Origin of the sequence: Desulfobacula sp., assembly GCF_030145145.1 — a bacterium.
Lineage (GTDB): Bacteria > Desulfobacterota > Desulfobacteria > Desulfobacterales > Desulfobacteraceae > Desulfobacula.
On record NZ_JAQYWD010000005.1, the window covers coordinates 115,344 to 173,014 of the forward strand.

At 44.6% G+C, this 57,671-nt stretch carries 57 protein-coding genes and 1 tRNA gene (2 of these 58 cut by a window edge); 39 read left to right on the forward strand and 19 right to left on the reverse strand.

The genetic code is table 11. The features are described 5' to 3' along the window. The 3 genes from Q1Q15_RS03965 to Q1Q15_RS03975 form a co-directional block, all read right to left on the reverse strand. Positions 1–72: the 5' end (the start) of an IclR family transcriptional regulator gene (locus tag Q1Q15_RS03965; protein ID WP_300456911.1), read on the reverse strand. It extends 687 nt beyond the left edge of the window; the window shows 72 of its 759 coding nt (coding positions 1–72); its start codon is at positions 70–72; its stop codon lies off the left edge, out of view. Between the two features lie 116 nt (positions 73–188). Beyond that, positions 189–530 (reverse strand): 4Fe-4S dicluster domain-containing protein, encoded by a 342-nt coding sequence (locus Q1Q15_RS03970; RefSeq protein WP_300456913.1) that lies wholly within the window; start codon positions 528–530, stop codon positions 189–191. Continuing rightward, positions 523–2,973, reverse strand: a complete 2,451-nt coding sequence (locus Q1Q15_RS03975) for a molybdopterin-dependent oxidoreductase (protein WP_300456915.1) — start codon at positions 2,971–2,973, stop codon at positions 523–525. Before Q1Q15_RS03975 ends, Q1Q15_RS03970 begins: the two co-directional genes overlap by 8 nt. Positions 2,974–3,404: 431 nt before the next feature. On the opposite strand from Q1Q15_RS03975, the gene Q1Q15_RS03980 reads away from it, so the two are divergent. Genes Q1Q15_RS03980 through Q1Q15_RS03990 form a run of 3 tightly spaced genes read left to right on the forward strand, consistent with a single transcriptional unit; the run spans position 3,405 to position 6,784 of the window. Further along, positions 3,405–3,692 (forward strand): DUF997 domain-containing protein, encoded by a 288-nt coding sequence (locus Q1Q15_RS03980; RefSeq protein WP_300456917.1) that lies wholly within the window; start codon positions 3,405–3,407, stop codon positions 3,690–3,692. 1 nt (position 3,693) lies between these two features. Continuing rightward, positions 3,694–5,187, forward strand: coding sequence for a sodium:solute symporter family protein (locus Q1Q15_RS03985; protein WP_300456919.1), 1,494 nt, complete (start codon positions 3,694–3,696; stop codon positions 5,185–5,187). Positions 5,188–5,209: 22 nt separating this feature from the next. Further along, positions 5,210–6,784 (forward strand): benzoate-CoA ligase family protein, encoded by a 1,575-nt coding sequence (locus Q1Q15_RS03990; RefSeq protein ID WP_300456921.1) that lies wholly within the window; start codon positions 5,210–5,212, stop codon positions 6,782–6,784. Between the two features lie 47 nt (positions 6,785–6,831). Here the strand turns inward: Q1Q15_RS03990 and fdhD are convergent, their stop codons facing one another. Together fdhD and Q1Q15_RS04000 are read right to left on the reverse strand one after the other, a co-directional pair. Beyond that, a complete protein-coding gene (gene fdhD / locus Q1Q15_RS03995; protein WP_300456923.1) occupies positions 6,832–7,635 on the reverse strand; it encodes a formate dehydrogenase accessory sulfurtransferase FdhD in 804 nt (267 codons plus the stop codon). A 55-nt stretch (positions 7,636–7,690) separates the two neighbouring features. After that, positions 7,691–8,983 carry a 4Fe-4S dicluster domain-containing protein gene (locus Q1Q15_RS04000; RefSeq protein WP_300456925.1) on the reverse strand — a complete coding sequence of 431 codons (1,293 nt, stop codon included), beginning with the start codon at positions 8,981–8,983 and terminating at the stop codon, positions 7,691–7,693. Between the two features lie 349 nt (positions 8,984–9,332). On the opposite strand from Q1Q15_RS04000, the gene Q1Q15_RS04005 reads away from it, so the two are divergent. The 8 genes from Q1Q15_RS04005 (at position 9,333) to Q1Q15_RS04040 (ending at position 16,898) form a co-directional block, all read left to right on the forward strand. Then, the gene (locus tag Q1Q15_RS04005) at positions 9,333–9,515 is read left to right on the forward strand and encodes a hypothetical protein (protein WP_300456927.1); all 183 of its coding nucleotides are present in this window, start codon (positions 9,333–9,335) and stop codon (positions 9,513–9,515) included. 214 nt (positions 9,516–9,729) lie between these two features. Next, positions 9,730–10,617 (forward strand): phosphate/phosphite/phosphonate ABC transporter substrate-binding protein, encoded by an 888-nt coding sequence (locus Q1Q15_RS04010; RefSeq protein WP_300456929.1) that lies wholly within the window; start codon positions 9,730–9,732, stop codon positions 10,615–10,617. A gap of 45 nt (positions 10,618–10,662) precedes the next feature. Then, a complete protein-coding gene (locus tag Q1Q15_RS04015; protein ID WP_300456931.1) occupies positions 10,663–13,038 on the forward strand; it encodes a response regulator in 2,376 nt (791 codons plus the stop codon). A 161-nt stretch (positions 13,039–13,199) separates the two neighbouring features. After that, positions 13,200–13,403, forward strand: a complete 204-nt coding sequence (locus tag Q1Q15_RS04020) for a hypothetical protein (protein ID WP_300456932.1) — start codon at positions 13,200–13,202, stop codon at positions 13,401–13,403. Between the two features lie 80 nt (positions 13,404–13,483). Then, entirely contained in the window at positions 13,484–14,581 is a 1,098-nt protein-coding gene (locus tag Q1Q15_RS04025) for an alkene reductase (RefSeq protein WP_300456934.1), read from the forward strand. A gap of 248 nt (positions 14,582–14,829) precedes the next feature. Beyond that, on the forward strand, positions 14,830–15,690 hold the full coding sequence (locus Q1Q15_RS04030; protein WP_300456936.1) for a hypothetical protein: 861 nt from the start codon (positions 14,830–14,832) through the stop codon (positions 15,688–15,690). 58 nt (positions 15,691–15,748) lie between these two features. Next, a complete protein-coding gene (gene ybaK, locus Q1Q15_RS04035) occupies positions 15,749–16,216 on the forward strand; it encodes a Cys-tRNA(Pro) deacylase (protein WP_300456937.1) in 468 nt (155 codons plus the stop codon). A 136-nt stretch (positions 16,217–16,352) separates the two neighbouring features. Next, complete coding sequence (locus tag Q1Q15_RS04040) at positions 16,353–16,898, forward strand: hypothetical protein (protein ID WP_300456939.1); 546 nt, start codon at positions 16,353–16,355, stop codon at positions 16,896–16,898. Positions 16,899–16,901: 3 nt separating this feature from the next. On the opposite strand, the gene Q1Q15_RS04045 is transcribed toward Q1Q15_RS04040, so the two are convergent. From Q1Q15_RS04045 to Q1Q15_RS04055, 3 genes are read right to left on the reverse strand one after another with little or no spacing between them, the layout of a single operon-like run. Beyond that, positions 16,902–17,681, reverse strand: coding sequence for a RimK family alpha-L-glutamate ligase (locus tag Q1Q15_RS04045; RefSeq protein WP_300456941.1), 780 nt, complete (start codon positions 17,679–17,681; stop codon positions 16,902–16,904). Then, complete coding sequence (galE, locus tag Q1Q15_RS04050) at positions 17,678–18,721, reverse strand: UDP-glucose 4-epimerase GalE (protein WP_300456943.1); 1,044 nt, start codon at positions 18,719–18,721, stop codon at positions 17,678–17,680. Before galE ends, Q1Q15_RS04045 begins: the two co-directional genes overlap by 4 nt. Next, complete coding sequence (locus Q1Q15_RS04055; protein ID WP_300456944.1) at positions 18,718–19,662, reverse strand: hypothetical protein; 945 nt, start codon at positions 19,660–19,662, stop codon at positions 18,718–18,720. The genes galE and Q1Q15_RS04055 overlap by 4 nt, the downstream gene beginning before the upstream one ends. A gap of 274 nt (positions 19,663–19,936) precedes the next feature. Here Q1Q15_RS04055 and Q1Q15_RS25435 point away from each other — a divergent pair, with 274 nt between their 5' ends. Next, positions 19,937–20,254 (forward strand): IscA/HesB family protein, encoded by a 318-nt coding sequence (locus tag Q1Q15_RS25435; RefSeq protein WP_363320854.1) that lies wholly within the window; start codon positions 19,937–19,939, stop codon positions 20,252–20,254. A gap of 54 nt (positions 20,255–20,308) precedes the next feature. Here Q1Q15_RS25435 and Q1Q15_RS04065 read toward each other — a convergent pair whose 3' ends face one another. Further along, positions 20,309–21,139 (reverse strand): ribonuclease H-like domain-containing protein, encoded by an 831-nt coding sequence (locus tag Q1Q15_RS04065; RefSeq protein ID WP_300456948.1) that lies wholly within the window; start codon positions 21,137–21,139, stop codon positions 20,309–20,311. A 150-nt stretch (positions 21,140–21,289) separates the two neighbouring features. Between Q1Q15_RS04065 and Q1Q15_RS04070 the strand changes: the two genes are divergently transcribed. Next, complete coding sequence (locus Q1Q15_RS04070) at positions 21,290–22,144, forward strand: flagellar basal body-associated FliL family protein (RefSeq protein WP_300456950.1); 855 nt, start codon at positions 21,290–21,292, stop codon at positions 22,142–22,144. Here the strand turns inward: Q1Q15_RS04070 and Q1Q15_RS04075 are convergent. Next, positions 22,141–22,776, reverse strand: coding sequence for a thiamine diphosphokinase (locus tag Q1Q15_RS04075; protein ID WP_300456951.1), 636 nt, complete (start codon positions 22,774–22,776; stop codon positions 22,141–22,143). The genes Q1Q15_RS04070 and Q1Q15_RS04075 overlap by 4 nt on opposite strands. 94 nt (positions 22,777–22,870) lie before the next feature. Between Q1Q15_RS04075 and lptF the strand changes: the two genes are divergently transcribed. The 11 genes from lptF to Q1Q15_RS04130 all read left to right on the forward strand — a co-directional run bounded on the left by lptF (position 22,871) and on the right by Q1Q15_RS04130 (position 35,112). After that, a complete protein-coding gene (gene lptF, locus Q1Q15_RS04080) occupies positions 22,871–24,052 on the forward strand; it encodes an LPS export ABC transporter permease LptF (RefSeq protein WP_300456952.1) in 1,182 nt (393 codons plus the stop codon). 3 nt (positions 24,053–24,055) lie between these two features. Further along, the gene (gene lptG, locus Q1Q15_RS04085; protein WP_300456954.1) at positions 24,056–25,132 is read left to right on the forward strand and encodes an LPS export ABC transporter permease LptG; all 1,077 of its coding nucleotides are present in this window, start codon (positions 24,056–24,058) and stop codon (positions 25,130–25,132) included. 157 nt (positions 25,133–25,289) lie between these two features. Beyond that, positions 25,290–26,453: a 3-deoxy-D-manno-octulosonic acid transferase gene (locus Q1Q15_RS04090; RefSeq protein WP_363320855.1), complete on the forward strand. Its 1,164-nt coding sequence runs from the start codon at positions 25,290–25,292 to the stop codon at positions 26,451–26,453. Continuing rightward, a complete protein-coding gene (gene lpxK, locus Q1Q15_RS04095) occupies positions 26,446–27,576 on the forward strand; it encodes a tetraacyldisaccharide 4'-kinase (RefSeq protein ID WP_300456958.1) in 1,131 nt (376 codons plus the stop codon). Before Q1Q15_RS04090 ends, lpxK begins: the two co-directional genes overlap by 8 nt. Then, entirely contained in the window at positions 27,573–28,469 is an 897-nt protein-coding gene (locus tag Q1Q15_RS04100) for a lysophospholipid acyltransferase family protein (RefSeq protein WP_300456960.1), read from the forward strand. The genes lpxK and Q1Q15_RS04100 overlap by 4 nt, the downstream gene beginning before the upstream one ends. A 30-nt stretch (positions 28,470–28,499) precedes the next feature. Then, on the forward strand, positions 28,500–29,546 hold the full coding sequence (gene waaF, locus Q1Q15_RS04105) for a lipopolysaccharide heptosyltransferase II (RefSeq protein ID WP_300456962.1): 1,047 nt from the start codon (positions 28,500–28,502) through the stop codon (positions 29,544–29,546). Between the two features lie 20 nt (positions 29,547–29,566). Further along, the gene (locus tag Q1Q15_RS04110; RefSeq protein ID WP_300456964.1) at positions 29,567–30,577 is read left to right on the forward strand and encodes a glycosyltransferase family 9 protein; all 1,011 of its coding nucleotides are present in this window, start codon (positions 29,567–29,569) and stop codon (positions 30,575–30,577) included. After that, positions 30,574–31,365 (forward strand): glycosyltransferase family 2 protein, encoded by a 792-nt coding sequence (locus Q1Q15_RS04115; protein ID WP_300456966.1) that lies wholly within the window; start codon positions 30,574–30,576, stop codon positions 31,363–31,365. The genes Q1Q15_RS04110 and Q1Q15_RS04115 overlap by 4 nt, the downstream gene beginning before the upstream one ends. 54 nt (positions 31,366–31,419) lie before the next feature. Continuing rightward, entirely contained in the window at positions 31,420–32,211 is a 792-nt protein-coding gene (locus Q1Q15_RS04120; protein WP_300456968.1) for a glycosyltransferase family 2 protein, read from the forward strand. A gap of 4 nt (positions 32,212–32,215) precedes the next feature. Further along, positions 32,216–34,015 (forward strand): hypothetical protein, encoded by a 1,800-nt coding sequence (locus Q1Q15_RS04125; protein ID WP_300456970.1) that lies wholly within the window; start codon positions 32,216–32,218, stop codon positions 34,013–34,015. Positions 34,016–34,026: 11 nt separating this feature from the next. Further along, positions 34,027–35,112, forward strand: coding sequence for a bifunctional glycosyltransferase family 2/GtrA family protein (locus Q1Q15_RS04130; RefSeq protein ID WP_300456972.1), 1,086 nt, complete (start codon positions 34,027–34,029; stop codon positions 35,110–35,112). Here the strand turns inward: Q1Q15_RS04130 and Q1Q15_RS04135 are convergent. Genes Q1Q15_RS04135 through Q1Q15_RS04150 form a run of 4 tightly spaced genes read right to left on the reverse strand, consistent with a single transcriptional unit; the run spans position 35,109 to position 39,271 of the window. After that, the gene (locus Q1Q15_RS04135) at positions 35,109–36,266 is read right to left on the reverse strand and encodes a glycosyltransferase family 4 protein (protein ID WP_300456974.1); all 1,158 of its coding nucleotides are present in this window, start codon (positions 36,264–36,266) and stop codon (positions 35,109–35,111) included. The genes Q1Q15_RS04130 and Q1Q15_RS04135 overlap by 4 nt on opposite strands. Positions 36,267–36,273: 7 nt before the next feature. Next, positions 36,274–37,002, reverse strand: coding sequence for a 3-deoxy-manno-octulosonate cytidylyltransferase (gene kdsB / locus Q1Q15_RS04140; protein WP_300456976.1), 729 nt, complete (start codon positions 37,000–37,002; stop codon positions 36,274–36,276). A gap of 10 nt (positions 37,003–37,012) precedes the next feature. Then, on the reverse strand, positions 37,013–38,080 hold the full coding sequence (locus tag Q1Q15_RS04145) for an iron-containing alcohol dehydrogenase family protein (RefSeq protein ID WP_300456978.1): 1,068 nt from the start codon (positions 38,078–38,080) through the stop codon (positions 37,013–37,015). Positions 38,081–38,083: 3 nt separating this feature from the next. After that, positions 38,084–39,271: a DegT/DnrJ/EryC1/StrS family aminotransferase gene (locus Q1Q15_RS04150; protein WP_300456979.1), complete on the reverse strand. Its 1,188-nt coding sequence runs from the start codon at positions 39,269–39,271 to the stop codon at positions 38,084–38,086. A gap of 278 nt (positions 39,272–39,549) precedes the next feature. Between Q1Q15_RS04150 and Q1Q15_RS04155 the strand changes: the two genes are divergently transcribed. The 5 genes from Q1Q15_RS04155 to hemW all read left to right on the forward strand — a co-directional run bounded on the left by Q1Q15_RS04155 (position 39,550) and on the right by hemW (position 44,823). Beyond that, positions 39,550–40,518 (forward strand): TAXI family TRAP transporter solute-binding subunit, encoded by a 969-nt coding sequence (locus tag Q1Q15_RS04155; RefSeq protein WP_300456981.1) that lies wholly within the window; start codon positions 39,550–39,552, stop codon positions 40,516–40,518. A 42-nt stretch (positions 40,519–40,560) separates the two neighbouring features. Further along, positions 40,561–41,760 carry an AAA family ATPase gene (locus Q1Q15_RS04160; RefSeq protein ID WP_300456983.1) on the forward strand — a complete coding sequence of 400 codons (1,200 nt, stop codon included), beginning with the start codon at positions 40,561–40,563 and terminating at the stop codon, positions 41,758–41,760. A gap of 54 nt (positions 41,761–41,814) precedes the next feature. Further along, entirely contained in the window at positions 41,815–42,357 is a 543-nt protein-coding gene (locus Q1Q15_RS04165) for a methyltransferase domain-containing protein (RefSeq protein ID WP_300456984.1), read from the forward strand. A gap of 170 nt (positions 42,358–42,527) precedes the next feature. Continuing rightward, on the forward strand, positions 42,528–43,688 hold the full coding sequence (locus Q1Q15_RS04170; RefSeq protein WP_300456986.1) for a radical SAM protein: 1,161 nt from the start codon (positions 42,528–42,530) through the stop codon (positions 43,686–43,688). Beyond that, positions 43,681–44,823 (forward strand): radical SAM family heme chaperone HemW, encoded by a 1,143-nt coding sequence (hemW, locus tag Q1Q15_RS04175; protein ID WP_300456988.1) that lies wholly within the window; start codon positions 43,681–43,683, stop codon positions 44,821–44,823. The genes Q1Q15_RS04170 and hemW overlap by 8 nt, the downstream gene beginning before the upstream one ends. Here the strand turns inward: hemW and selB are convergent. Both selB and Q1Q15_RS04185 read right to left on the reverse strand, forming a co-directional pair. Then, positions 44,820–46,736, reverse strand: a complete 1,917-nt coding sequence (gene selB / locus Q1Q15_RS04180; RefSeq protein WP_300456990.1) for a selenocysteine-specific translation elongation factor — start codon at positions 46,734–46,736, stop codon at positions 44,820–44,822. The two genes, hemW and selB, sit on opposite strands and share 4 nt — an antisense overlap. Positions 46,737–46,756: 20 nt before the next feature. Next, entirely contained in the window at positions 46,757–46,930 is a 174-nt protein-coding gene (locus Q1Q15_RS04185; RefSeq protein ID WP_300456991.1) for a hypothetical protein, read from the reverse strand. A gap of 140 nt (positions 46,931–47,070) precedes the next feature. Between Q1Q15_RS04185 and Q1Q15_RS04190 the strand changes: the two genes are divergently transcribed. Next, a tRNA-His gene (locus Q1Q15_RS04190) sits at positions 47,071–47,146 on the forward strand. A gap of 81 nt (positions 47,147–47,227) precedes the next feature. Beyond that, positions 47,228–47,854 carry a peptidylprolyl isomerase gene (locus Q1Q15_RS04195; protein ID WP_300456993.1) on the forward strand — a complete coding sequence of 209 codons (627 nt, stop codon included), beginning with the start codon at positions 47,228–47,230 and terminating at the stop codon, positions 47,852–47,854. Between the two features lie 11 nt (positions 47,855–47,865). On the opposite strand, the gene mtgA is transcribed toward Q1Q15_RS04195, so the two are convergent. Further along, positions 47,866–48,519 carry a monofunctional biosynthetic peptidoglycan transglycosylase gene (gene mtgA / locus Q1Q15_RS04200; protein WP_300456994.1) on the reverse strand — a complete coding sequence of 218 codons (654 nt, stop codon included), beginning with the start codon at positions 48,517–48,519 and terminating at the stop codon, positions 47,866–47,868. A gap of 180 nt (positions 48,520–48,699) precedes the next feature. On the opposite strand from mtgA, the gene Q1Q15_RS04205 reads away from it, so the two are divergent. From Q1Q15_RS04205 to Q1Q15_RS04240, 8 genes are all read left to right on the forward strand, one after another. Next, positions 48,700–48,801, forward strand: coding sequence for an AF1514 family protein (locus Q1Q15_RS04205; protein WP_300457013.1), 102 nt, complete (start codon positions 48,700–48,702; stop codon positions 48,799–48,801). Between the two features lie 135 nt (positions 48,802–48,936). Further along, positions 48,937–49,842 carry an AEC family transporter gene (locus Q1Q15_RS04210; protein ID WP_300456996.1) on the forward strand — a complete coding sequence of 302 codons (906 nt, stop codon included), beginning with the start codon at positions 48,937–48,939 and terminating at the stop codon, positions 49,840–49,842. A 149-nt stretch (positions 49,843–49,991) separates the two neighbouring features. Further along, entirely contained in the window at positions 49,992–51,173 is a 1,182-nt protein-coding gene (locus tag Q1Q15_RS04215; RefSeq protein WP_300456998.1) for an ABC transporter substrate-binding protein, read from the forward strand. A gap of 89 nt (positions 51,174–51,262) precedes the next feature. Further along, on the forward strand, positions 51,263–52,009 hold the full coding sequence (locus tag Q1Q15_RS04220; RefSeq protein WP_300456999.1) for an ABC transporter ATP-binding protein: 747 nt from the start codon (positions 51,263–51,265) through the stop codon (positions 52,007–52,009). Then, positions 52,002–52,709 carry an ABC transporter ATP-binding protein gene (locus Q1Q15_RS04225; protein WP_300457001.1) on the forward strand — a complete coding sequence of 236 codons (708 nt, stop codon included), beginning with the start codon at positions 52,002–52,004 and terminating at the stop codon, positions 52,707–52,709. Before Q1Q15_RS04220 ends, Q1Q15_RS04225 begins: the two co-directional genes overlap by 8 nt. A gap of 22 nt (positions 52,710–52,731) precedes the next feature. Beyond that, on the forward strand, positions 52,732–53,625 hold the full coding sequence (locus Q1Q15_RS04230) for a branched-chain amino acid ABC transporter permease (RefSeq protein WP_300457003.1): 894 nt from the start codon (positions 52,732–52,734) through the stop codon (positions 53,623–53,625). A 13-nt stretch (positions 53,626–53,638) separates the two neighbouring features. Then, complete coding sequence (locus Q1Q15_RS04235) at positions 53,639–54,667, forward strand: branched-chain amino acid ABC transporter permease (protein WP_300457005.1); 1,029 nt, start codon at positions 53,639–53,641, stop codon at positions 54,665–54,667. Between the two features lie 26 nt (positions 54,668–54,693). Beyond that, entirely contained in the window at positions 54,694–55,365 is a 672-nt protein-coding gene (locus tag Q1Q15_RS04240; protein WP_300457007.1) for an isochorismatase family cysteine hydrolase, read from the forward strand. 667 nt (positions 55,366–56,032) lie between these two features. Here the strand turns inward: Q1Q15_RS04240 and Q1Q15_RS04245 are convergent. Together Q1Q15_RS04245 and Q1Q15_RS04250 are read right to left on the reverse strand one after the other, a co-directional pair. Next, the gene (locus Q1Q15_RS04245; protein WP_300457009.1) at positions 56,033–56,770 is read right to left on the reverse strand and encodes a PEP-CTERM sorting domain-containing protein; all 738 of its coding nucleotides are present in this window, start codon (positions 56,768–56,770) and stop codon (positions 56,033–56,035) included. 771 nt (positions 56,771–57,541) lie between these two features. Further along, on the reverse strand, positions 57,542–57,671 hold the 3' end of the coding sequence (locus tag Q1Q15_RS04250; protein WP_300457011.1) for a thrombospondin type 3 repeat-containing protein. Its footprint extends 2,549 nt past the window's final position; 130 of the gene's 2,679 nt are visible here — the last part of the coding sequence; its start codon lies off the right edge, out of view — the gene reads right to left on this strand; it ends in the stop codon at positions 57,542–57,544.

Here is a 57,671-nt window from a genome sequence, read left to right on the forward strand (position 1 = left end):
GGTGCTGACCAACAGATCAATGAGATCAAAACATTTGTATACGGCCGGTACCGGTTTGAATTCTACAGGCATGGATGTCTCATCTATAAAGTGTCCTTTTAATTAAAATGGACTCAAATTGTTAAACAGCCATTTATGGTTGTCAAGTGAAATGATAACCGCCTTGGCCTTTTTTAAAACCCCTTAAACTATCGGGGGGACCAGAGCACCATGCGGGGTTTTTTCCCCAGTTCTCCGGCCAGGTCGGGCAGGGAACCATAGGTAATCACACCGGCCATGCAGTGTTGAACACAGGCCGGTTCCAGCCCTTTTTTTGTTCGCGGGAAGCATAAAATACACAACTCCGTGGGAAAGGGTAAGAAATTGAGATACGCCTTGCCCTTGGGAAGGTTTTGCACAATTTCCAGAACCTGAATGCCGCCCATGCCGGCAGGCCAGTGATGTTCCTGGGAACAGGCCACCTGGCAGGCAAAACACCCGGTGCAATATTCATAATCGATCAACAATCCGTTTTCAGGTTTTTTAGCCATTGCGTTCCTCCTTTCCCACTGCCTTGTAAATTTTGCACAGCAGGTGTTTGATGGGCGCGCCCTGGCCGTCTTTTCCCTGATGGCCCATGGGGAGGAGCTGATTGACATTGCATTCCCAAACTCCATATAAACTCGGCTCTGCTGCTTTTTTTTCAGGATACCACCACCCGTGGGCCGCCATCACCATCCAGGGCGGAACAATCCGGGTCACCTTTGCCTTCATTTTGCAACGACCCAGCCAGTTTTCCATCCAGACCCATTCACCGTTACCGATATCATGGGCTGCAGCTGTCTCGGGATGGATTTCAACAATGGGATCCGGGTCCAGTTGTCGCAGCCACGGGATATTGCGGTGCTCGGAATGGAAATAGGCAGGAGACCGTCTTCCAGTGGAAAGAATCAGCGGGTAATTCCTGGTTAAATCCGGGCGACTCACCGGTGTAAAGGGCGGCTCTTCATGGTGGGGCAGGGGATCCAGTCCCCAGTCTTCTCGATGGGTGGAGTATAATTCAAACTTGGCCGTAGGGGTTTTGAATCCGGGTTTGCCGTCGGGCCGCAATTGTCCTTTTTCATGGCGATGGTAGGGGGCACTGGGATGGGATACCGGTGGGATGGCCCATCCTTTTTGCTGGAGTTGTTCAAAGGTCATACCCGATGGTTTGAGAATGTCATCAAACAACTTATTGATCGTATCATATTTGAATTCAGGATCAAACCGCCGGGCCAGTTCAAAATTGATCTCTACATCCGGCTTACACTGGTCAACGGTTATGGCCTTGTTGATTGTTTGAAGCGGCACCCACCAGCTGCGTACTCCATTTTTCTCCAGAAAAGTGGCGGCGGGCAGAAGGATGTCCGCATATTGGGTGGTGGGGGTGTGAAAAAGATCCACCGCAGCAATAAAGTCCAGTTTTTCCAGGGCCCTTTTCCATTTTTTGGGATCCAGTCCGATACCGTTTAACAGACCCGCCGTCTGAATCCACATTCCTTTAATGGGGTAGGGTTTTCCTGTAAAGATCTGATCCAGGGTCATATCGGTCTGGGCCCGCCAATGAAAGGTGCGGTAAGGACCGTATTCCTTTACCCCCACCCGTTTGGCATCCATGTCCTTGTCTTTGAGACCTATGGGGCCCACCGCCCCGGGAAGGGCATAGGATACCGCGTCAAAGGCGAATTTGGCAATCACATTTCCTCCGGGGATATCCAGATTTCCGGTTAAAGCCCAGAGGGATGCAATGGCATGGCAGGTGGGGGTCACAGCCGGGGTCATATCAATAGGAACCCCCCACTGAATGGCGGCAGGCTTGCTTTTGGCGTAAAGCCGGGCCGCTTTTCGTATCTTATCGGCAGGCACCCAGGTGATTTCTGCCACTTTGTCCAGAGGATACTTGTTGACCGCTTCGCAATACGCATCCCAGGACGTTCGGCAACTCACCCGGGACCCATCGGCCAGTGTCACTTCCCAACGCCCTGAAAGTGCTGCCTTAACGTTCAGTGCTTTAAACTCCGCCTGGCTTGAAAGCCAAATGGCAGGGGTTCCGCTGTTTTCATCCCACACGACAAAATTGCCCGGATCGCCGGCAGCCTCCAGATGAATTTCCCGCAACAACTTTCCTGTATCGATCCGTATGAGATGGGCCCCATTGGTCCATTTTTCAAGAAAATCGTGATCATACAGATCTTCATTGATAATGACATTCAGCATTCCCATGGCCAGGGCTGCATCTGTGCCGGGCCTTAGCTGAAGCCAGTGTTTGGAACGGGAGGCAAAAAAACTCAGGCGGGGGTCCACACAGATAATCTGGGTGCCGCGCTTCATCATGTCTATAATCCAATGGCCAAAGAGGTTATCCGGACAGGTAGCTGAAATGTTATATCCCCAGATGATAATGGTCTCGGGGAGTTTGAATTTCGGATCTTCATAGCGGTCCGGCAGCCATTGTCCGGCATCAAAGACGCAATAACATCCCTGAAATGTGTTACAGGCACTTAATCGGGGTCCATAACAGGCACTCCCGCTGAGAGAAAACATCACGTTGGGGCTGCCAAAGGCATAGGCCAGCATACAGATCCAGGGACCTATGTCCCGGCCCGTTCCCATGGAAAATATAATGCTTTCAGGGCCATGGTCCTCCCGAATCCCTTTCATTTTTTTTTCAATATAGTCAAAGGCCTTTTCCCAGGAAATTTCCTCCCATTTACCTTCGCCGCGTTTGCCCACCCGCTTTAAGGGTCTTGTGATACGATCTTCGTGGTTCACGTATTGGGTCATGGCCAGGGCCCGGGCGCATAACCGTCCCTGATTCCAGGGATGATTCGGGTCTCCTTCAAGTTTAATCAGCTGGCCATCCTTAATATGGGCGAGTACACCGCAGCCGCCATGGCACCCCGGTCCGGCAGACCAGGTAGTCGTTGGGACGATGTGAACATTTTCAGAATTCATGATGTTTGTCTCCTTCCCCTTTAAAGGGAAATTGTCCATGACACTTGCGGAACATGGCACACTAAAAGTTGTCAAAGGCAGTCTATGTTTGTTTTTTATATTGATTGACCTCTATAGAAAACATAATATTTCTATAGAGGTCATTATGTCAAGCCTTAATGTTTAAAATTAAGTGTGTCTCAAAAAAAATTGGGAGAATCTGTCTCTCAATCCCGGAAAGGATCTTTCTAGTCCGGAAAGATCCTTTCTGGTAAAATGGTTGAACTCAAAAATTGTCCTTATATGGAAACCCTTGTTCCCGTAGTGATACAGACGCAAAGACGTCTTCAAAAAACGCTGGCACAGGATTTGCTCTATAGGTAAACAAATAAAGTTTTATTGGTAAATGTGGGGGTAATTTTTAACAGCTTTAACTCAAAAGGGGAAAGTGAATGACGTCTAACAAAAAGAAAAATCTTATTTTTCTAATTCTGTTTCTTGTTCTCACGGTATTCTGTTGGTGTCCTATCGGATATGGAAGCTATGGTAAAGTCGGTTTGATCATGGGAATGCCCTCGTGGGCCTTTTACATGCTGGTGATTGGTGCCGTGCTCTTTGTGATTGAATGGGTATATCTGTTTTACACAGATCTGGCATTGTATGACGAAGATCTTGAAGAGATCATGATGGCACTTGAAAAAACAACCACCACCCAGGTAACCATTAAGGAGGAAAACTAACATGGTCGCTGTCACTATTATTACAGGCCTTTGCCTGATATCGGTCTATATCAGCTATGTTGCCTTTCGTAAGGGGTTTACTAAAACAGCAGATGATTATTTCGTAGCCGGCTCAAGTCTGGGCTATTTCGTGCTGATTTTCAGCCTTCTGGCATCGTTTTTAAGCGCCTTTTCCATGTTCGGAATGTCAAGTTTCGGATACCGGCTGGGATTTGGATCTTTATATGTCCTGACAGCCAACCTGGTCCCTTTGGGGTTTTTATGGTATTTCATGCATAAAAAAACATTTCTTCTGGGAAGGGCCAGGAAATGGATGACCATGGGGGCACCCTTTGGTGAAAGATATGGCACGCCCATGAGAATTGTTTTGGTCCTTGTGGTGCTTGTGGCATCCATTCCCTATGTGGTCGCCCAGATCCAGGGCATCGGCGTCATGCTGGAGGCCATGAGCGAAGGCATCATTTCTTTTCATATGGGGCTGTTCTTTGTGCCCTTTTTTATTGCCTTATACCTGATGATGGGGGGAATGAAAGGGGCTGCCTGGGTCAACGCCATCCAGGGGGTCTTTTTTTCCATCATGGTGTTTGTTCTTTTCTTTTTTGTCATGATGAAAAATGGCGGGTTTGTTCCCACCATGGAAATGGTCATGGCAAAACATCCCAACCTGTTTCAAATCGGCTGGGCCGGGGGCAAGGTCTGGAGCTATCCCATGATTTTCGGCATGGCAGCGGCCATGTGTCTGGGATGTGTCTGTTTCCCCCAACCCTTTATGCATGCCTATTCAAGCCGGTCTGCCCGGGGATTAAAAGCCATGTTCCTTTCGTTTGGCGGCATCTGTCTGGTGGTCATCACCCTGCCTACACTGGTGGGTATTGCAGGCAACGTCATTGTTCCGGGACTGAAAGGGGTTGCCGCTGATAAAATTTACGGGCTTGTTGCTGCAGCCACCATGCCGGACTGGCTGGCGGCGTTTGCTGTGGCCGGTGGATTTACCGCTGCCATGTCAACGGTGAACGGCCTTGTTTTTGGAAATGCAGCCAATCTATCCGTGGATATTATTAAAACCCTGCGGCCGGAAACCCGGTCCTCGGAACTCATTACCATTGCCAGGGTATTTGTGGCCCTTATCATGGCGCTATGTGTCTTTATCGCCTGGAATCCCAATACGCCGGTGGCAGAGCTTTCCATCATCGCTTTCGGCACAGTGGCCGTGACCTTTTTTGCCCTTTGGGGGGCGTATTACTGGAAAAGGGCCACTGCCACCGGTGCCATATTATCAACCCTTGTGGGGGTTGCGTTAAATGTTACGTTTTTTCTTGTCGGCGGCAAAGCCTGGGTTCTTTTTCCCCAGAGAGCATTGCTGAACATGAACGGATTTCTTGCTGCGTTTATTATCTCAGGAATCGTTTTCTTTGTGGGATCTTACCTGACAACGCCCGGCAAAACCGAAGAAAAAAGTCTTAGTCTCTTTTTTCACCCCGTTTTAACTAAATAATTTAATCAGGAGGAAATAAAATATGAAACTTGATGTTCTTGACGCTGAGTATTTCAATGCTGCGGATTATTTTGTGGACAGAAATGTCCGTGAAGGCAGAAAAGATAAGGTGGCCATTCTGTGTGAAGACCGGCAGATGACCTATGGCACACTTGCCAAAGAAGTCAATCGATTTGGAAACGCCCTTTTATCCAACGGGTTTAGAATGGAAAATCGGGTGGCCGTGATGATGCTGGATATGGAACTTTATCCCGTGGTATTTTTCGGGTCCATTAAAGCAGGAGCGGTTCCCATCTGCCTGAATACCCTGATGCGGCCAAAAGATTATCTTTATTTTTTAAATGACAGCCGGGCCAGGGTCCTGGTGATTGATGAATCGCTGTATTTCAATATTGAAGAGATTAAAGATGAACTCAAATACCTTGAGCGGATTATCATGGTAAACAGTACCCAGGATCGACCGGAGGTTACGACATATGATGACTTTGTCCGTGACCAGCCCGATTCCCTTGAACCGGCCCAGACCGGTCCTGATGATGCCTGTTTCTGGTTGTACAGTTCAGGGTCCACCGGGAAACCCAAAGGCACGGTTCATTTGCAGCATGATATGCTGTTCACCGTTGAAACTTACGGAAAGCAGGTGTTACAGGTCAGGGAGGATGATATTTGTTTTTCCGCGGCAAAATTATTTTTTGCCTATGGCCTGGGCAATGGGACCTATTTCCCGTTCAGTGTGGGTGCCACCACCGTATTGATGCCGGAACGTCCCACCCCCGAATCTGTGTATAGAACCATTGCCCTGCATGAACCCACGGTGTTTTTCGGGGTGCCAACTCTGTATGGTGCCATGCTGGCATCTGAAGAGGGGAAGGTGAACGGGGTCCGGCTCTGTGTGTCCGCTGGAGAAGCCCTGCCGGCAGATATTTTTTACCGCTGGAAAGACCGGTTCAATGTGGATATCCTGGATGGTATCGGATCCACGGAAATTGCCCATATTTATATTTCCAACCGGGTGGAAAATATCCGGCCGGGAAGTACAGGACAGATTGTGCCCGGTTATGAAGCAAAAATTGTGGACAATGAGTTTAATCCAGTACCCCCCGGAGAGATCGGAACCGTTTTGATTAAAGGCGACAGTACAGCCGCCTATTATTGGAACCGGCATGACAAAACCAAAGAAGCCATGTTGGGAGAATGGTTTAATACCGATGATAAATTTTTTGTGGATGAAGAGGGATTTTTCTTTTACGTGGGACGGTCCAATGACATGTTAAAGGTCGGTGGTATCTGGGTCTCTCCCATTGAAGTAGAAGCCTGCCTGATCGGTCACCCCGCAGTGCTTGAGTGCGCGGTTGTGCCCAGCCGGGATGAAGAAAATCTTGTGAAACCCTGTGCCTATATTGTTTTGAATAAGGAGTTTGAGGCATCTGAGGCCCTGGAGAAAGAAATAAAAACCTATGTGAAAAAGGAACTGGCCCACTATAAATTTCCCCGGTGGGTTTATTTTGTAAAGGACCTGCCTAAAACGGCAACCGGAAAAGTTAAACGGTTTGAATTGAAAAATCTGGAAGATCAAAAATCCATGGTATCTGCCTGAATTCAGTGGCTGACCTGACCTCGTAAAATCGGTGAGCCCGGTTCTGTTCATGAACCGGGCTCGCCTGCCACAATTCTATTGCCATGGGTGTAGATATTGAACCGGTTGTTCCGGGCAAATCCGATAATGGTCAACCCGGCGCTATCCGCCAGCTTAACTGCGGAAAGGGTCGGGGCGGCATTGGAGATGACAATGGGAATACCGGTTTTGATAATTTTTCCGATGATTTCCAAAGACATCCGGCAACTGACTGTTGCGATCTTGTCGGTCGTGTCAATCCCTTTCAGCAGGATATCGCCTGCCAGTTTATCAAGGGCGTTGTGCCGGCCAATGTCTTCATAATAATGCAGGATCGTTGACGGATTGCAGAGTCCGGCACTGTGAACGGCGCCGGTCTTGTGAAACAGTTCAGACTGATCCCAGTGCTGTTGAATCAAAGACAGGACCTGGTCATAAGTGATACAAAGCGTATCCTTCAGGGTCGCGGATAAAACATCAGCCGGATCCTGCAGCAGCGTGCCACCGGATGATCCCTTGATTTGCCGGCCTTGTTTGAAGCTGTTTAACCGTTGGGTTGCCCGGTCCGTCAGGGTGACACGGCATTGCTTTTTTCCTTTGACAGACTCAATTTCCTTTAGGTCTGTTTTATCCTGAACAATGCCCTGGGTAAACAGGAACCCTGCTGCAAGTGCCCGGGTATGGGTCATGGAAAATACCATCTGAAATATTTTTTCCTCGTTGATAAATATGTCAAGAATATCTTCATCAATAATGCTGTCTTTCATCCGGATGGGTTTGTTATCTTTTATCCGGATGATATCCACCTGCCGGATGATATGCGTATTGTCCATGTGTGTCTCCATTTCAAAAGTTGTTTAAATGATATTGACAGTCCCAGCGCATCGGTTATATCATATCGGAATATTCCATGCGTGAAATCAGGGCTTCAAGATAACGGGACTTGACCTGTTGACTGGCCAGCAGTCGTTTTACCGGGGACAGTTTCAGGATTACGCCCAGGACTGCTGCAAGGGCCCGATGGCTGAACAGCACCTTGTTATCAAAAATCAGGTGTTGAAGTGTCCCCCGTTCAATGGCCATGACCACGGCCCTGTGGGTACCATTCAACGGGGTGATGACCCGCCGGGGCAGGGACGTCAACGTGATACTGCCTTCCTTGCAGGACCGGGCACAGAGTCCGCAGCCAAGACAGGTGTCTGTGTTAACCCGGGCCTTTTTCTTTTTAGGGGTTTTGGGATCATTGGCCGATACCAGGGTCATGGCCTCCACCGGGCAGGCAGTGACACAATTGCCGCAGCCGGTACACGTATCACGGTTGGTTTCCGGGATAAAATTGGAAGGGTGCACCGGGTTGAACAGGGCAAACCTGCGGGCGGCGATCATGGCCTCACAGCAGCAGCCACAGCAGTTACAAATAAAATTCACCCGCTCCCTGACATTCTCTCCGAACTGGACCAGGCCGGATTCATACGCCTGGTCCAGAAGGTCAAGGCCCTGTGCTGCCTCCACCGGTTTTGCATGCCCATGTTTGATCAGGGAGGCCGCTGCCGTATTAAAGGTCATGCAGATCTCCAAAGGTCTGTCACAGGCCTGGTGGAGGTGAAGCATTTTATGACGGCAGTAACAGGTACTGATGCCCATGTGGGTTGCGGTTTGAATAACCTGTGAGGCGCGTTCGTAATCCAGAACATGGAGGGCATTCTCATTGGACAGCACCGGCTCGTGGACAAAGACCCGGCCCAGCTGGGTATCGCCCAGGGTAAACAGATGCTTTATAAAATCCTCTTCTACATTCAGATACTGGTAGAACAGCTCACTTAGCACTTTCTGGTCAATATCATGCCGTACCCGCATCATGGCGAATTCAAAAAAACCTGCCATGGGCGGGGGCAGGACATATTGGGATTCTCCGTTTTGATCAATGTCCACCAGGATGGCCCGGGATGCAAGCCGGTCAAGAATTTTTTTGGCTTTGGGCAGGGTCATTTTCCATATTTTAGCGACCTTGTCAGCTGTAACCGGTTTGATGGGAAGCAGGGAGACCAGATGGGCTTCTGTTTCTGAAAACAGCAGGGCCAGGATCTTGTCCAGCAGCCTGGACGGGGGTGCCCCCTGGGGGAAACGGTTGATGCGATCCACCAGACGGGAATAACCGGATTTATTCGTGTGATGTGCCATGGTTCAATATCCTTTGGAACAGGTTCAAAAAATTTTCTCATGAATTTTCCTGCATACGCGTTTTTATATAGGCATTGAAATGCCGGGAATGCAATAAAATTCAACCATCCGTCCCAGGATATGCGGTTCCAAAGATCTGTCGCAGGTTTAATACTGTATGGGTATTAAATGATATAAAGATATGTAAAATATGTAATATTTTTGTAATTCAATTCATACTGCCACCTGTCCACTGATATCTTGTATCCCCTGATATCAAGTGGTTTGCATAGTTGTTAAAATTGAAGGCATGTCTTTTGCATTGACATTATACAACATCCGAACCCGAATATGGAAAGGGCGGGAGGACATGGCATATTATAAAAGAAGACCCACCGGAATGGAACTGCTGATACAGCGGCACACGGAAAAATTTGAAACCGAAGAAAATATTAATTACTATTCATACAAGGATTTTGTAAAAGCAAAGCGAAAATATCTTAAGTATGTGCTTGAAGGGCCATCCTGTGAAGACGAGGCCCCATTATTGTAACACCACCCTTAAAAAAACCGGTTCAGCACCGGGACGAAACGTTTTTCACAATTACGATCAAAGGGGATAGCGAACAGATACGGATGATATGGATATCCATAGAAAGAATGTATGGCGAAAAAAAAATTGGCATTATCGTAAAATTTATGTATGACTGAGAGGTCAGTCTGTTTGCCAAAAAAGAGGGCCATTGAAATATCTATAAAGGGGTGTTGTGTCTGCTGGAAAATTTATTGTCCAAACCGGTTCTGTTGTGTTTTTATTTCTCAGTTTTCAATTTATTTTTTTTTATCAGAACTTAGAGGCCCAGGTGTTAAAAGAGACATTAAAGTTGGCCATTATTCCCCATCGGTCCAATTTTGGCAATGAGCAGGCATATGAGGTGGTGATAAAATTGCTGGAGCAAGAAACCGGGGTCAATTTTCAATGGGTCGGAAGCAAGACCTATGGCGATGTGATTGAAAAACTGAGAACCAAACAGGCAGATATCGGTTATGTGGGACCCTTTGCTTATGTCGAAGCCCAGGATGATTTTGGGGTCCGGTTAATTTGTCGCACCCTCAGTAAACATGCTGATGAATTTTATCATGGTATCATCATTACACGAAAAGACGCTGGTTCTGCTAACCTCCAGGACCTGAAAGGAAAAAGTTTTGCCTTTACAGACCCAAAATCCACTTCAGGTTTCTTGTTTCCCATGGCCCGGTTGATGAATGTGGGTATTTGCCTGGCGGATTTTTCAGAGGTTACCTATTTAAAAAGACATGTAAACACTCTCCTTGCCGTTTATAACGGTCATTCACATGCCGGTGCCACTTCCACTACAGCACTGAATAAAATAAATATTAACTTTGATCAGATAAAAATTTTGTGGAAATCCAATCCCATCTATCGGGGCCCCTGGGTTGCCCGGAAGGATATGCCCGAAGCCCTGTTTTTTAAGATTAGAGCGGCAATGCTGAAGATCACCCGGCACAAAGATGCAAAAATGATTTTTGAGGGCCTTAGTACCAAGGGGTTTGTGATCGGCAGGGATGCTGATTACAACAATGTTCGTGACGTCATGGCAATAATGCGCCTGGGCACAAAGCAAAGTGAGTAAGTCGCATTTTTTTTCACCGTTATTCCTTATAGAAGGTCAACCGTTTTGTTGTTAAACAGTATCCGTCAGAAAATCATCTGTTCCGCCTTTTCATTAGGGCTTGTCATCATTGCGGTGTTTGCTTTCACGTCTTATTTTCGCACCATCAACGCCATGCAGATGGAAATCCAAAAACATGGAACAGCCATTGTAAAAACATTTACCCAGATGGCCACGACCTATATTTTTGAGAGCGATTATATCACCTTGCTGGATAATGCGAATGAACTGATTGAAAACAGCGATATCCTTGAGGTCACGATACTGGATACCCATGGAAAAATTTGGGTCAGCACAGATACGCAGCTGTCCGGAAAGTTAAATATAGAACCTTTTTATCAGGATATTCTAACCAGAAAAAAGATAACGCATAGAAAAATCATGCATAACGGTCAAACGGTTATGGAGTTCGTCAGTCCCATCGTTGCATTGGGAAAGGTGCTGTATTTCCTGAAGATAGAAATATCATTGAAGGATATACAAAATCAAGTGGCAGGTCGGATAAACGACATCATCATCATTTCTCTGGGGATGATTGTCCTGGCCATTTTTTTGGGAATTTTCCTTTCACAATTAGTGACCGATCCTTTAAAAAAGTTGGTTAAAGGCACCAATGAAATTTCTCAAGGTAATTTAAACTACAAAATTAAGGTGTATTCTTCGGATGAAATCGGAACCCTGACGAAATCTTTTAATTTAATGACGGATAATCTGAGAAAAGAATTATCCAAACGGAAACAGGCAGAAGAAAAAATTGAACGCGCCCGGGATGAGCTGGAAATTCGAGTAAAGGAGAGAACCGCTGAGCTTCAGCAGCAAATTGAAGATCGGATCATCGCTGAAGAAAAATACCGCATGCTCATGGAAGCCTCTTCGGTTTCCATCGTCGTCTATGACATGAACGGAATCCCGGATTACATTAATCCGGCCTTTACCCAGACGTTTGGATGGACCCTGGAAGATTTAAAGGGACGAAAAATTGATTTTGTACCTGAAAAAGAAATGCCCCATACCCTTGAAATGATTGAGCGACTCAAACGAGGGGAACGTTACCAAGGTTTTGAAACCCGCCGGTATAACAACAAAAGAGAATCCCTTGATGTCAGTATCAGCTTTGATGTCTGGCGGGAGCGTGACGGCACCCCCAAGGGGAGTGTGGTGATTTTACACGATGTTACCCATCGGAAACAACTTGAGATGCAGCTTTTTCAATCCCGGAAAATGGAGGCTGTGGGAACGCTTGCCGGAGGGATTGCCCATGATTTTAATAATATTCTTTCTGGTATTGTCTCCTATTCTCAGTTAGCTGAAATGCATGTTGAAAATCCTGAACGGGCAAAGAAACATATTTGCCAGATATTAAAGGGGGCAAAAAGGGCAGCCGGGCTGGTTCAACAAATTCTTGCGTTCAGCAGAAAAACGGATTATCAAAAACAGCCGGTTGAATTTTATCGTGTGGTCAAGGAAGTGCTTAAATTACAGCGATCCTCTTTGCCCCCTGCTATTGAAATAAAAGAGAATATCTTCTCCAGGGCAATGGTCCGGGCAGAATCCACCCAAATGCATCAAATCATCACGAATCTGTGCACCAATGCCGCTCATGCCATGCCTGAAAAAGGCGGCGTATTAACGGTGGTACTGGAAGAAATTGAGGTTTCAGGACAGGCGCGTCTGCCGGATATGGACCTGCTGCCTGGGCGTTATCTAAAACTGACAGTAAAAGACAATGGCCACGGTATGGATAAAAAAACTTTGGAAAAGGCGTTTGATCTATATTTCACCACAAAAGAGGTGGGTAAGGGTACCGGGTTTGGCTTGGCACTGGTCCAGGCAATTGTTGAAGAGCACAAGGGTTATATCAAAGCCGATAGTGCTCCTGGCAAGGGCGCCAGTTTTTATATTTACCTGCCCATAGTGCCCATAGTAGAAAATAAACATGATGTCCGCAGCTTAGAACACACGGTGGTGAATTTAACCGGTGGAACAGAGACGATAATGGTCATTGATGATGACGTGCTCATCCTCAGTGCAACCCAGGAGATGTTGGAAGATTACGGGTATATTGTAATGGCTTTTCACGATGCAAAACAAGCCTTTGATGCATTTAAAAGAAATCCGTATCAATTTGACCTGATCATTACAGATATGGCCATGCCCGGGATGACCGGGGATGCACTCTCTGTCAGTATTCTAACCCTGAGAAATGATGTGCCGATTATCCTATGTACGGGCTACAGCGAGACTATTTCTGAAGGAAAAGCCCTGGAGCTGGGGATTCAAAAATATCTTCAAAAGCCTGTTGAAAGTCAAACCCTGCTGTTGTTGATTCGTGAATTGCTGGAAAACAATATAGAGACGTGGGATTCAATCGATATTCCATAATTTTCCTGCCTTCTTTCCGGGAAGTTCACCGTGTGGGCTTCCTGGAAAGGGGTGTCTTTCTTTGCCGAAACAACAGGCACTTCAGAATCCTTACATGCATTGGTCCTGACTATTTGTTTTTTAATTGTTGGATTATCGAAAAGAGCATGATAATTTAACGGGTGGGGGTCGCCATCACAACCCATGCACAACCGCCTGCAACCCTTTGGCTTGGTGTGTTAACGGCTGCAGTGGGACTCCTTCCGGGTGACCAGGATTTGGGGCGCTTATTTTTTCTTGGAACGGCGCTTTCACTTTCCCGTGTGATAATGATCCAGAAAATCAGAAATGAGAATAACGATATAGAGGCATTGGACCGGCATTAAATGATAAAAAGAGATCATGGCATTTGGGAAAGCCCATAAAATTGCCATTAATAAAATGATGGGGTAAGGAGGAACGCAACATGAAAAGCTTATTTGATCCTATAACTGTGGGACGGTATAATTTAAAAAATCGAATTGTATTAGCCCCCATGACCCGGGGACGTGCCGGTTCAGAGCGCATCCCCAATGACCTGATGGCGGATTATTATTTTCAGCGGGCATCTGCCGGGTTGCTCATCACCGAAGCCACTGTCGTTTCAAAACAGGGCATCGGATGGATTGATTCCCCGGGAATATACACCAATGAAATGGTAAAAGGGTGGCAGAAGGTCACTCAGCGAGTAAACCCAACAGGAACGCCGATCTTTTTACAGCTCTGGCACTGCGGCAGGGCATCTCACAGTGATTTCCACAATGGAGATACCCCGGTTTCCGCTTCAGCTGTCAGGCTGGAAGGTGACGGCATCCATACACCCTTAGGAAAAAAAGAGTATGAAACCCCTCGTGCCTTGACCGTTAATGAAATTAAAGCCATTGTTGATGATTACCGGAAAGCGTCTGTCAATGCAAAAACCGCCGGTTTTTCAGGCGTTGAAGTACATGCCGCCAACGGATACCTGATTAATCAGTTTCTGGATTCAAAAACAAATCTCCGAAATGACTCCTACGGTGGAAGTCGTGAAAATAAATTTCGATTTTTGAAAGAGGTGCTTGATACCACCCTGGAAGTCTGGTCACCGGAACAGGTTGGCGTCAGAATATCACCCAATGGCGTTTTTAACGATATGGGCAGCCATGATTTCAGAGAGACCTTTTTGTATGTCGCAGAAGAATTAAACAAATTGAATCTGGGGTATCTGCACATCATGGATGGCCTTGCTTTTGGGTTCCATGAAAAAGGTGAGCCCATGACCTTGTCTGAATTCCGAACAGTATACAAGGGTGTCGTTATGGGCAATTGCGGGTACACCAGAGAATCTGCTGAAGAGAGAATCGCAAATGGAGATGCAGATCTGGCAGCCTTTGGCAGACCATATATTACCAATCCGGATCTGCCGGAACGGTTAAAGAATGGCTGGCCATTGAATCCTTTTGAAGATATGTCATTATGGTATTCACCAGGACCTGAAGGATATACAGACTATCCGCCTTATAAGCAGCCGGATTCGATAAGTTGAGGTATAATGATGTTGCTCCCCCCCCTATGTTTGTGATACTTCCATGGAGTTTTATTTGACGGGTTGTTTCTTTGATAAATAAAAAGGGTCGATCCTGATTTTATCTGGCTTTAAAGCATACAATTGGTTCTAAATGATGACGGTCTATGAAAAGGTACAAATATCATCGGTATTTCTAAATTCATCGACCATGTTTATAATGAAAAAATTTCAAGATATTCTGAACAAAAGGACGCTGAATAAACACCATGATAACCTTACCTTTTCTATCCGAATCCTTTATGGGGTTTGCAGCCATATTTGTCTGCATCGGTTTTGCGTTGTTGGCTCTGGGCCAGTCCGCCAGCAACGAAGTCGGCCCCGGATACTGGACCACGGGGTTTTTTTTAAACAGTGCGGGCTTTATATCCTGGGCGGGTACGGTCACATCACGGCCCTGGTTATTTTTTAGTGCCGGCGAAGTTCTACACATGCTGGGGTTTATCACATTGGTTTACGGCGCCTATCGATTCACAGGAAACGTATTTCAGCGGCGTAATATTTATGTTTTGATTGGATTTGTCGTTGTCTGGCTTGGAATCATGACCATGGGCTTGATGACTCACCATAGACCTGGATCGTTTTTTCTGCTCATGGTTCTGAGGGCGGTGCTCTTTCTTTGGGCCGGCAGCATGATATTGAGGAATATATCCACAAAGTCAGTGGCTGGCCGCAGGCTGGCCGGATGGGGATTAATGGCCTGGGGGATATATGTACTTTTGTTCCCTTTTATTTGGCAATGGCCCTGGTGTCTGCCCCTGGCATTCGGGTTTTTGGTGGGGTTTCATGTCCTGGCGGGCATGGGTATGATGATTTTGGTTGTTGATCGGATGCGAATTCGTGCCGAGACCAGTGAAAAGCATGCCCGGCACCTTGAGGGACTGCTGCCCATTTGCTCTCATTGTAAAAAAATACGAGATAAGCATGATCACTGGCATCGGATAGAAACGTATATCCGAGAGCGTTCTGATGCGGAATTCAGTCATGGCATCTGTCCTGACTGTTTAAACAAGTTCTATGGTGATGAGGACTGGTTCATTGAGATGAAAACGAAAAAAGAGGGGGGTTGATAATGCGGGAATCCCGAATATTAGATCCGGTCAGCAAAGATGAAAAAAAGGAGGTCCAATGACACCGGCCATAAATTGTTTGAAAAAATCAAACATCAGCTACCAGGTTCACCATTATGACCACGACCCGAATTCTAAAGCGTATGGTGAAGAAGCAGCTGAAAAATTGAAAGTTTCTTTTGACCGAATTTTTAAAACGCTGGTTATTTTAATTGATAATAAAATTCTTTCCGTTGCAATGGTTCCGGTATCCAGGCAATTGGATTTGAAAGCAGTTGCCACTGCTTTGGGATCAAAAAAAACCGCTATGGCAGATAAAAAAGCAGTTGAACGATCAACCGGATATATTCTGGGTGGTGTCAGTCCCATTGGACAAAAGAAACAATTAAAAACAATACTGGATCGGTCGGCGTTAAACCATAATACAGTTTTTGTGAGCGCCGGACGTCGGGGTCTGCAAATCGAACTTTCACCGAAGGATTTGGCTTCCCAGACCCATGCGATATATGGTGACATCAGTAAATAGAAAACCCAACGGGTGATTTGATTTCCGCCTGTTAAGTATGGTAGTTACCGTTCAGTGGGGTTGATTTCTATTTATGCTTGGGGTCAGGCTTTCTTTTAGATCTGAAGACCGAAAGTTGAGCAGGGAGAATGATAAAATGAGCATTGAGCCGGTGAAAAGAGCAATATTACCGAATCTGAAGGATTTTAAGCGGTTTTGGCAAAGCAAAGGGCCGTTTAAGTATGCATTAACCAGTAAAGATTTTCCACCGGTTCTGCTGGAACCTGAAGAATGGATTTTCTCAAATGATGTCAAAGTCCTTTTAAAGGAGTTGATGCAGTTTGATAATCGGAAAATGAAAATTGTCAAAGCCCCGTTCAATCCCGACAATAAAAGTATCTTGCGGCCTGAGATGCTGAGTCCATGGAAAATTAACCATTTCCCCGAAGAATGGAATGTTTGTGTCTGTGACCTCTTTGTTCCGGAAGGCCATTTGACGGGGATTGTCCTTGATATGATTGAAAAGCATGACGACAGCATCGACAGAAAGGATGTTGAACAGGCATTTTTCCATTGCCTTGAATCCTGCATGGATCAGCTTGGATACCTGTATTTTAAGCCCCGGGGATCATCCCCCTATGCAGCCCTGAAGTCCTATCTTGCCGAATGGGAAGAAGATGAACAGGATGCCGGTCTGCTGTAATGGTTAAATGCTGCCGTCCACGATTAGCGTTGCCAGCATCTCCTTATAATTGATGCCGGCTTCACCGAACCCTTTTGTCCCGTATTTCATATTGCCTTCCAGGACATAAAAGTTGTTGTCGTGCTCAATGATATCGATGCCCACATCATCCCAGCCACATTTTAAAGCGGTTGTGAGGGCCAGATCAAGGGCCTTGGGGGGCAGGGCGGCAAAACTGATCGTCCCGCCCTGGGAAAGATTGGTTTTGAAATTGCCCCTGGTGGCAATCCGCCAGTAGGCAAGTCGTATTTTATTGCCGATAATGATGATTCGCATATCCCGTTCAATGGGAAGATATTCCTGGATATAGGCAGGCCCTTTGTGCTCTAAATAGCGGGAAAGGTCCCGGGTCGTTTGAATCAGATGCACATCATTGCCTTTGGCAGACCCCCTGGCTTTTTTACCGATAAATGGAAAGGTAAACGTATCCAGGAGGGCCTGCTTTTGTTTTTTTCCATAAAAAATTTTTGTTTTTGGATGGGGAACGCCAAGCATGTGAAATATGGCCGTCTGTTTAATCTTGTCCAGGGCAAACTTATAGGTATGAAAGCTGGGGAAGGTTCTTTTCCCCATGGCATTAAACAGGTCTGCATAAAATGCGGTGGGGTAATAGATTTTTTTTGCCTTTAGAATCCGTCGCTGTTCCTGGGCAGAATACATTTGAAAATCGGGCTTAAACCCAAGGGTTTGAATGGCCGGATATCGTTTTAATCGGGCACCTAACGCAACGGGTCTGTTCTTCAATTTGGGGTCCTGAGCATATCTGGCTTGCTTTTCCGGTATCCGTTTGGATTTTTTATCTGCCAGTTCCAAGTGTCCCGGCACATGTCGGTCAGGGGTTTGTTTGCTTCCCATCCCAGGGCTGCTTTAGCTTTGGCAGGATCGGCCCAGCAGGCGGCGATATCACCGGGTCTTCTGTCGACAAGTCTATAGGGGATTTTTCTGTCACTGGCAACTTCAAATGCATTGATGATGTCCAGGACTGAATAGCCGTGACCGGTTCCTAAATTATAAATCACCACGCCCGGACGGGTAAATAGTTTGGGTAAGGTTTTGATGTGGCCCAATGCCAGGTCCACCACATGGATAAAATCCCTGACACCGGTTCCGTCCGGGGTATCATAATCATTGCCAAAGACATTGAGCTCGGGCAATCGACCCACGGCTACCTGGGAAATATACGGTACCAGATTATTTGGCAGACCAAACGGATCTTCACCGATTTCCCCGCTCGCATGGGCGCCTACAGGGTTGAAATACCTTAACAGGGCGATATTCCATTCGTTGTCAGACCGGTAAAGATCCTGGAGGATTTCTTCTATCATCAGTTTTGTCCGGCCATAGGGATTGGTTGCTGACAGGGGAAAATTTTCTTTAATGGGAAGGGATGCCGGATCTCCGTAAACGGTTGCCGAAGAAGAAAAAACAATGTTTTTTACGTTAAATTCCCTCATGATCTCAAGGAGATTCAAGGTGCCGGTAATGTTGTTATGAAAGTATGTCAGCGGCATCATCACAGACTCCCCCACCGCTTTCAACCCGGCAAAATGAATGACCGCATCTATTGTATGGTCCGAGAAAACAGTGGCGATCTCATTTTTGTTCAACAGATCTGCGTTGTAAAAGTCAAGGGATTTGCCGGTAATTTTTTTTACCCGGGTCAAAGATTCTTCAGAACTATTGGAGAGATTATCCACAACAACAACGTCATAGTTTTCATTTAAAAGTTCCAGGCAGGTGTGACTTCCAATATATCCGGCACCACCTGTGACCAGTATTTTCATAGAAAATCCTTATAGGGTTTAAGGGTGAATGGTTTGTTGATGGCGGTTTCTAAAAATAGATTGCGGCAGATGCTGCATTCTTTACACGCCTTTGTACAGTTGGTTACCATGTTAAAAAAGCCGGGATCAAGCTTTTTGTTTTTAATATGGTAATGGTCGGATAACCAATGGGTGGCATCCATGAGCTCCAACAGGTTTCCTTCAAACGATTTTTGGATATAGGCACAGATGCAGCGGCAAAGAAAATTTATCCCCAATGTTCTTCCACACAGCTTGATGGTATCAGCTATGGCCGCATAGGCATCAATATCTTCGGGTCGAATAAACGGAGATTTGAAAAATTTTTCCGGGGTGTTGAAGAAATATACATGACATCCAATGGCATGATTTGTCTGAAAGGTTTTATTGGCAACAGAACCCGTGTTTGAAAATGAAATTTGAGCATCATGGACAAATTTGAAGGGACAGTGATAAATGCAGCCTTCATTTGCAAGCAGTTCAATCCGGATGGGGGGAAATTTTTTTCTGATGTCATTGCCGGTTTTTTCCAATTGGCGAATGTCTCGGTTTAAGGATCGGTCAAGGACAATTTTTCCGGGAAATTTAAAGCCGCTCTGTTCGATGATTTCAAACATTGCCATTGCTTTTTGAGAAGAATCAATCATGCAGTTTATCCCCGGTACCGCTTCAAGGCAGGCAAGAATATCTCTTTTGGTGCCGGACAGTGCATTCAGGAAGTAAGCATCAGAAAAAACAATGCCCGTGAGATGTGAATGAGCAACCAAATACTCGAGTTTGTCCAGGATTTGATTTAAAAATGATGTGTCATGGTAGAGACCGGGGTGGATAAACCGGGTGTTCAGTAAACCATATGCCTTAACAGATTTCAGGTGGTGTAACCCTTTTGACAGTTCTTGAAGCGTGGCTGGGTTGCACCTCATCCTTGAATCCAGAACCTGGTCTGAATCGAGTGAAAAATAGACCGATTCAATATTTTGGATCTCATTTTTCAAAAAGGTTGTGTATTCTTCATTTGGTATGAACGGTACAGACAGTTTCATGCCAAAGATTTTACAATATTTGGATGATTTAAAGCAATAGAAATAAAGGAAATTGGAAATCGAACATTGACAGGCCCAAACTGTGTGGTTAAAATTAAACTATTCAGGCAATGTATTCCTGAAAATTAAACAAACGAATAAGGAGAGTTATACCATGATTGAATTGACAGATCCTGCAAAAACGCAGATCGATGACTATTTTCAGGGCAGGGAACCTACCCCTATTAGAATTTTTCTCAATTCCGGCGGCTGAGGGGGTCCTTCCCTTGCCATGGCTCTGGATGAGCCAAAAGATTCGGATGATAGTTTTGAAGTTAAAGGCCTGAAATTTGTTGTTGACAAAGAGTTTATGGAAAAAGCGGAAACCATTAAGATTGATTTTACCGGGATGGGATTCCATCTTGACTCCAATATGGAAATGGGACAATCCGGATGCTCCAGTTGCGGTTCCGGTGGTTCCTGCGGAGATTAGCAGTTTAGATTGTTTAAAAGAGAAGGTGTTTAACTTGCGTGAACATCTTCTCTTTTAGTAATACCTGTATTTTAACCGATCAATGGTTTTTAAATCTGCTTTGAAAGGGTTTTCAGGCTGTGTCGGTTTTTTTATTTCATGAGATGCGTAAAACGGCGTTTTCCGGATGTTTAAATTATACGCTTCAATCATCAGTGTTTCAAGATTGATTACGTCTTCAATATTATAGGCCAATAAGGTTTCAAGCGCTTTTGGGTTTCCATTGCGTGTGTACTCATTCCACAATAACACGGCAAAGTATCCGTCCACCCCTTCCAAGTCCTGCCGGTCGATATTTAAGGCTTTCTCACATTTTTTTAACCCGCCCTTAAATCCAAGATGTTTCAGGATATACCGCAAGTCAATTTGTGCATGGGGCAATGTGATATTAAAATATCCCTCAATGAAGGGGATGTCAAAACTTCTGCCATTATAGGTGATAAGCACGCTGTAGTTTTGGATGTCATCTAAAAACTGGTCAAGGTTTTTTCCATGAACATAATAGGTTATCTGCCTGCCGTTATACAGGGCAATGGTTGTAATGTGTGAGCCGGAAGACAGGCCGGTTGTTTCAATGTCCAGATAGGCGCAGAACGGTCTGAATTCCGGGAATAGCCTGAAATGTTGATTGGATGGGAGCAGGGCCTCAAAAAAACCAGGGTTGTTGTTTTCAAGATGCTGATTTGATGCCGCTGCAAAGGTTTTGATGTCTTTTATTTTTGAGGCGGACAGGTTTAAACCGGAAAAGTTTGTATCGGCCTTCCAGTTGAATATATTTGACCGCCATATTTTTTTCTCTGTTACCGGCCCGATTCCTGGGATATGAATAAAGGTATTAATGAGCATTATTGTTCCTTGGCATAAAAGTTATCCGCCTTTATATACCGAATGGGAAAAATATAATAGCAGGAATAAACAATGGGGCTGGGTTGACCCGTATCCTTCATCATGATAGCGTTAATACAATGGTTTGAATTAAATTGTCAGGGTTCTGTTATGAAAAAAATGGGTAGGTGTCTTTTGGTATTGCTGGTCGGAGGGGGGGTTCTATTTTCCCTTGCCGGCTGCGGAGAAAGGGAAAAAACTCAAAATGAACTGGCTGTCGGCAACTGGACACAATTAAGAAACAGGGCCTATATCCTATTGATAACCAACCCCAAAGGAGAATGGAATTCTTCCGTCAGGATTTCGGATGCAACGTCAAAAATTGTTAAGTCCAAAGGGAATGCAAAAGGGAAATGGCACATTGAACAAGATCAGATGATTTTTACTGTTTTAGAGTCGGATATTGAAGAAGCCTGGACGAAAAACACCACTATTTTTTTTGATATTGTTGGGATAATGGAAAATGAAATGCAGCTCAAGGACGAATCCGGCCGGATTGCTGTCTGGAAAAAGACAAATGTTAAAAAAGCCGCAATCGTGGAGGATGGCCTGGAAATTATTTTGCCCATGGGCACTGTTGTTGTTAATTTAAATAAACACAGATCAAATGATAAAGACCGATATTTGTGTTTAAATTTGAATCTGGTGCTCAAAGACCTGATGCCGGACCAGGAAATTCCACAAATTCATCCCAAAGCTCGTGATGCGGCAATTACTTTTTTAAGCAGCCTTGTCTTCAATGATGTAAAGAGTTTTGACCGGATTAAAGCCGGGAGCAGAAAACTGGTGGATGTGTTAAATCCTTATATGAAAGGATTTATTAAAGACATTGTTATTGAACATGTCATTGTTGCAACTGAAATTGATAAAGTGGAAGAATTCATCATTGAACATACGCTGAAACCGACACCAGATTCTGAGGCCGGGGAAGAAGGGGAGGAAAATGCAACCGAAAAACAGGGTTAATCTTTTGACTTTGTGACGATCAATGTTCCATTTTTAATGGAAACGGTTGCGACTGTTTCTTTGAAAAAATTACTGATGCCAAGACTTGAACCCATTTCAATGGTTGCATGGTTCAACGGATATGCAAGTCCCTTCAGGGTGATGCCGGTTACTTTTTCTGAAATGGGAAGAATGGATACCAGGTCCCCGGGATGGCCTTTCAGTTCTATAAAATCCGTTACCACATGGATTTCGTTGTTTTTATTGATGATCCTGGCCGGGATATGTTTCAGGGCAAGGGCTTTTAATAGAAAAATATTGGCCAGGGTATGATCCAGCCGGGTGCCGGTGGCGCCTAAAAATGTAATATCTGTTGCATGGTTCTCCAGTGCCCATGAGACGCACAGCGCAGCATCACTGTGATCTTTTTTTGTGGGAAAGGCCAGTGTTTTTACCTGGTTCTTTTTGAAAAAGGTTTTATCTTCCGGACGGATGGAATCAAAATCACCGATCATTACATGGGGTAAAATATTTAATGCCTTCAGGTGCCTGGCGCCACCATCGGCACAGATGATCAATTGAGCAGCCTTGATGATGCGTATCATATCCCTGGTATATTCGAGATCCCCATTGGCGATTATTACACATTTCATACGCCCGTTATTATCATGAAACGCACCCCAGGGAAACAGGTAATCTTTTTATCATAACTTGACTATTTGGCCGCTAACTTATATTTTTCTGGAAATGAAAATCGTTACGATTATAAACAGATATATGTTAAAGGAATTTTTGTCTCCTTTTGCTATCAGCCTGTTCTTTCTGACCTTTGTCTTTTTGATGACACGGATACCGGAAATTACCAATATGGTTGTGAATTATAATGCGGATATTTCATCTGTTGCGCTTATGGTGGTGTATACCCTGCCCATATTTTTGAAATATACCATTCCCATGTCGGTTATGATATCCATCCTGTTGACGGTCATGCGCATGTCCCAGGAGAATGAAATTGTGGCATTAAAAGGAGCGGGAGTATCTCTTTATAAACTATTGCCGCCAGTATTGATTTTTTGTTTTTCAGGGGTCTTGTTGTGCATGTGGGTGACGGTTTTTGGGGTATCCTGGGGAAAATTATCGGTTAAAATGAAAAGTATGGAGCTTGCACGGTCCAGTATTGATGCCGCCCTTCAGGAGAGACAATTCAATTCTGAATTGGAAGATGTGATGATTTACGTCGCCCACGTGGATATGAAAACCAAAGCATTAAAGGATATTTTTATTGAAGACAGGAGAACAACAGGGGTTGTTAATATTTCCATTGCCCCTTCAGGAAGATTGATCCGACTTGAAGACGATCAGGTGTATACCATACGGCTGCATAATGGGATGATCAATCAGGTGGATATTGATGAAAAATCTGTGAGCAGCCTCAGGTTTGGTGACTATGATATCAATATTGATTTAACCGCTATGAACAAAGGTAAACATACCATTTCAAAAGAATTGGATGAGCGAAGCCTGTTTGATCTGATACAGTTTATCCGATCCGGTATTAAAGACAAAGCCCATTTGAACGCAGCGCTCATGGAACTTCATGAAAAGTTTTCAATTCCCTTTGCCTGCCTGACCTTGGGTCTCCTTGCCTTCCCCCTGGGGGTTCAATCGGCATCCCTCAGGCGGTCTTCAGGATTTGGCCTGGGGATATTTTTTTTCCTGTTGTATTATCTGCTGCTTGCTGCAGGCTTATCCGCAGGTGAAACAGGCCATTATCCGCCGGTTCTGGGGATGTGGCTGCCAAATGTCATTATGGGAGCTGCCGGCGTTTTTTTTCTGGTCAGGAATGCCAGAGAAAGACCGGTCCAATTGCCACAATTTATAATAACCATGGCATCTGTCATAAAAAGACGGTTTGCAAAAAAAGTATAACATATGGGGTGTCTTCATAAATACTGGTTAAAAGAATTTGCCAAACTTTTTTTAATCATTCAATTGATGATCCTGGTACTATTCGTATTTATAGATTATCTGTCCAAGATGGATCGATTTTTAAACGCTGATATTACCCTTATGGGGGCCATGGGATACGTCCTTTTAAAAGTGCCTTTCATGTTTGTGCAATTAACACCGGCAAGTGTTTTGCTCGCAACAATTATCGTTTTTGGAGTGATGAACAGGAACAATGAACTTTTGGCCATCAGGTCCAGTGGTATCAGTATCTATTCGCTTGTTAAGCCGGCCATCCTGGTCGGGCTGATTTTTTCCGTTTTGATATTTTTTTTAGGAGAAACCATTGTGCCGCTTTCCATGGGCAAGGCCAATTATATTAAAAATCATATTATAAAAAAGAGACACAATTTTTATGTTGCCCGGGAAAATATCTGGATCAAATCCGAAAATAAACTGATCCACATCAATTATTATGACCCGGTGCAAAAGTCGGTTGCCGGTGTCACGATTACCGCTTTAAGAAAAAATTTCAGTCTTGAGTCACGAATCGATGCCCGGATTGGATATTATACGGACGGCCAATGGGTGTTTGAACAGATTATCGAACAGATCCATGCAAAAGATTCCTTGGATTATGATGTGAAATTATATGATAAAAAAAGCGTTCCCCTGTTATTTAAGCCCGAGGATCTGGGGGCAGTGTCTAAAAAATCTGAGGAGATGAGTTTTTCTGAATTGCGAAAATATGTTAAAAAGGTTGAAACAGAAGGATATGATGCCACAACCTATCGGGTCGACTTGAACGGGAAAATTGCATTCCCTTTCATTTGTATTATCATGGTCTTGACAGGTGCTGCCACGGGTATGAGATCTTTTGCAAAGGAAAATATGCCGGCGGCCGTTGCCATCGGTGTTGTGATTGCCTTCATGTATTGGACCCTGTATGGCTTTTGCCTGTCACTGGGATATGGTACCATTTTGCCACCCGTCATCAGTGCCTGGACAGCCAATCTGTTTTTTTTATGTTTTGGAATCCTGTATTTGATCAACGCAGAATAACACTCACCTTGCCAGGAAAGTCATCTGAATGATTTTTTTTTATAAAATACTGATAAACAGTTTGTTTTTTGTTGTCCTCCCACTTCTACCGGTTCTGTGCGTTTTCTCAGAAAAACGTAGATCCACATTGGGCTTTCGATTGGGTTTCAGGACGGGTTTGAATCCAAAACAGGCGGGGAAAAAAAGAATCTGGATACACGCCCTTTCCGTGGGGGAAGTTAAATCCGCCCTGCCCTTTATCACCGCATTTAAAAAGAAATACAGGGACATGGATATCGTTTTTACAGCATCAACAAGGACCGGTTTTGATATGGCAGACCGCTTGTTTTTGAAAAAAAAGGTGGTAGATCAGCTGGGATATTTCCCCCTGGACCTGGGGTATACCGTTAAAAAAATCTGTCGGCAAATAGCGCCTGATGCTGTTGTCCTTGTTGAAACAGACGTGTGGCCCAATTTTTTATACGAGATGAACAACCGTCAAATCCCGGTGATTTTAATTAATGCCAGGCTTTCAAACCGCTCCTTGAACGGATATTTAATTTTTCGAAAATTTTGGGCCCGGGTGTTTTCTTTTTTTACCCGGATCATGGTACAAACCCCATTGGATGAGGAACGGTTTCAGCGTTTGGATATTGATAAACGGAAAATACGGGTGGCGGGAAATATTAAATTTGATCAACCATTTGAAAATATAGATAAACCGATTGCTGACGGTATGAGGCATCGTTTGGGGATTCAAAAAAAAACCAGGGTGATTATCGCCGGCAGTACCCATGAGGGAGAAGAAAAGATGCTTTGCCGGGTATACAAAGCGGTGAAGAAACAGTTTCCAGGAGTGTTAATGATCCTTGCGCCAAGGGACCCCAAGAGATGTTCAACACTGCAGGCGTATTTTTTGTCCCATCATGTCCAGGCCGGTCTGATGTCAACACTGGATGCCGGCAAAAACCCCCCGGATATTGTCCTGGTGGATAAAATGGGAGAACTCTGTCGGCTGTATGCCATTTGTGATGTGGCGTTTATCGGGGGATCACTGGTCCGGCAGGGCGGGCATAATCCTTTAGAGGCGGCTGCGTTTTCCAAACCCATTCTTTTCGGGCCTGATATGTCGGATTTTTTATTGATATCAACCCTGCTCCGGGATAACGGGGGGGCCAAAATTGTGGCATCGGAATCAGAACTGGGCCATGAAATTGAAAAAATCTTGGGAAACACCCCCCTGCAGCAGCAGATGGGCATTCAAAATTTTCAAGTCTTTTCATGGAATTCCGGTGCGGTTCAAAGAATCATCAAGGAGATGGAGCACCTTAATATTGTTTGAAACATGGCTCAATAAAACAGAGAAAAAAATTACATCGATTTCAAACCGGGAGTATACACCCGGGAAGTTTTCCCTTGAACGGGTTCTGGTGGGAATTTCATATGGGTATGGGTGGGGGGTAAGGTGTCGGCTATGGTTGTATAAATCAGGTATTCTGAAGCAAAAAAACTTGCCCTGTTTTGTCATTTCCATTGGGAATATTGTTGTCGGGGGGGCTGGGAAAACACCCATGGCCATTTATCTGGCAGGGCTGCTGAAAGAAATGGGAAAACGACCGGTTGTCATCAGCAGGGGGTATAAGGGCACGGTTAAGGATGATGCCGTTATTGTTTCCGATGGTGACCGGATTTTTTCAAATACCCGGGAATCAGGGGATGAACCCTATATGATGGCCCAAAGAAGATCTTTCCCCGTAGTGGTGGGTAAGGACCGGTTCAAGGCGGGCATACGAGCCATGGAAGCCTTCAATCCTGATGTGATTGTCCTTGATGATGGATTTCAACATTTGAAACTTAAAAGAGATTTTGACCTTTTGCTTTTGGACTATTCAACCCCTTTGGGTAACAGCCGATTCCTTCCCGCCGGTCGTTTGAGGGAAACCCCTCAAATGTCAGCACAACGGGCTGACGCGATCATTTTTACCAGAAGTTTTGAAACAGATGAAACACCTGAACAGGTGAAGGCTGTTTTGCATCATTATCCGGGGTGTCCCTGGTTTAAAACCTTTCATCGGCCGTTTATTGCTCAACAGATTGTGCCGGGGGAAACTATAAAAAACGGTATCACTTCTGTCAAAGGGGTATGGGGGAGAAAAGCCGTTCTTTTTTCAGGGCTTGCCCAAAACACCTCTTTTTATCATACCATGGAAGAATTGGGGGTTAATATTCTGGATCATCTTGAATTTAAAGACCATTACAGGTATAAAGAGTCTGATATTTCAAGGATCAACCAGCGAGCAATAGCGGTTTGTGCCGATGTCATTTTGACCACGGAAAAGGATTGGGCAAAAATTGATCAGGATACAAAATGGGGAGTGGATTTAATGGTAATCGGTATTCAAATAGCGTTTGAACAGCCTCAACAATTTGAGTCTTTATTAAGGTCAAGGTTGAAACAAAAATGACGGATGATCAAATTTTCAAGCTTTTAAAGCTGATGGTGAATGGTCTGGCAATGCTGCCAAGACAAGTGTTAACGTTTTTTTCAGATCTATTTGGACTGATCTGGTATACCGTAGATCAGCGTCACAGAAATGTTGTTTTCAAGAATATTCAATTTGCCTACCCGGAAAAGTTTACGCAGGTACAGATCCAGAGATTTGCAAAGACTGTTTTTAAAAATACAGCCGGTATCCTGTTTGAGGTCCTCTGGTCCTATCGGAAAACCCAGGAGGAATTGTTTGAATATATTGTGGTTAACGGTGCTGAATATTTAGACGTCGCTCAAAAAAAAAACCGGGGCGTTATTCTGTTAACCGGCCATTTGGGGAATTTTGAATTGTTTGTTGCGGCTTTGGCAAAAGCCGGTGTGAAACCCTATGGAATTTATCGAAAGCTTGATTCTAAACCCCTGGAACGATTGCTGCTCGAAGAAAGACAGCGATTTGGAACCCAAATGATACCATTACGAGGGGCATCCAAAAAAATTGATGGAATTTTACGCAATGGGGGAGTCGTCGGCACGTTGCTGGACCAGAACGTGGACTGGTATAAGGGGGTCTTTGTCGATTATTTTGGCAGGCCTGCGTGTACCAATAATGGTTTGGCAAAGCTTGTTTTAAGATCAAAAGCAGCGGTGGTGCCAATGTTCATTGTAAAGCAGGAGGAGCAGTATATTATGGAATTCTTACCGGAAGTTCCCTTGCAGGTGACAGGCGATCCCATCAAAGATATTGAAACCAACACCCAGAACTATGTATCTGCTATTGAGTCAATGGTGAGACGATTCCCGGAACAATATTTCTGGGTGCATAACCGCTGGAAAACCAAGCCTTACTGCATCCTTAACAACAATTAATCATGGGGAATCCATTCGTATATGGGTGTTATGAAACTTAGAAATACTTCTCCGGCCACCATCATGATACGGGCTGCCAACTGGGTGGGGGATGCCATTATGACCACTCCTGTTATCCGGGCAGTCAGAAAAAATTTTCCCAGGGCCCAGATCAGTGTACTGGCAAAACCCTGGGTGATTCCCGTGTATGCGCATAATCCAAATGTTGACAGGATTCTGGTGTATGATGCCCATCATCGTCATAAAAAAGGCGTTGGCACCCTGAGGCTTGCCAGAGAGTTAAGGGCATGTCGGTTTGATCTGGCTATTTTGATGCAAAATGCATTTGAAGCTGGCCTGCTGTCCTTTTTAGCCGGCATAACAGAGCGGGTTGGATTTAATACAGATGGGAGAGGGATTCTTTTAAATAAGGGTATTAAATTGAATCCGGCACTGAAAAAGGGTCATTTGATTGATTACTATATCGGCATTCTAAAGGGGGTTTCCCTGGCAGATGACGGCAGAGAACTGGATCTGTTTCTGAGTGATGCTGACAGGGCATTTGCCGCTCATTTCCTGGAACGTGAACAATTTGATTTGTCCAAACCTGTCATGGGCATAAATCCCGGGGCAACAGGGGGAACCGCCAAGCGATGGTTTCCGGAAAGATATGCCCGGGTGTGTAAACAACTGGCGGAAAAATTTAAGGTGAAGCTGCTGATTTTCGGGGGCCCGGCTGATACAGCCCTGGGAGAGTATATTGCCGGACGATCCAATGGTGCCTGCATCAATATTGCCGGTAAAACGAGTCTGGGTCAGGCCTTTGCCCTCATAGAGACATGTTCTTTATTTATCACCAATGATTCCGGTCTGATGCATGCGGCAGCAGCCTTAAATGTCAACCAGGTGGCGGTGATCGGTTCCACGGATTATGTTGCCACATCTCCGTCAAATGAAAACAGTGTCATGGTCAGGGTGCCGGTCCCCTGCAGTCCCTGTTTGAAAGATGTTTGCCCGACAGCACATCAGTGCATGGATAAAATTAGTGTTGACATGGTGATGGAGACCTGCACGTCTCTTTTGAAAACTGTCAGGTAATGACGTTAAAGGGGAAATCTTTGTTTGATACTGTAAAAAAAATATTGATTATTAAACCCAGTGCCCTTGGCGATATTGTGCATTCTCTTCCTTTTTTAGCCAGTGTGAAAAAAAAATTCCCCCTGGCTGAGATAGACTGGGTTGTCGCCCATGGTCTGCATACCTTCCTTGAAGGGCACCCCATGATTAACCAATTATGGGTGATCAAAAAAGACCAGTGGAAAAAACCGGGTCATCTGGCCCGGACACTCAAGGAGATCAATGCCCTCAGAAAAGGCCTGAAGGCTTCGGGCTATGATGTCTCAATTGATCTTTCCGGGTTATTGCGGTCCGGTATCATCACCTATCTGGCCGGCGCAAAAATCAAACTCGGGTTTAAAGCGTCTGATGAAGGCAGTCCTTTTTTTTATACCCATAAAATTCATGGCAGCATGAATATCCATGCCATTGACCGATATATGGAAATTGCAGGGTTTATGGGGTGTGACACTGACACCATAGACTATCCGCTGGCACCCTATGACCCCACGCCACCGATATTAAGGGAACTGCCCCCCCAGTATGGTGTAATGAGTCCTTCAGCAGGAAAACCCGCCAATCGCTGGCCGGCTGAAAAATTTGGCAGACTGGCATCAAAACTGACACTTCCCACGGTTGTGATCGCAAATGCGGCTGAAGCGGGAATTGCGGAACAAGTGGTGGGGCACGCCAAGGGAAATGCCATCTCCGTTGCCGGCAGAACCAGCTTGAAAGACCTTCTGGCCCTGATTGCCGGGGCCTCTTTTTTCGTGTGTAATGATACAGGACCCATGCATATTGCTGCGGCATTAAACATTCCCGTGTTTGCCATTTTCGGCCCGGCCAATCCGGTTAGAACCGGACCCTATGGGTCGATCCATACGGTCATTCAAAAAAAAATGGATTGCGCCCCCTGTTATGCAAAGCAGCCCTGTTCCCATTTCAGGTGCATGAATGAGTTGAGTGTTCAGGCGGTCTTTGATATCCTGGACCAAAAGGTCCGGCAAACATGAAAATTTCTGTTATTGTCACCACCTATAACCGCCCGGATGCCCTTAAAAGGGTTTTGGACGGCCTATTGTGTCAGACCCGGCCCCCGGAAGAAATTATTATTGCAGATGACGGATCCAGTAGTGCCACAAAACAGATGATTCAGCCATATCTTCATCATACCCGGATCCGGATCAAATATGTCTGGCAGGCGGATATGGGCTTCCGGGCGGCCCGGGTCAGGAATATGGCCATTAAAGCCTCCCGTGAAGCGTATCTGCTGCTGCTGGACGGGGATTGTATCCCGGACAAACATTTTGTCCGGGATCATATGGAACTGGCGCAAAAAGGATGCTTTTTCCAGGGGAAAAGGGTTCTTGTGAACCCGTCTGTTGAAAAAAAATTTAACCACCGGTCCTGTAATTCAAAAATCAAACTGATGGTGCATGCATTCAAACGAGAGATTTCTAACCGCCATCACATTTTTCGAATGTCTTTTTTTCCGTCCTACACCACTGGCAAACTGTCTGGTGTCAGGAGCTGTAATATGGGACTTTTCAGGGAGGATATCAAGGCTGTAAATGGGTTTAACCATGATTTTGAAGGGTGGGGCAGGGAAGACTCGGAATTGGTTGTGCGGTTATTCAAATATGGGTTAAAAAGAAAAGAAAATCCCTTTAAGGCCATTTGTTTTCATTTGTGGCATCATGAAAATATTCGAAAAGACCTTGCACGGAATGACCGACTCCTCAGACAGGTGATGGCATCGGAATCCTATGTCTGTAAATCAGGTCTCAGTGACATCGATTAAAAATAAAACAGCTGTATAACCATAACCATCCGGACAGGAGATAAACATAAAAACGTGTCAAAATTATCTGTTTATATCATCGCCTTTAATGAAGAAGAAAAAATACACCAGGCGCTTCAAAGTGTTGACTGGGCCGATGAAATTATTGTTGCAGACTCCTTTAGTACAGATCATACGGCAAAGATTGCAACAGCGTTTGGTGCAAGGGTCATCCAGATACCGTTTAACGGATTTGGAGACCTGAGGAATAAAGCCATTGAAGCGTGCCGTCATGAATGGATATTCAGCCTGGATTCAGATGAGCGATGTACAAAAAAGGCACAGGAAGAGATCCGGAAGATTATGGGGTCACCCGATAGTGCGGATGCCTATTATGTCCCGAGAAGAAACTATTTTATGGGAAAATGGATCCGGCATGCCGGGTTTTATCCTGACTACAGACAGCCCCAATTGTTTAAAAAGGGGACGTTAAAATTTAAGAATGATGCGGTTCATGAACGATATGAGGTGATCAGCCATCAAGACTGCGGTTATTTAAAGGCTTTCATTCATCAGGTACCGTTTAAAAATCTTGAAGAAGTCATTCACAAAGCCAATCGATACTCTACCCTTGGGGCGGAAAAATTACTGGAGACCGGTCAGACTCCCGGTATGTTTAAAGCCCTGTCGCATGGATTCTGGGCTGCGTTTACCCTGTATGTTTTAAAATTGGGGTTTTTGGACGGATGGCCAGGGCTTATTATTGCCTTTGGAAATTTTGAAGGGACCTTTTATAAATATGCAAAATTTTATTTAAAAAAAAAGGGTCTAGAGTCTTTTTTAAACACTACGTTTCCAGACAGTTAAGGCTATGATGGATATTGTTTTAACAGTGTTATGGTTTTCCGGGTTTGTTTATGCCGGCAACCGCTGGTTGAAGATTGATTTTTCATATGCCCCGATTTTTTCTGTGTCCTTTGTCGGAATTCTGCTGTTTGTTTTTGCGGTATCAAATTACCTTAAACCCGCCGCCGGGTTTCTGTGCTCTGCTGGATTCATTTTGTCTGCTATCGGTGGTATTGATGCCTGGCGAAATCGGAGAACCCAGCACTTCCCTGTGCCTGTTCCGCTTTTTATGGTACTTGTCTTATTGATTATCCTTTCATTCCTGGTCCCCCTGGGGATGAAATTTACCGTGATTGATGATTATGTCTATTGGGGGATTATCGGTAAATATTTATATTTGCATCATCACCTGCCCGATGCGAACACGGCCATCATTGAAAGACATCTGGCCTATACACCGGGAACGTCTCTGTTTCATTATTTTTTTTATACACTGACCGGCAGATATAGCCCGGCGATTTCTTATTTTGCTCAAAATATCCTGCTGATCAGTGCTTTTTTTGTTGTTTTAAAAAAAGATGATTTTAAAAGAACCCTTATCTTTTTGTGCCTGTTGGTCATTTTATTAACGCTTTTTTCAGGCAGTATTTTTACCAAATTACAAGTGGATTATCTTCTTTCCATATATTCCTTTGCCGTGCTGTGGATCTATTTTCGAGAACCGCCAACGCTCCTGACTGTGTTCACAATTTCCTTGCCTGCCTGCTTTCTTTTTTTAATCAAGGAAATCGGGATTGCGCTTTGTCTGCTTCTTTTGATGATCATCCTTTTTGATCTTTTTTTTCACAGGGATCTTGATGGGAAAGTCAAATTCAAATCCATTGTCGTTGTTATCTTGACCGGGGGAATTGTTTACCTGTTGAAACAGACGTGGACAGACCACTGTCAGATGATGGAATTTTTGAAATTTAATACGGGTGTAAATATGGACAGTATCTGGCAGGCGGTTCAATTTTTTTCCGATGGGACTGTTCAAAAGGGGGTTTGGCTGTTTGTTAAGGGTATTTTTATTGGCCCGGCAGACAGGCTGAATTTACCCTATGTTTTCTGGTATCTGGCGGTTGTTTTTTTCTGGATCAAGATTTTAAGTAAGCAGACAACCGATAATAAAACGCGGTATGCACGATGCCTTAAAATATTAGGGGCTTCATTTGCAGTATACCTTATCCTGATGTATTTTTTGCAGGTTATTGTTTTCAAGGTTGGTGAAAATTATGACCATACCATAGGCTTGACACGATATCTGAATATTTTCTTCTGCCAGGTGGTCTGTTTTACGCTTCTTTTGTATGGGGATCAATATCTTCAACACATTGTTTCAAATAAGCGGGTGGTTTTTTTTATCACGGGTGTCATTTTGATGATAGGGCTTTCCAGAATCGAAACCGAGCTGCACCGGGACAGCCATTACAATGAGGCGGAACAGGTGGCAAAAAAGATTGAAAAAAATATCGATAAGGGAAAAGAAAATTTGATTGGTATTGTCCCCGGGACCAATGATCATCACCTCGGGATAAAATTGTTGTATCACCTTCTGCCCAACAGGGTAAATCATGACGGTTTTCCCGTACAAGACAAAGACGTATTTTTATCAAGTCTTCAGCAATATGATTTTGTGCTGTTCAACGAGCCAGGTGATCGGATCGAGGAGTGGATACATCCTTTTGTTGAAACCCCCTTTGACAATACAGGGTTTTTTAAGATAATACTGGGAGGAACGGATAACGTGAAAGACAAAATCATAAAATTGGAAAAAGTATTTTAAATTGAGTAAATATGAAAATGAGCCCGGTTGTTTTAATTCCTGCATACAAACCCGATAAAAAGACATTGTCCGGTATCGTGGCGCAGATCGCCGATTTTGATGTGGCAAAGATCATCATTGTAGACGATGGCAGCGGCCCGGATTTTCAATCGGTTTTTGACCATGTAACAACCCTCCCCAAGACCCATGTGTTATCCCATCCAACCAATCAGGGAAAAGGGGCGGCGTTACGGACGGGTTTCCGACATATCCTGGAATCCACTCCCAGCTTCAGTAGTGTCATTACGGTGGATGCTGATGGACAGCATTTGCCCGAAGATGTGGATCACCTCATCCGGACAATCAAACAATATCCTGATTCACTGGTTTTGGGGGTCAGGGATTTTAAAGGCCAGGTTCCCCTGAGAAGTTTTCTGGGAAATAAGGCAACATATCTGATGTTCCGGGGGCTTGTGGGGCAGAAAATATCCGACACACAAACAGGGCTTCGGGGGATTCCCCATGCCATGCTGGAAGATATCCTTTTATTAAAATCCGGCCGGTATGCCTATGAACTTGAAATGCTGCTGGCGTTCGTTCAAAAGAGAGTTCCCATCAAGGAGGTCACGATCACCACCGTGTATGAAGATAACAATGCTGTTTCCAGTTTCCGACCAATGGCCGATTCTTTTCTGGTTTATAAAACCTTATTTTCATGGTGGATTGCCTTCCGGTTCAAACAAGTGCTCAAGTATTCTTTATCCAGTATATGTTCCACCGTTGCAGATTTTGCTACGTATATTCTTTTAATCAACATGTCATGCGGGTTTGTCACCGCATCCATTCTGGCCAGGATTTTATCGGTCATTATTCATTTTTCAGCCAACAAGTATTTTACCTTTTCATATAAAGATGCTCCCCATCTGTTGGAGATCGGCAAATACCTTCTGGTTGTTGCCTTTAACCTTTTTTCATCCATTTTTTTGATTTATATTTTTATTACGTACCTATCGGCCGGAGAGGTGATTGCAAAAGTTATGGCACAATTAATTCTGTTTTTTGCAACCTATGTCCTTTTAAACGGATTTGTGTTTTTAAAACAAAAAAAACATCTTTAAAACGGCTGGCGGTCCAGTTTGATCTGGTGCAGCCGATAGATCCGGATGATATTTCGACCCATCACATCAATGGTATGGTTCTTTTTGACATGGTCCCGGGCAGTTTTAACACGGTTTTGGGTGGCATCCGGATCCGATAATGTCTGTACGATTTTATCGGCCAGATCGGATGGATCTGATGTGTCGAACAATAATCCGGTTTTTCCCGGGTCAATGATATCCACAATACCGCCGCTTTTAGAGCCGATAACCGGGCAGTCACTTATCATGGCTTCCAGAAGCGACTGGGGGACCCCTTCAAAGGGGACACCATTAATGTCTATGGATGGCAGGACCTTGCAGTCAAAGGCCCGGTAATAGGGCCAGGGATCTTCTTTAAATCCTGTGAAATGGAGATGGTCATTGATGTGAAGGGTCGTTGCCAATGCTTTGAGCGAATTTATGTATGTGTCTGACCCTTCCCCCACCAGGGCAATATGATAGCCCGAAAGTCTGGGGCCTGCCTTTTTAAAGGCCTCAAGGATGGTCGCAATGCCCTTGTCCTGGGACACCCTTCCCACAAAGCCGATGAAGCGTGTCCCGGGGTCAAGGCCAAGTTCCCGGGCCAGCATTTTTCTTGCCGTGTCTTTTTCCCACAGCTGATCCGGCTCAACAATACCGCTGGGCATGGAAAAAATTTGCATGTCTTTGAGTTTAAAGACTTTTTGGAGGTGTCTGGTGGTATAATCGGCTGTTGTAAAAATATAATGGCAAAATTTTTTATAAACCATTCGATTATACCAGGAATTTCTCACGTGGGCACTGATATGCCGGGAAAGAATCCTCAAGGGGATCCTGGCTTTTCTGGCGGCAAGGAGCGCTAACTTGGCATCGCTGTTCCCATGGCTATTAATGATATCAGGGGTTTCATTGTAAAAAATAGTTTTTAACAACTTATAATCCTTTATCAGTGAAAGTCGTTTGAATTCGATGCCATAAACCTTAAATCCATGCGCTTTTGCCTTTAAAAACAAGGGGGTATCCCTGGGTGCGGCAATGATAACCGTGTGTCCTTTTCGTTCCATCCAGACCGATTCATTGAAAATACGTTTTTCCAGGCCCCCCCATTGGGTATGGCATGTTGTATGGATGATTTTAAAATGGGAAATCATCATATGGACATCATTTCAGCTTTGCTTCGATCCGCTGGATATCTTCGGGCAGGTCAATTTCCGGAGAGTCATAGGGGGTGATCACCACCTTGATCCGGTAACCAAACTCCAGCACCCTTAATTGTTCGAGTTTTTCGACCTGCTCACAAGGACCGGTGGGAAGCGCCACCAGCTTGTCCAGGAAACTTTTTTTGTAGGCATAAAAGCCCAGGTGCTTGTAGAAATTGGCGGTTGTCTCCCTGTCCCTGGGGTAAGGGATCTGGGCCCTGGAAAAATAAAGGGCAAACCCGTGATAGTCAAAGGTGACTTTTACATCTTTCGGGTCTGTGATTTCCCTTTTGTCTGTGATCTTGAATGCCAGCGTGGACATAACAATCCCTGGGTCATCTGCAAAAGGGGATATCAATTCATCAATGGTTAACGGGTTAAATATGGGCTGGTCTCCCTGGATATTGACAATGATGTCATCCGGTCCAAGATTCAGCATATCTGCTGTCTGGGCCACCCTGTCGGTTCCGGATCGGCAGTCGTCCGAGGTCATCACGGCGTGACCGCCAAATGCCTCCACCGCATTGAAAATTCGTTCATCATCGGTTGCCACAACGGTTTTCGTGACAACCAGAGATTTTTTCGTCTGTTCATACACCCGTTGTATCATGGATTTGCCGGCAACAAGCGCCAAAGGCTTTCCTTCAAAACGACTTGAATGGTATCTGGAGGGTATAACCGCAATCGTCATGGTGTCTCTTTTACATTCTTAGGAATAAGGCGCGTGCCTTATTCCTTGTCATGATATGTTTCCAGTCCTGGCCCAGGCAGTTTTCCCATAACGGTTCAAGGCCAAGGGCGACGGTGATCATTCGGTCAACCTGTTCGGGGTCAAGATCTTTCACCAGGCCCCGGGGCAGTTCCATATCGCATTTTTTCATCATGGTTCGAAATTCTTTGACCCCTTCAGGATAGATATCTTCCAGGTAGTCAAACACAATACAGCATCCGATGCCATGATGGGTCCCCAGGACATAGGAAAGGCCATAGGACAGGGCATGGCAGGCACCGACCTGGGAATAGGCAATACTCATACCGCCGAAAAATGAGGCCATCATGAGCTTGTCATCCTTATCTGGATGGTCATCCAGAAAAACCTGCCGGCAAAGGTCAAGGGCTTTTTCACCATAGGATTTGGAGAATTCATTCAAATAGGTGCCTTGAAGGGATTCAATGCAATGGATATAACAGTCCATGCCGGTGTAAAAGTGCTGGTCCCGGGGAACATCTTTTATGAGCTCCGGGTCAAGGACCACCTGATCAAACACCGTGTAGTCGGAATTCAGCCCGAGTTTTTTTTCAGGTCCGGTCAAAACAGCTGTTCGGGAGACCTCTGCGCCGGTTCCGGAAAGGGTGGGAACTGCCATGTGGTATATGGCAGGGTTTTTAATCAGGTCCCATCCCTGGTAAAGGGTGGAAGATCCTTCATTGGTCAGCATCAGGGAGATGGCCTTGGCAAGATCCATGCTGCTGCCGCCCCCAATGCCGATGATGGCACAGGGAAGTGTCGGGCGATGTGCTTTTACCTTAAGGGTCAGTTCATCCACATATTTTGTTTTGGGCTCATCTGCCACGTTGACCCATAACAGCAGGTCATTGTCATACAGGGGAAGTCGTTTTTCAAGGGGGGCCTCCCTGAAGACATCATCTGTGACAAACACAACCCAGGAATCGGTATTTCTCCGCTGTTTTTCTATAATCTCATCCAGCTGTGCGAAACAGCCCCTTCCAAATATAATATTGGGAACCAGCTTAAAGTTTCTAAACATGTTTTATCCTTTGATAGATTTTCGGATGGCCTGAATTCTGTCATCAATATCGTTGTTTGACCATGAGAGCATGATCTGCAGGGACAGGGTTCGTTTCATGATGGTGTCAGACGCTTCAAGCACCATATTTTGATAATCCGGCAGATTGTCTGCCAGTTCAACACACAGTTTTGCTGCGCGTTTCATCTCTTTTAAGTGATGCCATTTTTTATAATAATGCCAGTTGTTGTCATACCAGTAAGCACAGCCCACACCGTTTTCAGAAAGGTCTTTGGCGACCTGTCTTGTCCGTTCTTCCGTTGGCATAAAAAAGCTTAAAAACGTGGCTGAATCTCCCTTTGCATCCGGTATATACCTGAAACTGACACCCGACAGGTTTGCCATGGCATCTTTAATGGCCCGTTTGTTTTTTCTCTGGGTATCCAGGATCTGGTCCAGTTTGTTCAACTGGGCAAGTCCCACGGCAGCGTTCAGTTCACTGATCCGGTAATTGGTTCCGATAATGGGATGGTCATCTGCTCCGCGGTCAGGGCCGCCCAGGTGATCGTGTCCATGGTCTCCATACTGGTCTGCGGTTTCATACACGGCTTTGCTGTCCGTGATAATGCCGCCGCCTTCACCACAGGTAACGGTTTTTACGGCATCAAAGGAAAAGCATCCGGCCAGCCCGAAGGTTCCAAGGGCTTTTCCCTGATAGGTGGCTCCCAGGGACTGACAGGCATCTTCCAACAGAATCAATCCTTTTTTTTCGCACACGGCTTTGATTTCATCAATTCTTGCCATGGATCCACACATGTGAACGGGAATGACTGCTTTGGTTCTTGACGTGATCACATCAGAAAGCTTGTCAGGATCAAGGCAGAGGGTCTCATCAATTTCTCCAAAAACAGGAACGGCACCGGCATTGATAATGGCTTCAAATGTGGCCACAAACGTAAAGGGCGGCACAATAATTTCATCCCCGGCACCGATACCGCAGGCAGCCATGGCAATGCCAAGGGCCGCAGTTCCGCTGGAACACAGGTGGCTGTATCTGGCATTGGTAATCCGGGCCAGTTTTTTTTCAAACTCAAGGGCTTTGAAATGTCCGTTTCTGGTCCCTTCAAAGCCATATCTAAAAAGAACCCCGGTTTCAAGAACATCTGTTACTTGTTTTCTTTCCGCATCACCAAATATTTCAAACCCCGGCATGATGTCCTCCTTATATCGCTAATGGGTATTTTTTTTTAGTCATGGATACGTATCACAATAGATCATCAAGTTTCAAGGTTTGTCCCAATAAAGTGTGTTTTTTCATGCTTTTCTTGACAAAAAGAAAGGTTCTATTTTATTGTTCATGACAGCTGATCTGTTTCAAGATTATAGTCTTGCCTAATTGATAGATTTTCACGTCATTATAACATGAGGTACTCATAGGGTGTATCCATATTTTGAGCCAATAAAGGACATCAAATCAGGGAGGAATGAATATGAAAAAAAGGATATTGTTTGTCATCTTTTTTTGGGTGGTCATGTCGGGTGTTTCGTCTGCTGTTAACCTGGGTATGGTGACCGGTGGCAGTAAAGGGACCTATTTTCAGTTTGGATTAAATATGATGGAAATGGCAAAACAATATGGGTTTGATCTCCATGTTGCCACCTCCAGGGGGTCTGTGGAAAATGTGTATGCGGTTTATAAACGCCCCAGAACACAGATGGGCATCGTCCAGTCCGACGTCCTGGCATTTGTCCTGAAAGTTGAGACCAATGATGTCCTCAAACAGATTGCCCGTAAAATAAAAATGGTTTTCCCCTTGTATAATGAAGAAATTCATCTCTTGGGGAAACAGGCGATACGATCTTTTGATGCGCTGGAGGGGAAAACAGTGGCCATTGGAAAAGAGGGCAGTGGCACATACCTTACATCCCGGCTTTTATTTGAAGTGTCCGGCATAAAACCCAAATCACTCCTGCCCATTGGCACGGAAACGGCCCTGTCCCAGCTGAAGCAGGGCCGTATTGATGCCATGTTTTATGTTGCCGGGCTTCCGGTCAAATTATTTTCAGAGAATGTGTCCGGCAATGAAGGGCTTCATCTTGTCCCCATCACCAATAAAAGCATCACCGATTTTTATCCCATGGCCCAGATTCCTGCCAACACCTATCCCTGGCAGCCAGAAACGGTTCACACGGCTGCGGTGAAAGCCGTTCTCATCTCTTTTGATTTCAGACGAAATAATTGCGATAATGTGGGATTATTCGCAAAGAAAGTTTACGATAACCTGGACTGGTTAAAACAGAACGGCCACCCAAAATGGAAAAGTGTGGATCTTGATTATCCCCTCAAGGGGTGGGAGCAGTATGATTGTGTCAAAAAATACCGCCATGTTTATCCGGTTGAAACAGATAAACCCATGGAAAAAAATCCATTGCTTGATGCCATCAAGGAGATCTTATAATTGAGACCTTCAAGGGTGATAAAGGGAAAATGGAGTTGGTAGATGTATTGTCGATATTTTAACCTTGAAAAAAAACCGTTTCAAATTAGCTCCGATAATAAATTTTTATGGCTGGGGAAGACACATGCGGCTGCCTTGAAATTGTTGAAAAAGGGATTGGCACAAAACAAGAGCCTGTTGGTATTGACCGGTGATATCGGCACAGGAAAGACAACGCTTATCAATGAAATTATCCATACCCTGGATCCCGGAACGATGTGGGTTAAAATTGTCGATCCCTGTTTTGAAATGGAAGACCTGTTCAGGGTGATTGCCCAGGCATTTGGATTTGAAGCTCAGTATGACCGGGGAAAAAATTTTTCTTTGGAATTTTTTTCTTTTTTAAACGCAGCCGGTGATGAAGATAAAAAAATTCGGGTCATTGTGGATGAAGCCCAGAGAATGCCGGAGTGGTTTTTAAAGGAGGTCATTTCCTGGTCTGGGTTTCGTTTTAACAGGGTCCTGACGGTTATTCTTGCCGGGCACCTGGAGTTTGAACACCTGTTGAGAACACATCTGGGACAGGCATGGAAGGATCATGTAAATCTCCATGCCTGTCTTGAGCCGTTGAATAAAGAAGAGACCAAAATATATATCAATAAACGTCTTGAACTGGCGGGTACAAATAGAAAAATTTTTTTATCGTCTGCTTTACATGAAGCTTACACGTATTCAAAGGGTATTCCCCGGCTGATAAACATATCCTGTGATCAAGCACTCATCGCAGCGTTTGCCAAGGGGGTGAAAACGGTTGATGCTTCCACCTTCAGAAAAGCGACAGGTCAACTATACCGCCCCGTTGCACCGCCTGAAAATAAAGAACACAATGAAGAAGAACTGCCAAAAGAAGATCACCTGATTCATGACCGGCAGCGGATCTTTAAAATAAAGATAGCATGGACAGCATTGGCGGCCTGCCTTTGCCTGTTTATTGGAGACCTTTTATTTACAGGATATACCCCCTCTACCATAAAATATGTGACATTCACTCCCCCGGAGATCGGTCTGGGGTATACACCTGCTGAAACACAAAAATCGACAACCCTGAGTCAAACAAAAGAAGATACCATGACGGAACCAACCGAATTTTCTCCTGGCAAAGACACTGAGGTGCCTCCTGATTCTTTTAAGGCGCCTGAACCCGATGCTGTCATTGACTGGCTCATTGAAAAAAGAAAGCTTAAACAAAAGGGATTTCAGTGATAGGGTGACCCTGAAAGAACGGAAAACTTTAAATCAGAACTAGGATATTGGATAATGACGGATAAAGATCGAGAGAAATGGGACTCAAAATATTTAAAGAACTTAGGGGGTGATGATCCCTCCTTGATCCTAAAAGATTTTTTTTTCCTGGCATCCCCTGGAAAGGCCCTGGATATTGCCTGTGGAAACGGTAGAAACAGTTTGTTCCTGGCCCAGAAAGGATTTCACGTGGATGCGGTGGATATATCAACGGTTGCCCTGAATCACCTGGCCGGCAGAAATCAAAGGATAACGGCCATCTGCCAGGATATGGATACCTGGAACATTCCAAAGAATCGCTATGAAATTGTGGTCAATGTTCGGTTTCTGGACCGGCGACTGTTTCCCATGATCCAGGATGGACTTAAACCGGGCGGTGTTCTAATCTTTGAATCTTTTACAGGGGGAAAAAACCAAGACTATTGTCTGAAAAAAAATGAATTGCTCCATGCTTTCCTGTCCTTCCATATTGTCTATTATGAAGAAAAAAATGCCCCCCATTCTGATAAATTTGATCAAACCATCTGCCTTGTGGCCATTAAAAAAACACAAGCCTGACCCCATTCCCCAGGGACTATTGAGTGCCATAATGAGAATTGCTGATTGCCCGGCAAATAAATTGACTTTAAGTGTTCACGTGCTAATATGTGGGATTGAGTTGCCCAGGATAACAGGCATAAGTTGAACCGTAACCGACAAAAAAAACGATGCAGGTATAGAGAATTCCCATGGAAAAGAAACGAATCGATCATTACGAAGGATTTGAGCAGGGCCCCATTCGTCCGCCCAGTGAAGCAAACAGTTTGTTGATAAGATTGACACGAAATTGCCCCTGGAATCACTGCACATTCTGCAGGGTGTATAAAAAAAGAAAGTTTTCTTTAAGGTCCGTTGAAAATATTATCAGAGATATTGATTTTCTGCATGATTATATCCAAAGAATTGGACAGAAGATTAAACCGGGTGTATTTGATGACTATGAGGGCATTAACACCGTTTACAACGGTTTTAAGGAAAAAGACCGGGTGGCATTTAATGCGGCCTTGAACTGGTATGCATCGGGTATGAAATCCATTTTTCTGCAGGATGCCAATTCTTTGATCATGAAACCCGATGACCTGGTGTTTGTGCTTGACCATATTAAACGCTGTTTTCCAGCCGTAGACAGGATTACCTCCTATGCAAGAAGCCATACCATTGCCAGGATTAAGCAGGATGATCTGCAGCGGATGGCGGATGCGGGATTAAACCGCGTTCATGTGGGCATGGAATCCGGATCTGATACGGTATTACAGAAGGTTAAAAAAGGCGCGACCAAAGCCATCCATATCAAGGCCGGCATAAAGGTGAAAAAAGCAGGCATGGAGTTGTCGGAATATGTCATGCCGGGTCTTGGTGGGATTGAGTATTCCATAGAACATGCCTTGGAAACGGCTGCTGCACTCAACAGCATTGACCCTGATTTTATCAGGATCAGGACCCTGGCAGTGACCAATAAAACCGTCCTTGCCCAGCAAGTTGAAACAGGTGAGTTTGAAAAACCCAGTGATGTTATGATGGCCAAAGAGTTGCGGCTGTTTCTCGAAAGCCTTGACGGGATCAATTCCTATATCAAAAGTGATCATATCCTGAACCTGTTTGAGACCATTAATGGAAAAATGCCCGGGGATAAAGAAAACATGATCAATGTTATCGACCGGTTTTTTGAACTTGAACCGGAACAACGGATTATATACCAGATCGGCAGACGTATGGGGTTTTTCCGGGGCCCTGATGACCTGGATGGCAGTCCCCACCTGTCCCGGGTAAAGAAGGCCTGTGATCTTTACGGCGTGACGTCTGAAAATATTGATTTTGTGATTGATGAATTGATGAAGCGTTTTGTGTGATCACACCTCTATTTATATCCATATCCCTTTTTGTGTTAAAAAATGTGTGTATTGTGATTTTTATTCAAGGACAGATCTTTCCCTGATTCCCGATTATGTAACTGCCCTTCAATGGGAGATGGAAAACCGGTCCGGTTTAAAGGGCGAGATTAACACCGTGTATTTTGGTGGCGGTACCCCTTCACTTCTTCAAATAAACGAGGTTGCATCGCTGTTAAAGACCATTGATGCCCATTTTTCTGTCGCCCGGGATGTTGAAGTCACCCTTGAAGTGAATCCGGGAACGGTTGATTTGAGATACCTGAAAGCGTTAAAAGATATTGGCATCAACCGGCTCAGTATAGGGGTCCAGTCCCTGAAGGATGATAAACTTAAATTTCTGGGAAGAATCCATACGGCCGGCCAGGCAGCGGGCATCGTTGAGGATGCCGGAAAAGCAGGGTTTGATGATGTCAGCATGGATTTGATTTACGGCCTTCCCTTTGAAACAGAACGCACATGGCTGGAAGACTTGACCGCCGCGGTAAGGATGATGCCGTCCCACCTGTCTTGCTATATGCTCACCATTGAGCCCGGCACTCCCCTGGAAAAACAATCGAGAAAGGGCTTGATACAACCCCTTGACCATCAGGTCATGTCTGCCCTGTTTAAAACAACTGTTCAATTTTTAGATGCAAGTCATTATGAGCATTACGAGATTTCTAATTTTTCCCGGGGCAGTCAAAATCGGTCAAAACACAATTCAAAATACTGGGAGATGATGCCGTACTATGGATTTGGGGCTGCCGCACACGCGTATGACGGGCGAACAAGATCCTGGAATTATAAAAGTATTCATACCTATATAAAGCGGATAGCCGCCGGCAGACTTCCCGTCGAAGACCGGGAAATCCTTACCCTGGAACAGAAAATGATGGAGATGATCATGCTCCGACTGCGTACCCGGGAAGGCCTGGATCTGAAAAAATTTCAGGCCCTGTTTCAGGTGTCCTTTAAAGATCAGTTTAAAGTGATCCTGGCATCCATCCTTGACGCATCCTTTGGGGTCATTAAATCGGACAGGCTTGCCCTCACCCTGGACGGGAAGTGTCATCTGAACGGCATTGTCGAGGCATTTGCCAGGCACCTCTTTTAAGTTTTCCGCCGTAACTGTCGGGTATCGCCCACCCGAATGGTCAGGTTGATGGTGTCAAAGTATTCGATTAAAGGAATGACAAATTTTCGGGATATCCCGGTCATTTCTTTAAAGTCAGGGGTGGTGATGGACTCATTCTCCTTGAGGAAGGCAATGAGCTTTTGCTCCAGGCTTGAGATGGTTCGGGCATCAAAGTAAAGGTCATCCTTTGTTTTGACAATGGATTTTTCATTGATCAGCATATAAAGAACATCTGTTGCCGTTTTTTTATCCAGATCCAGATCTTGGCAGATGGTCCGGAAAAAAGGCGGTGTCAGCCCGGATGCCTGATAAATTTTTTCAATTTTTTCTTTGACCTCATTTTGATCGACCTGGAGTGCCACTTCATGGGAAAATAATTTTATGATATTTTTGTCCAGAACAATGAGATTCTCCCGGGACAGTTTGGTAAACAGAAGCGTAAAAAATTTGGGGTCATCAATATATTGGAATTTGGATTTAAGCTCTTGCGTCGGCATGCCTTCCTTTAAGGGATTGTCGGCATGATAGGCCTCAAGTTTCTGGATGAGCTTTTCTTTAAACGTATCAAAAAAAGCGCCATTTACATAAATCTGCCTGTCTTTGTCGGTCTGGACAATCCGTTGTCTGGCCAGCAGTTTCTGTAAGGTTGCGGTGAGTTTTTTATCCGGGATATTGGTCATGACCCGGAGTTCTGAAAACGACAGGCCCTGGTATCCTTTTAGCGACAGAAAAAAAGAAATGGTCTGCTCATCATCGGCTGTCAAGAGATTTTCCAGTCCCTGAATAACCGCTTTGTCAAACAATTTGTGCTTTTGGGAGGCCGGGTTTAATATGGCACCGCCGCCAATTGTTCGTATGGGCGAGTAACTCCGGATGACATATCGGTCATCTTTGATACAGCAGACCGGGGACGCTAACCGGAACTGAACACAGGCATCATCTCCGGGTAACAACTCTTCCCGGTCCAGCAGTATCAAATACCCCAGGATTTCACTGGTTCCGGAATGAAATCTTATCCTTGTCCTGTTTTTAGCCGGTTTCCCATTGCTCTTTAAAAAATGGAAGTGGGCATCTACCATGTAGCTTTCAATCAGTGCCCCGGGGCTGGACAGGATATCGCCGCGACTGATGGACTCTTTGTCCAGGCCCTGGAAATTAATAGCGGTTCGTGTACCGGCACCCGCGCTATCAACCCCGGCACTGTGAACCTGGATACCCCTGACTTTGGAGACAATCTGCCTGGGATAGACCATGATGTCGTTCCCGACATGGACACTTCCTGAGGTCAGCGTTCCGGTAATCACCGTACCAAATCCTTTCATGGAAAAGACCCGGTCCACCGGCAGCCTGAAAATGGAAGAAAATTTTCTTTCGGGCAGGTTTTTACAGATGGTTTCAAGGGTTTCTATAAAATTATCAAGCCCTTCATTTGTGACAGCGGAGACCGGTATGACGGGCTTGCCTTCAAGAAACGTGTCCTGTACAAAATCATGGATATCATCCAGGGCAAGCTCTAACAAGTCTTCATCCACCATGTCGATTTTGGTCAAGGCAATCATGCCATGCTCAATGCCCATGAGGTTGCAGATTTCCATATGCTCCCGGGTCTGGGGCATGACCCCCTCATCTGCGGCAATCACCATTGTGACCACATCAATGCCACTGGAACCGGCCACCATGTTTTTTACAAATTTTTCATGGCCCGGCATGTCCACAATACCCACATGCTGTCCGTTGGGAAGATCCAGTGAGGCAAACCCCAGTTCAATGGTAATGCCCCGTTCTTTTTCTTCTTTGAGCCGGTCTGTTTCAATGCCTGTCAGCGCTTTGACCAGACTTGTTTTCCCATGGTCAACGTGTCCTGCTGTTCCTAAAATAATATTTTTTTCCAATGGTACAAAAATCCTAACGTTTATGGTTTGTCCTTTTTTCTGAAAAACGCCATGCCATAGGCCAGGCCCACCAGGATGAGTCCTGCGGCGACCCCATGGTAAATCCCCCACTCCGGCCTGAACAGCCGGATAAGGAGAATGCCGAATACAAGGCCTAAAATCAGCCGGACAACAAATATTAACAATGTATTCATAAAAAATCCTTCAATGAAATAGTGATACGCAGGAATAATAGTCAAACAAGGCTTCAAGGTCAATGTAAAATATAGGCCCTGGCATGAAAAAACTATTGATAAACAAACCAAGGTCTGATAATTAAGGGAAGTTTTTTGTGGTGGGTGTAGCTCAGTTGGCAGAGCGCTAGGTTGTGGTCCTGGATGTCGAGGGTTCGAGCCCCTTCACTCACCCCATTTTTTTTAAAGATCCATCATCAATACCCGGAATTCAATTGCTTTGAGTGACGGGTTTTTTTGTTTAAGGAGACCGCCAAAATGAAGACGTCCAAAAAACTGCTTGTCATGTCAATTTTTTTATGTGCATTGTTCCTGCCCGGTCTGTCGTTCGCTGAAGACCTCAAGGCGGGGGTATACGCGCAATTTGATACGAATAAAGGCCGGATTCTTGCGGTCCTGTATTATGAACGGGTTCCCCTTACCGTTATTAATTTTGTCGGACTGGCCGAAGGGACCCTTGCCTCCAGCCAGGGACCGTCCAAAAAATATTATGACGGGCTGGTCTTTCACCGGGTGATCAAGGATTTTATGATTCAGGGCGGCGATCCCACCGGAACCGGCCGGGGCGGCCCGGGATACCGATTCCCGGATGAGTTTGTCAGGGGGTTAACCCATGATTCACCCGGTATCCTTTCCATGGCCAATGCCGGGCCCGGCACCAATGGCAGCCAGTTTTTTATTACCCATAAGGCCACCCCCTGGCTTGACAATAAACATACGGTTTTTGGACGGGTGGTAAACGGTCAGGACGTGGTAAATAAAATTCAAAAAGGTGACAGGATTAATACCTTGACCATTCTCAGGATCGGCGAATCGGCCAGGGCGTTTAAGGCTGATCAGGCAAGCTTTGATGCGGCAGTAACGAAAATTAAAACAGGCCAGTAGACCCCTTTCGTTTACAGCAGCGGCATCCGGTGAAGGTCTTCCATGATCCGCTTCTGACGCGCTTTCAGGTACGGGGTAGGGCGCTTGACCGACCACTTGTGCGGATTCGGCAAAACAGCTGTCATTAATGCCGCCTGGCCAGGCGTGAGGTGTTTGGCGCTTTTTGAATAGTATTTTTGAGCGGCCGCTTCGGCGCCGGTAACGCCGGTTCCCCAATCCACTGTATTTAAATACATCTCAAGGATTCGCTCTTTGTCCCAGAACAGTTCAATCAGGATCGTGTAATACACCTCTGCCAGTTTCCTGAACACACTTTTGCTGGACAACAAAAATACGCTTCTGGCAGTCTGCATGCTGATGGTACTGGCCCCCCTGAGTCTTTTATGGTGGATTAAATTGTTTAAAACATTTTTTATTTCCTTGAAATCAAATCCGTTATGGGATAAAAACCGCTGGTCTTCAGCAGCAATGACGGCTCTCCTCAGATGAGGTGACAGGGTTTCAATGTCTTTCCACTTATAGCTGGGACGATTGTGGGGACGGTTTTCAATAACCGATTCTGTCCATTCCCATACCACATTCGGAGTGAATGGCGGGTTGATAAATTTGAGTGCCAGAACCTGAGCGATCGTAAAACAGAACAGTCCTAGAAGGACTTTAACCATTGTCCTCCGGATCCACGCGCGGATTCGTTTTATTTTATTTGCCTTCATTTTACCTGGGTTCTACTTTTAAACCCGATTGTTGTCAATTCCAAAACAGGACTTATGATAGAAACACGGACCTAAATTAAATTCCTTATTTTTTGATGATTTCAGACGGAAGGTTCAATCCATGGGACAGATATTCTCAATAACAGAAGACCACGATATGCCGAAGGCCGGGGTGCAAACCTGACCATTGACTTTAATGAGGGTGAATATGTGTTTATGATATTAAAGATGTGAGAACCCTGTTGTGGTAACATTTTTATTGACAAGAAGTAATTTTTTAATTTAGTAAACCACAATTGCAGTTCCAATACGGGGTTGATCAATCCGCCTGTCTGTAGATCTGCTGAACACTTGCGCAAAAGGAAATACATGCAGGAAATTCTGATAAAATTATCCCCTATTTTTCTTCTTTTCGGACTGGGTATCGTTCTTAGAAAAGTTCGATTTGTGGATACCGTCGATGCCGAATTCCTGCTCAGGCTGGTATTTTTTGTTACCCTGCCTGCCCTGGTGCTTTTAAGGCTTTCCCAAACCCCACTCACCTGGGATAAGATTTATCTGCCACTGATTAATATAGCCATCAATTTGTGCTGCATGGCGGCTACGCTGATGGTTCCCCGGTTTGCTGAAATTCCGCGCAAGACCCTGGGTGCCATGCTGGTCAGCACCATGATTGCCAATAACGTTTTCATGTTTCCCTTCATCATGGTTGGATTTGGTGACGCCGGATTTGCTGATGCCGTGCTGTTTGATTTCGGCAACGGGTTAACCACGGCGACCATCACCTATCTAATGGCGTTCAAATATGGGGCAACGCCTGTCCGATCGACTGCCATGATGATTAAATTGATGCAATCACCCCTGTTCTGGGCGTTTGCCATTGCCATCGGGATGAGCCTGTTCTCCCTGGGCCTGCCGAATTACCTTGCGCCTTTCCTGGAAAATGTCGGCCAGATGACCAGCCCGCTGATCCTTATTGCTCTGGGCATTTTTTTCCGGCCGCAATTTGCCGATTTGAAACTGGTTTCCCTGACCATTTTCATACGTGTTGGATTGGGCCTGGCTGTCGGGGTTGGTCTGGCAACCTTGCTGGGGCTCACCGGCCAGACCTTTTCCGTGGTGCTGATCTGTTCCGCTGCGCCTGTCGGGTTTATGGCACTGACATTCAGCGCCATCGCCCAGCTGGACAAGGAATTTACCTCAAAGGTTGTTTCGATTTCCATTCTACTGGGCATTCTCTATGTGCCATTGTTAATGTTCCTGGTGGGGAGTTGACAGTGATCTTTTTTCGGACTGTCAAGTTGTATTTACCACACGGATTTGTTAATAATAAGGCGATTTAGCAGGTAAATATTGTTAAAATATAAGGATATTTACAAAACCGCCACTGCAAGTTATTTTTAACTTTTAAAAAGGAGTCGGATATGTTTGACCATGTTTTGAAAAAAAGTGTATTTGGGCTGGTCTTGATAATTTTATTGCTGTGCATGGGAGGTATTGGCTTTGCAAAGGATATAATTATCGGAGGAGCCCTCAGCTCCACAGGGGTTCAAGCACCATTGGATGATCCGGGATTAAGAGGGGCCCAGGTTGCCGTAAAGGCGATCAATGATGCCGGTGGATTACTGGGGAAACGGTTGGTCTTCATCAATCTGGATGGGAAAAGTGATCCGGTCAATGTCGGCAATATTGCGGTTCAGTTAATCGATAAGGGCGCTGCCTTATTTATTGCGCCCTGTGATTTTGATTTTGGAGGGCCGGCTGGCCGGGAAGCCCAGAAAGCAGGAATTGTCGGCGTTTCTACGTGCGCATCAGATCCATTATACAGTTCCTGGTCCCTTGGCGACAAACAATTTACCCTGTCCATGTGGAATACCACCATGGGGGCGACTGCAGCGGAATATGCCTTTAATGAGCGGGGGTGGAAAAATGCGTATGTGGTCACGGATCAATTTATTGCGTACACAAAAAGCCTGAGTAAATATTTTACGGCCCATTTTAAAGCCATTGGCGGAACAATATTAGGGGAAGAAAAATATACCCAGGGGGATCAAGATTTTTCAGCACAACTGTCAAGGATAAAAGCACTGAAGACAAAACCGGATGTGATTTTTATTTCTTCCTATCAACCGGATCTGAGCACCATTATCCGCTCGCTTCGTGAGGTTGGTATTGATGCACCTGTCATGGGGGGTGATTCCTATGATGATCCCGGACTATTTGATGCATTAGGAAAAAAGTTTGGAAATGATATTTATTTTGTAACCCATACCTGGATGGGACCGGAAGCACATCCGGATATGCCAAAATTTATCAGTTTGTATAAGGCATTCTACAATGAAGAACCAGATACCTCATTTGTCGCAACTGGATGGGATACGGTTATGTTAATGGCGGAAGCAGTTAAATTAGCAGGTACCACAGATGGTGCAGCAGTTGCTAAGGTGATGGAAACCCATGAATTTAATTTGTTAACCGGTAAACTGTCTTATAAATCTTCAGAAGAAGGCCATGCGCCTGACAAAGCCGCTGTACTCGTTCAATTGCAGGATGGCAAGCCGTCTTTCATTGGATGGCGACGTCCGGCCAACCCACCGGCACCATAAGATTTATTGCGCGTTTATTTTTTTTTAAAGGGGATATCTTTATCCCCTTTAACGTTTGAAAAAAATTGTTCAAAAAGGTTGGGTGGGTTATGAAAAATAAGATGTTAAGTGCAACCGGACTCTGTGTTGATTTTTTTGGATTACGTGCGCTTGATAATGTATCTTTAACAATCTCAAAGGGTGAAATTGTAGGGTTGATTGGCCCCAATGGTTCTGGTAAAACCACTTTTGTCAATGCGTTGACAGGTCAGGTGGCTGTTTCAGCCGGCCAGGTTACCTGTAATGGTCAAAATATCACGGGACTTCCTCCCCATAAAGTTGCTTACCACGGTATTGCACGTTCTTTTCAGATTGTTCGGTTGTTTGATGAATTAACGATTTCAGAAAACATAGAACTGGGAGCAATTGCCCAGGGGGTTTCCCGTAAGACGGCAAAAGACCGGGCCAATGAACTAATGATAAAATTTGATTTGCAATCTTATTCTGATCAATTGGCGCATACCCTTAATTATGGCGATAAGCGAAGGGTTGAAATCAGCCGAGCTTTGGCCAGCCAACCCAACTTTTTGCTATTAGATGAACCTGCTGCAGGAATGAATGAAGCCGAAAGTGATACGCTGCTGGAAATCTTGAACCAGCTGCCGCAAGACTATGACCTGGGCATACTGATCATTGACCATGATATGAGTTTGATCATGCGCCTGTGTACGCGGCTGCATGTGATAGATTCGGGGAAAACAATCGGTGAGGGGGATGTGGAAACGGTCCGCCGGTTGCCAAAAGTGATTGAGGCCTATTTAGGTTCAAGTGCGGATTCGGAGGAAAAGGATGCTTAAAATCGATAATCTGGGTGTGAAGTACGGTGCGGTTTCAGGTGTTAAAAAAATCGATTTGCTGGTGAACCAAGGAGAGCTCGTGGCGCTGCTGGGTGCGAATGGTGCCGGAAAATCTACTACCTTGCTGGCCGTTGCCGGTGCACTAAAATGCGATCAGGGCAGCATTGTTTTTAACGGTCAGGATATCACCTTGTATCCCCCTGAAAAAACGATTCGAATGGGCATTGCCATGGTCCCGGAAACAAGAGACGTTTTTCCTGATCTTACGACGCATGAAAATCTCAAATTGGGTGCCTTCATTCGCAGCAGGGATAAAGTCGGCATTGAACAAGATTTGGAAAAGATGTATGGGTTATTTCCTATTTTGAAAGACCGGGTGAATCAATCGGCAGGAACGTTATCAGGAGGCGAACAGCAGCAATTGGTAATCGCCCGGGCATTGATGTCCAGGCCCAAATTGCTGTTGCTGGATGAACCGTCTCTTGGCCTTGCTCCAGCAATCGTTGACCATATTTTTGAATTGATTCTTCATCTTAAAAATCAAGGGCTAACGATCCTGCTTGTGGAACAAAATGCCGTAAAAGCATTGCAACTGGCCGATCGGGCCTATGTCCTGTCGCTGGGTACGGTTGCCACGGCGGGACCGGCAAAAGATATCGCATCAAATTCAGATTTGGCTTCCATCTATTTTGGAAATTAACAGATAGGACAAAGGTGACTGGATGATAGGACAAATCATACAATTTACAATTGATGCCCTGAGCCTGGGAAGTTTGTATGCACTAATGGCTTTAGGACTGGTGATCGTTTACGGTATTTTGAAGTTGGTCAATTTTGCTTATGGCGAATTGATCATGGTGACAGGGTATACGCTGTTTTTGTTAAGCGGTTCACCCCTGCCATGGATTGTCATGGCAGGGTGCGGCATTCTTATGGCTGTTTTTTTCGGAATCTTAACGGAATTGATTGCGTTTCGGCCTGTTAGAGCGAAATCAGTCACTGCTGTGTTAATCACCTCGTTTGCGTTTAGTACACTCCTGCAGAATGCGGCACTTCTATTTATTTCTCCTCGTTCCCGTCAAGTGCCGTTACCGGATCTGTTCACCCAGTCGGTTGAATTAGCCGGCGTTATCATTCCATTAAGGAATATTATCACCATAATTTTTGCTGTAGTGCTTTTAATTCTTTTTGCTTTGTTGTTGAAAAAAACAGTCCTGGGCATAGCATTAAGGGCGGCGGCATCTGAGTTCCGTATGGCACGCATGTTAGGTGTGCCGGCCAACCTGGTCATCAGTCTGGCGTTTGCCATCAGTGGGTTTTTTGCAGGGGTCGTTGGTATTTTGTGGCTGGGACGGATTGGGGTTGTCCTTCCCACAATTGGACTGGAACCGCTATTGATTGCTTTTATCGCTACAGTTATTGGTGGTATGCGGAGTTTGCAGGGAGCTGTTTTAGGGGGATACCTTTTAGCCTTTATTGATATTTCCTTGAACTATACGCTACCGCAGGATTTGTTGCAGTTCAGAGATGCCTTCACGTTTTCATTTGTTATTTTGCTATTGGTATTAAAGCCGGAAGGCTTAATCAAGGGACCTGCAACGGGTCAAAGAACCTGATCGGGAGATTACAATGTTTAATAAAAACACTATGGCCACATTTTTTATCCTCATCATCCCCATTGTCATCATCGTCATCGGCGTCGATTTGATCAATATCCGCCTGCTGAATCGACTTGCGATCATCCTCTGTATTAATATGATACTGGTACTGGGGCTTCAATCCTTTATGGGGAATTCAGGAATATTATCTTTTGCGCATATTGGGTTTATGGGTGTTGGGGCCTACACCTCGGCTCTGCTGGCAATGCCACTTCGTATGAAATCAATGGCGTTACCTGACCTTTATTTGATGTTGAAAACCATCGAAATATCCCCGTATCTTGCTATCTTTATTGGCGGACTGGTTGCGGCACTTCTTGCAGCAACCATATCTTACCCATTAATGCGGTTATCTGATGCCGCAGCAGTGATTACATCATTTGCCCTGCTGGTTGTCCTGCATACCGTTATGGTCCATTGGTCCGCGGTTACCAATGGACCCAGAACGCTTTTCGGGATCAAAGCGATCACCGATATTTACCTTGCGGGTGGGGTTGCCATCGTGATGCTGTTTTTAACCTTGTTATACAAGGAATCTCGCTATGGTCTCCTGTTGAGAGCTGTCCGGGATGATCAAGTGGCGGCCTCGGCTATTGGGGCGAACCTGTCAAAGTTACGGTGGATCGGATTTATCATCAGTGCCTTCATGGCAGGAATCGCAGGGGGTATTTGGGCGCATTTTATTACTTCTTTTTCTCCAAATGCATTCTATTTAAAAGAGACCTTTGTTATATTGGGAATGCTGGTCATTGGTGGAACGACGACTGTTACAGGCGCCGTAATCGGTACGATTGCCGTTTCCGTTGTTTTTGACGGGTTAAGGGCAATAGAAAATATGATCAATATGGCGCAGATGTTTCCTAAGCCAATAGTGGGTATGACAGAGGTCGTTTTAGCGATTGCAATGATTGCAACCTTGATTTTAAGGCCAGGCGGGATTACCGGATCACTTGAAGTCGGGTGTTGGCCCTCAATTAAAAAACGGCTTTATCACCGATAAAGCGTTCTATTCAGGAGTGAAAAATTATGAACTGGAAAACGAATTATAGATCTTTTTATTATGCGCACGCACCGGAACCGGATGACTTAATCCTTAAAAAAAAAGAAACAGCCCTTTTGGTGATTGATATCCAGAATACCTACCTCAAGCCCCCGGAAGATCCCATTGACCAAAAAAGGTGGGCGCCTTTTTTAAATCGCATGAATTCTCTTGTGATCCCAAACACTGCGGATTTGATGCAACACTTTCGTGATAATGACATGGATGTTTTGTTTGCGCGGATTGCCTGCTTGAAAGAAAATGGTAAGGATCGATCCCTTAGTCAGAAAAAACCCGGCTGGAATTATCTGTTGCTGCCAAAAGAGTCTGATGAATCGAAAATTGTGCCTGAATTAGCGCCGCAAAAGGATGAGATTGTTGTCTGTAAAACCACAGATAGTGCCCTGACCGGCACCAATTTACGATTGGTTCTACACAACATGAATATCAAAAATGTTGTCATTGCTGGAATTTTTACCGATCAATGCATTTCATCATCTGTCAGAAGCCTTGCAGATGAAAGCTTTAATGTGGTGGTGGTAGAAGACTGTTGCGCTGCCGGTTCCGATGAATTACATGATAAAGAATTGGAAATACTCAATATGATCTATTGTCATGTCGTATCTTCTAAAGAATTGAAACCCTTTATTAAAGCGTGAGATATATTTTTAATATAAAAACAGATAGTTGTATCCCTCAAGGCCGGTTGAATTTTCAATGAATTCATTTAACCTGAAGAATCAGGTTAAAAAGGGTTCCCACATATTGCATAAAGCCTTCGACTATGTTATTTAAGATCTGCTTCATGGCCTTGTGCGCCCGTAGCTCAGCTGGATAGAGCGCTGGACTTCGAAATCTATGGCCGGGAGTATAAAATATATCTTCGTATCAAATATTAATGAATAAATACAGTTGGTTAAAGACAACACTTCATTCTGCCTTACCTCAAAAGATACCGATTGTGCCCATGATTGTGCCTGGTTTATCCTGAAATATTTATTGGTCAGGTACCCATCATCATAGAATCACAATACTGAAATTGATTAAAATTAGAAAGCAGGTAATAGACCCTGTAATTTTTATTTATCATAGAACACCAGGATTATTGTACGCGGGATAAAACTTATTTTAGCATCATTCGTTTTGATTCATTTACCCTCATCATGCATTATTGATACTCGGTTTATTTTTATATATTATTAACTGGAATATGAAAGAATGGCTTATAATACCGTTCTTGGCTCATATAATTTAATCTGAATTGAGAGCAAAAAGATAGAAACCAAATCAATAGCCCTGCCTTTAATGTTGATCCAACTATTCGTGCTATTTTTTCTTTCTGCTGATCCCTGCTATTCCAAGGAGACCAAAACTGAATAGGAACATTGAGGCAGGTTCTGGAATGACCTGCTTAATATAAACTGATAAGTTGTCGGCATAAACATCTACGCCATCTGCTGGGAAAATGGCACTGTGGATTTCACCGTAGCTATAATATATTGAAGTTGGTTCTTGGTATGATCCTTTAAATAACTCGGTTTCGCTTCCATTAATACCATACGTAATGGAATCCGTATTAAAGGTGATACTCAAATCATACCATTCATTATAGTTGAATGATTCTAAATTTACGTCAAATGCATCGGTGCCATTCCAATAATGGGCCCAGAATACCCCATTGGTGTGATCGAACTTTAAATGAGCCTTCCATCCATGGTTATCATTGGAGTCTTCATACCACTGAAGCGAGATGCCAGTTAAATCAGTAGGATTTGGTCCTAATACTAATAAAGAGGATTCGACCCGATAAATGTAGTCACCATTGAAATGGTACACCCCAATTTCACAGAGGTCTGTATTATTGTAAGGCTCTCCGCCAATAATATGTAATTCTCCGTTGGAAATTGTATAATTAGTAGTATTAATCTCAAAAGGAGCATCAATATTTCCATCGTTGAAGTCTTCTGTGTATATTGTACCAGTCGCTGTATTTGCAGAAAAGAACAATAAGAAAAAACATAAAAAGATTATACTAATAGTTTTAAATTTACATACCATCTCCATGAGTGAATCCTCCATCTTTTATGAAAAAATGAAAACAAGTGGGTGACAAATGACAAAAGCGTTTTTCTAAAAAAAAGGAATGCCAAAAATTTTATAAAATCAGTATATTACATGAATACACCAACAATTACACTAAAAAATTGGCTCTTTTTATCACAATGACCCGTGGCTTTCCTTCCCCGCTTCACAACAGGTTCGGCTTTATCTACTTTCGCAAAACAGGAGAGCAATAATCATGCCTTCTTTTTTATCTGTCTAAACACAGGACACGCTTTATTTACGTTGTTTTTATTTACTTTTTCTCTGAGAAATTAATGTGATAGTTTGAGATTTTTTTTCCTAATGGTTTTCCCTGATTTATTAACATAAATAACTGTTTTTATACAATAATTTTAAAAAAATCATGGAGTTGACCCTATGAACAAAAGTTCACACTATCAACCTTATAAAAACAAATAGTTTCAAATCATGAAACAGAACCGAAATTCAATTATATGGGGAATTGCAACGGCAAATCAATCAAGCTTCCATTATGCTATATTGGAGATAGAGATACTTTTATTCGGTCCCTGGGGGAAAAAATTTTCAGACCCTATTGAAATGTGATCTATATATCGAGTTTAATTGGGAATAATGATTTTCGATGACGTTCTTGGTTCATAAAGTTTAATTGTGATTACAATCTCAAAAAAACCTTGCCCACAATATATAGCTTTCGATAAAAAATAACAGCAGGGCCATTTCTGACCCTGCCTCAGCAGTAACCTTTTTTTATTCTGGTTGGACCCCAGAGGCTATTTTTAATGCATAAATAGCTTCTTCTATAGTAATTTTGCCATCACCATTAATATCCCACTTTTTTCTTTCATTTAGTATAACAGCATCAAGTTGCTCTTGAGTA

Excerpts from the sequence above, each read along its gene's own strand:
- Q1Q15_RS04030 (WP_300456936.1), top strand. The coding sequence starts at position 14,830 with ATGATAACCTTACCTTTTCTATCCGAATCCTTTATGGGGTTTGCAGCC.
- Q1Q15_RS04040 (WP_300456939.1), top strand. The coding sequence starts at position 16,353 with ATGAGCATTGAGCCGGTGAAAAGAGCAATATTACCGAATCTGAAGGAT.
- Q1Q15_RS04185 (WP_300456991.1), bottom strand. The coding sequence starts at position 46,930 with ATGAATACATTGTTAATATTTGTTGTCCGGCTGATTTTAGGCCTTGTA.
- Q1Q15_RS04070 (WP_300456950.1), top strand. The coding sequence starts at position 21,290 with ATGAAAAAAATGGGTAGGTGTCTTTTGGTATTGCTGGTCGGAGGGGGG.
- Q1Q15_RS04160 (WP_300456983.1), top strand. The coding sequence starts at position 40,561 with ATGTATTGTCGATATTTTAACCTTGAAAAAAAACCGTTTCAAATTAGC.
- galE (WP_300456943.1), bottom strand. The coding sequence starts at position 18,721 with ATGAAAATACTGGTCACAGGTGGTGCCGGATATATTGGAAGTCACACC.
- Q1Q15_RS04235 (WP_300457005.1), top strand. The coding sequence starts at position 53,639 with ATGTTTAATAAAAACACTATGGCCACATTTTTTATCCTCATCATCCCC.
- kdsB (WP_300456976.1), bottom strand. The coding sequence starts at position 37,002 with ATGACGATTGCGGTTATACCCTCCAGATACCATTCAAGTCGTTTTGAA.
- Q1Q15_RS04215 (WP_300456998.1), top strand. The coding sequence starts at position 49,992 with ATGTTTGACCATGTTTTGAAAAAAAGTGTATTTGGGCTGGTCTTGATA.
- Q1Q15_RS04150 (WP_300456979.1), bottom strand. The coding sequence starts at position 39,271 with ATGCCGGGGTTTGAAATATTTGGTGATGCGGAAAGAAAACAAGTAACA.
- Q1Q15_RS03990 (WP_300456921.1), top strand. The coding sequence starts at position 5,210 with ATGAAACTTGATGTTCTTGACGCTGAGTATTTCAATGCTGCGGATTAT.
- Q1Q15_RS03985 (WP_300456919.1), top strand. The coding sequence starts at position 3,694 with ATGGTCGCTGTCACTATTATTACAGGCCTTTGCCTGATATCGGTCTAT.
- lptF (WP_300456952.1), top strand. The coding sequence starts at position 22,871 with ATGAAAATCGTTACGATTATAAACAGATATATGTTAAAGGAATTTTTG.
- Q1Q15_RS04000 (WP_300456925.1), bottom strand. The coding sequence starts at position 8,983 with ATGGCACATCACACGAATAAATCCGGTTATTCCCGTCTGGTGGATCGC.
- fdhD (WP_300456923.1), bottom strand. The coding sequence starts at position 7,635 with ATGGACAATACGCATATCATCCGGCAGGTGGATATCATCCGGATAAAA.
- Q1Q15_RS04100 (WP_300456960.1), top strand. The coding sequence starts at position 27,573 with ATGACGGATGATCAAATTTTCAAGCTTTTAAAGCTGATGGTGAATGGT.
- Q1Q15_RS04125 (WP_300456970.1), top strand. The coding sequence starts at position 32,216 with ATGATGGATATTGTTTTAACAGTGTTATGGTTTTCCGGGTTTGTTTAT.
- Q1Q15_RS04005 (WP_300456927.1), top strand. The coding sequence starts at position 9,333 with ATGGCATATTATAAAAGAAGACCCACCGGAATGGAACTGCTGATACAG.
- Q1Q15_RS04155 (WP_300456981.1), top strand. The coding sequence starts at position 39,550 with ATGAAAAAAAGGATATTGTTTGTCATCTTTTTTTGGGTGGTCATGTCG.
- Q1Q15_RS04055 (WP_300456944.1), bottom strand. The coding sequence starts at position 19,662 with ATGAGGTGCAACCCAGCCACGCTTCAAGAACTGTCAAAAGGGTTACAC.
- Q1Q15_RS04240 (WP_300457007.1), top strand. The coding sequence starts at position 54,694 with ATGAACTGGAAAACGAATTATAGATCTTTTTATTATGCGCACGCACCG.
- Q1Q15_RS04210 (WP_300456996.1), top strand. The coding sequence starts at position 48,937 with ATGCAGGAAATTCTGATAAAATTATCCCCTATTTTTCTTCTTTTCGGA.
- Q1Q15_RS04230 (WP_300457003.1), top strand. The coding sequence starts at position 52,732 with ATGATAGGACAAATCATACAATTTACAATTGATGCCCTGAGCCTGGGA.
- Q1Q15_RS04135 (WP_300456974.1), bottom strand. The coding sequence starts at position 36,266 with ATGATGATTTCCCATTTTAAAATCATCCATACAACATGCCATACCCAA.
- Q1Q15_RS04025 (WP_300456934.1), top strand. The coding sequence starts at position 13,484 with ATGAAAAGCTTATTTGATCCTATAACTGTGGGACGGTATAATTTAAAA.
- Q1Q15_RS04170 (WP_300456986.1), top strand. The coding sequence starts at position 42,528 with ATGGAAAAGAAACGAATCGATCATTACGAAGGATTTGAGCAGGGCCCC.
- Q1Q15_RS04165 (WP_300456984.1), top strand. The coding sequence starts at position 41,815 with ATGACGGATAAAGATCGAGAGAAATGGGACTCAAAATATTTAAAGAAC.
- Q1Q15_RS04195 (WP_300456993.1), top strand. The coding sequence starts at position 47,228 with ATGAAGACGTCCAAAAAACTGCTTGTCATGTCAATTTTTTTATGTGCA.
- Q1Q15_RS03980 (WP_300456917.1), top strand. The coding sequence starts at position 3,405 with ATGACGTCTAACAAAAAGAAAAATCTTATTTTTCTAATTCTGTTTCTT.
- Q1Q15_RS04130 (WP_300456972.1), top strand. The coding sequence starts at position 34,027 with ATGAAAATGAGCCCGGTTGTTTTAATTCCTGCATACAAACCCGATAAA.
- Q1Q15_RS04115 (WP_300456966.1), top strand. The coding sequence starts at position 30,574 with ATGAAAATTTCTGTTATTGTCACCACCTATAACCGCCCGGATGCCCTT.
- Q1Q15_RS04065 (WP_300456948.1), bottom strand. The coding sequence starts at position 21,139 with ATGCTCATTAATACCTTTATTCATATCCCAGGAATCGGGCCGGTAACA.
- mtgA (WP_300456994.1), bottom strand. The coding sequence starts at position 48,519 with ATGGTTAAAGTCCTTCTAGGACTGTTCTGTTTTACGATCGCTCAGGTT.
- Q1Q15_RS03970 (WP_300456913.1), bottom strand. The coding sequence starts at position 530 with ATGGCTAAAAAACCTGAAAACGGATTGTTGATCGATTATGAATATTGC.
- ybaK (WP_300456937.1), top strand. The coding sequence starts at position 15,749 with ATGACACCGGCCATAAATTGTTTGAAAAAATCAAACATCAGCTACCAG.
- Q1Q15_RS03975 (WP_300456915.1), bottom strand. The coding sequence starts at position 2,973 with ATGAATTCTGAAAATGTTCACATCGTCCCAACGACTACCTGGTCTGCC.
- lptG (WP_300456954.1), top strand. The coding sequence starts at position 24,056 with ATGGGGTGTCTTCATAAATACTGGTTAAAAGAATTTGCCAAACTTTTT.
- Q1Q15_RS04145 (WP_300456978.1), bottom strand. The coding sequence starts at position 38,080 with ATGTTTAGAAACTTTAAGCTGGTTCCCAATATTATATTTGGAAGGGGC.
- Q1Q15_RS04220 (WP_300456999.1), top strand. The coding sequence starts at position 51,263 with ATGAAAAATAAGATGTTAAGTGCAACCGGACTCTGTGTTGATTTTTTT.
- Q1Q15_RS04075 (WP_300456951.1), bottom strand. The coding sequence starts at position 22,776 with ATGAAATGTGTAATAATCGCCAATGGGGATCTCGAATATACCAGGGAT.
- Q1Q15_RS04245 (WP_300457009.1), bottom strand. The coding sequence starts at position 56,770 with ATGGAGATGGTATGTAAATTTAAAACTATTAGTATAATCTTTTTATGT.
- waaF (WP_300456962.1), top strand. The coding sequence starts at position 28,500 with ATGAAACTTAGAAATACTTCTCCGGCCACCATCATGATACGGGCTGCC.
- Q1Q15_RS04225 (WP_300457001.1), top strand. The coding sequence starts at position 52,002 with ATGCTTAAAATCGATAATCTGGGTGTGAAGTACGGTGCGGTTTCAGGT.